The sequence below is a fragment of the Dehalococcoidia bacterium genome, from assembly GCA_028711995.1.
Lineage (GTDB): Bacteria > Chloroflexota > Dehalococcoidia > SZUA-161 > SpSt-899 > JAQTRE01.
Window position 1 is genome coordinate 1 of the sequence record JAQTRE010000009.1, and the last position, 46,237, is coordinate 46,237.

Annotated in this window: 32 protein-coding genes; 14 read left to right on the plus strand and 18 right to left on the minus strand. The window is 51.1% G+C overall.

Features of this window, described 5'->3' with window-relative positions; all coding sequences use genetic code 11:
• Window positions 1–128: 128 nt before the first annotated feature.
• The 7 genes from PHV74_02845 to pyk form a co-directional block, all read right to left on the minus strand.
• Window positions 129–443 (minus strand): CoA-binding protein, encoded by a 315-nt coding sequence (locus PHV74_02845; protein ID MDD5093302.1) that lies wholly within the window; start codon window positions 441–443, stop codon window positions 129–131.
• Between the two features lie 34 nt (window positions 444–477).
• On the minus strand, window positions 478–672 hold the full coding sequence (locus PHV74_02850; protein MDD5093303.1) for a DNA alkylation repair protein: 195 nt from the start codon (window positions 670–672) through the stop codon (window positions 478–480).
• A gap of 147 nt (window positions 673–819) precedes the next feature.
• On the minus strand, window positions 820–1,518 hold the full coding sequence (locus tag PHV74_02855) for a response regulator transcription factor (protein MDD5093304.1): 699 nt from the start codon (window positions 1,516–1,518) through the stop codon (window positions 820–822).
• An 86-nt stretch (window positions 1,519–1,604) separates the two neighbouring features.
• Window positions 1,605–4,205 carry an ATP-binding protein gene (locus PHV74_02860; GenBank protein ID MDD5093305.1) on the minus strand — a complete coding sequence of 867 codons (2,601 nt, stop codon included), beginning with the start codon at window positions 4,203–4,205 and terminating at the stop codon, window positions 1,605–1,607.
• Window positions 4,206–4,494: 289 nt separating this feature from the next.
• Window positions 4,495–5,997 (minus strand): DUF4070 domain-containing protein, encoded by a 1,503-nt coding sequence (locus PHV74_02865; GenBank protein MDD5093306.1) that lies wholly within the window; start codon window positions 5,995–5,997, stop codon window positions 4,495–4,497.
• Between the two features lie 140 nt (window positions 5,998–6,137).
• On the minus strand, window positions 6,138–7,718 hold the full coding sequence (locus tag PHV74_02870; GenBank protein MDD5093307.1) for a GH3 auxin-responsive promoter family protein: 1,581 nt from the start codon (window positions 7,716–7,718) through the stop codon (window positions 6,138–6,140).
• Between the two features lie 404 nt (window positions 7,719–8,122).
• The gene (pyk, locus tag PHV74_02875) at window positions 8,123–9,565 is read right to left on the minus strand and encodes a pyruvate kinase (GenBank protein ID MDD5093308.1); all 1,443 of its coding nucleotides are present in this window, start codon (window positions 9,563–9,565) and stop codon (window positions 8,123–8,125) included.
• Window positions 9,566–9,897: 332 nt separating this feature from the next.
• Between pyk and PHV74_02880 the strand changes: the two genes are divergently transcribed.
• Entirely contained in the window at window positions 9,898–14,040 is a 4,143-nt protein-coding gene (locus PHV74_02880) for an acyl-CoA dehydratase activase (GenBank protein MDD5093309.1), read from the plus strand.
• An 81-nt stretch (window positions 14,041–14,121) separates the two neighbouring features.
• Here PHV74_02880 and PHV74_02885 read toward each other — a convergent pair whose 3' ends face one another.
• The 3 genes from PHV74_02885 to PHV74_02895 form a co-directional block, all read right to left on the minus strand.
• Entirely contained in the window at window positions 14,122–14,841 is a 720-nt protein-coding gene (locus PHV74_02885) for a response regulator transcription factor (GenBank protein ID MDD5093310.1), read from the minus strand.
• 194 nt (window positions 14,842–15,035) lie between these two features.
• A complete protein-coding gene (locus PHV74_02890; protein ID MDD5093311.1) occupies window positions 15,036–16,577 on the minus strand; it encodes an ATP-binding protein in 1,542 nt (513 codons plus the stop codon).
• 210 nt (window positions 16,578–16,787) lie between these two features.
• The gene (locus PHV74_02895) at window positions 16,788–19,076 is read right to left on the minus strand and encodes a glycosyltransferase family 4 protein (GenBank protein MDD5093312.1); all 2,289 of its coding nucleotides are present in this window, start codon (window positions 19,074–19,076) and stop codon (window positions 16,788–16,790) included.
• Window positions 19,077–19,338: 262 nt separating this feature from the next.
• Here PHV74_02895 and PHV74_02900 point away from each other — a divergent pair, with 262 nt between their 5' ends.
• Window positions 19,339–19,839: a hypothetical protein gene (locus PHV74_02900; GenBank protein ID MDD5093313.1), complete on the plus strand. Its 501-nt coding sequence runs from the start codon at window positions 19,339–19,341 to the stop codon at window positions 19,837–19,839.
• Between the two features lie 27 nt (window positions 19,840–19,866).
• Here the strand turns inward: PHV74_02900 and glmS are convergent, their stop codons facing one another.
• The 3 genes from glmS to PHV74_02915 all read right to left on the minus strand — a co-directional run bounded on the left by glmS (window position 19,867) and on the right by PHV74_02915 (window position 24,246).
• Entirely contained in the window at window positions 19,867–21,666 is a 1,800-nt protein-coding gene (gene glmS, locus PHV74_02905) for a glutamine--fructose-6-phosphate transaminase (isomerizing) (protein MDD5093314.1), read from the minus strand.
• A gap of 1 nt (window position 21,667) precedes the next feature.
• Entirely contained in the window at window positions 21,668–22,855 is a 1,188-nt protein-coding gene (locus PHV74_02910) for a sugar phosphate nucleotidyltransferase (GenBank protein MDD5093315.1), read from the minus strand.
• 188 nt (window positions 22,856–23,043) lie between these two features.
• Window positions 23,044–24,246 (minus strand): sugar phosphate nucleotidyltransferase, encoded by a 1,203-nt coding sequence (locus tag PHV74_02915; protein MDD5093316.1) that lies wholly within the window; start codon window positions 24,244–24,246, stop codon window positions 23,044–23,046.
• 356 nt (window positions 24,247–24,602) lie between these two features.
• Here PHV74_02915 and PHV74_02920 point away from each other — a divergent pair, with 356 nt between their 5' ends.
• From PHV74_02920 to PHV74_02955, 8 genes are all read left to right on the plus strand, one after another.
• The gene (locus PHV74_02920) at window positions 24,603–25,460 is read left to right on the plus strand and encodes an exosortase-associated EpsI family protein (GenBank protein ID MDD5093317.1); all 858 of its coding nucleotides are present in this window, start codon (window positions 24,603–24,605) and stop codon (window positions 25,458–25,460) included.
• Complete coding sequence (locus PHV74_02925; GenBank protein MDD5093318.1) at window positions 25,457–26,692, plus strand: exosortase/archaeosortase family protein; 1,236 nt, start codon at window positions 25,457–25,459, stop codon at window positions 26,690–26,692. Before PHV74_02920 ends, PHV74_02925 begins: the two co-directional genes overlap by 4 nt.
• Window positions 26,693–26,948: 256 nt before the next feature.
• Window positions 26,949–27,740 (plus strand): hypothetical protein, encoded by a 792-nt coding sequence (locus tag PHV74_02930; GenBank protein ID MDD5093319.1) that lies wholly within the window; start codon window positions 26,949–26,951, stop codon window positions 27,738–27,740.
• A 97-nt stretch (window positions 27,741–27,837) separates the two neighbouring features.
• On the plus strand, window positions 27,838–28,014 hold the full coding sequence (locus tag PHV74_02935) for a hypothetical protein (GenBank protein ID MDD5093320.1): 177 nt from the start codon (window positions 27,838–27,840) through the stop codon (window positions 28,012–28,014).
• An 81-nt stretch (window positions 28,015–28,095) separates the two neighbouring features.
• Entirely contained in the window at window positions 28,096–28,896 is an 801-nt protein-coding gene (locus PHV74_02940) for a DUF1616 domain-containing protein (GenBank protein MDD5093321.1), read from the plus strand.
• 756 nt (window positions 28,897–29,652) lie between these two features.
• Window positions 29,653–33,762 carry an endo-1,3-alpha-glucanase family glycosylhydrolase gene (locus tag PHV74_02945; protein MDD5093322.1) on the plus strand — a complete coding sequence of 1,370 codons (4,110 nt, stop codon included), beginning with the start codon at window positions 29,653–29,655 and terminating at the stop codon, window positions 33,760–33,762.
• 333 nt (window positions 33,763–34,095) lie between these two features.
• Window positions 34,096–35,022, plus strand: a complete 927-nt coding sequence (locus PHV74_02950; GenBank protein MDD5093323.1) for an SDR family oxidoreductase — start codon at window positions 34,096–34,098, stop codon at window positions 35,020–35,022.
• 263 nt (window positions 35,023–35,285) lie between these two features.
• Window positions 35,286–36,794: an oligosaccharide flippase family protein gene (locus PHV74_02955; protein ID MDD5093324.1), complete on the plus strand. Its 1,509-nt coding sequence runs from the start codon at window positions 35,286–35,288 to the stop codon at window positions 36,792–36,794.
• A 269-nt stretch (window positions 36,795–37,063) separates the two neighbouring features.
• Here the strand turns inward: PHV74_02955 and PHV74_02960 are convergent, their stop codons facing one another.
• The 4 genes from PHV74_02960 to PHV74_02975 all read right to left on the minus strand — a co-directional run bounded on the left by PHV74_02960 (window position 37,064) and on the right by PHV74_02975 (window position 41,357).
• Entirely contained in the window at window positions 37,064–38,122 is a 1,059-nt protein-coding gene (locus tag PHV74_02960) for a GNAT family N-acetyltransferase (protein MDD5093325.1), read from the minus strand.
• Between the two features lie 22 nt (window positions 38,123–38,144).
• The gene (locus PHV74_02965; GenBank protein MDD5093326.1) at window positions 38,145–38,723 is read right to left on the minus strand and encodes a GNAT family N-acetyltransferase; all 579 of its coding nucleotides are present in this window, start codon (window positions 38,721–38,723) and stop codon (window positions 38,145–38,147) included.
• Window positions 38,724–39,122: 399 nt separating this feature from the next.
• Window positions 39,123–40,262: an IS630 family transposase gene (locus tag PHV74_02970; GenBank protein MDD5093327.1), complete on the minus strand. Its 1,140-nt coding sequence runs from the start codon at window positions 40,260–40,262 to the stop codon at window positions 39,123–39,125.
• 78 nt (window positions 40,263–40,340) lie between these two features.
• Window positions 40,341–41,357, minus strand: a complete 1,017-nt coding sequence (locus PHV74_02975; GenBank protein MDD5093328.1) for a polysaccharide deacetylase family protein — start codon at window positions 41,355–41,357, stop codon at window positions 40,341–40,343.
• 230 nt (window positions 41,358–41,587) lie between these two features.
• Here PHV74_02975 and PHV74_02980 point away from each other — a divergent pair, with 230 nt between their 5' ends.
• From PHV74_02980 to PHV74_02990, 3 genes are all read left to right on the plus strand, one after another.
• Window positions 41,588–41,758, plus strand: a complete 171-nt coding sequence (locus PHV74_02980; protein ID MDD5093329.1) for a transposase — start codon at window positions 41,588–41,590, stop codon at window positions 41,756–41,758.
• A 51-nt stretch (window positions 41,759–41,809) separates the two neighbouring features.
• Window positions 41,810–42,841, plus strand: a complete 1,032-nt coding sequence (locus PHV74_02985; protein ID MDD5093330.1) for an IS630 family transposase — start codon at window positions 41,810–41,812, stop codon at window positions 42,839–42,841.
• A 124-nt stretch (window positions 42,842–42,965) separates the two neighbouring features.
• Window positions 42,966–43,271 carry a transposase gene (locus PHV74_02990; GenBank protein ID MDD5093331.1) on the plus strand — a complete coding sequence of 102 codons (306 nt, stop codon included), beginning with the start codon at window positions 42,966–42,968 and terminating at the stop codon, window positions 43,269–43,271.
• Window positions 43,272–43,670: 399 nt separating this feature from the next.
• Here PHV74_02990 and PHV74_02995 read toward each other — a convergent pair whose 3' ends face one another.
• A complete protein-coding gene (locus PHV74_02995; protein ID MDD5093332.1) occupies window positions 43,671–45,743 on the minus strand; it encodes a DUF2206 domain-containing protein in 2,073 nt (690 codons plus the stop codon).
• 289 nt (window positions 45,744–46,032) lie between these two features.
• Between PHV74_02995 and PHV74_03000 the strand changes: the two genes are divergently transcribed.
• Window positions 46,033–46,237: hypothetical protein (locus PHV74_03000; protein MDD5093333.1), on the plus strand; the 205-nt coding region annotated here is incomplete at its 3' end.

Consider the following 46,237-nt stretch of genomic DNA (forward strand, 5'->3'; position numbering starts at 1 on the left):
TTTGCTGATGATTAGGGGGTAGTCTGCCCAAGCAGACAGGATTTCCCCTGAAAAGGGGGTTGTTCAGAGGGCGAAACCACGGAAAAACCACACTTCGACGTTATTTTATTGAGGGAATTCCGCTGAACTTATTCTTTGACCGACTTGATCAGAGGTTCCCATACAGCTCTAGCCCCGATTCGGATAGCCTCCTCCACGATGGGAATCACTTCTTCCGAGCGGCGAAAGATATCCACCACATCGATTGTCTCCGGAACGGACGAAAGGTCAGGATAGCTCTTTTCGCCTATTACCTCGGCGACGGCTGGATTTACCGGAATAACTCTGTATCCGTGTTCCTTCAAATAGGTTCCAACTGCAAAGCTCGGCCGATCTTCCTTTGGAGATATCCCCACAATAGCAATGGTTTTACTTGATTGGAGTATCTTTTGCTCTAAATTCACCTGGGGCCTCCGAAGCAGCTTCTCTCCCTGCTTATCAACCCTGAAGCCTTCCTAAAACCGCCTGGCTGGAAAGCGCATGATCATGCCCCGCTTCTCTGGCAATTTCTCTCAACCTTGGGATTGACACGCCATACGTATTGCGGGGATTGATCCCATACCTCGCCATCCCTTTTGCGGCCTCGAGGTTGGCCAGAGATCTCAATTGTCCGAGGATTTCCTCGCAACTCATCTCTTTTGTTTCAACGGCGCGGAAGCATGAGGTTTTTGGACTGTATTTCTATGGCTTGAAATTCACCTGTGCTCCGAAATGGAGACTTACGAAAGGTTATTTCCAAACCAACGACCCTTGGGGATGTTTAATGAGGAACGCCCAGGTTTACGACTGACCCGGTTTGGTAAGTTTGTATCCTACTCCCCTTTCTGAGACTATTAACCGCGGTTCGTGAGGCTCATCGCTCAGCTTTGCTCGAAGGCGCTGAATATATACCTTGAGGTAGTCGGTAGCATCGCTATAATCTGATCCCCAAACCCTTTCCAGGAGGACCCGATGCGGCATTACCCTTCCCGCATTTCTTGCCAGGAGATAAAGCAGATTGTACTCTGTGGGAGTCAGCTTGACTTCTTCCCCATTCACACGCACTTCGTGGGCGGCGAAGTCTATCCGCAGTTTCCCTATAGTCAGAGGCTCCTCACTCTTTTCAAGGTCCGGCATAGTTGAGCGGCGCAGAACCGCTTTCACCCGCGCCAAAAGCTCTACATGGCTAAACGGCTTGGTGATATAATCATCAGCGCCCAGCTCCAAGCCCTTGACCTTATCAAACTCCTGGTCTTTCACAGTGAGCATCACGATGGGCACATCAGAGAAAAGGCGAATCCGACGGCATACCTCAAATCCATCGATATCCGGCAGGCCGATATCAAGAATGACAATATCAGGAGATTCACTCTCGATCAGATCAACACCGTTCAAACCTTCGTTGGCTGAGGCCACTTCAACATCCGGCCAACGGAGATCAAAACAGAGGGAAACGGCCTCCACTATCTCGGGATCGTCTTCGATAACTACTACTTTCATAGCCTTCCTTGCGCCTATTCTACACTAACCAGCCCGGTTTGGCCAGCCCTTTCTTAAACTCGTCGTTCTTCAACAGCATCGGGTTGCTAGGGCAACGGCAGGGAAATGGTAAAGGTACTTCCTTCTCCGACCTTGCTCTGGACCTGGACTGTCCCCCCATGCAGCTTCACCACCTGTTTAACCGTGGCCAATCCCACACCGATTCCCTTAATCCGCTCCCCGCTGAATTTGCCACGATAGAAAGGCTCGAATATCAAATCCTTCTCTTCGTCTGGAATCCCCTGGCCTGTATCCTGAACTGCAATCTTCACTTTGGTGTCTTCGACCCAGGCCGAGAGTTTTATTTTCCCACCTTCAGGCGTATATTTGTTGGCATTGCCGAGCAGGTTTGTGATCATGTATTCGAACCGTTTCTGGTCAGCCATAACCTGAGGGATATTCTCAGAGACATCAACGGTCAGCTTCTGATACCGCTGCCGGATGGGTGGAGAGCAAAGGTCCACCGCACGCCCGATCGATGCACGAACATCCACAGGCTCAACATGCAATTCCAGCGGCATTGCTCTTGCCTTGGCCATATCCAGCAAATCGTTCAACATCACCTCCAGCCGATCAGTGCTACGCCTTATGTTATCGATCAACCTCTTCAACGGGACCTGTGTTTCACCTGCTAACTCTTCACTGAGCAATTCGCCGGAAGATTTGATGGCGGTAAGAGGTGTCTTCAACTCATGAGAGATGGCCCTGAAAAACTCCTCTCGCTGCTCGTTCAGGAGTTCCAGCCGGGCCCTCTCTCCTCTCTCTCTGGCATACAATCGGGAATTTTGCATACTGAGGGATAACTGACTGGCAGCCTGTTCCAGAAAGGAAACCTCTCTCTCACCGTAGACATCCGGGGTGAAACTACCCACAATAAAGGTGCCCGTCACCTCTCCCTGAGAGATAAGAGGCAGGTTGATCAATGACCTTATCCCGTGTTTAAGGTAGCTCTCCTCGGTCGGAAAACGCTTCTGCTTTGCCAGATCGTTTTTGATGATGGGCATCTTGTTCATGGCAATCCACTCAGTAGCGGTTCCCCGCATCGGAAGTTCAGTCCCCGGTTTCTGCCATGATGCTTCCAGTTCGGTAGATAGAGCGTAAAAGCGCTGCACATCCCCTTCGATCATCACCACACAGGCCAAATCCACCGGGATGACCTTCTTCAGTTCGCTGGCAAAAACTTCATAGGTCGATTGGATATCTAGACTTGAATTGATTGCCTTGTTCACGCAACTGAGTGCGGAAAGCTGCCTTTCTCTCTCCAGGCTGGCCTGATAGAGATGGATGTTTTCGATATTCAGAGCCATCTGCCCCGCGATCCTCTTCATCAGCCGCTCATCTTCCCAGGAGTATGGCTGATGATCGATCCTGGCTCCCATCACCAGCAAGCCGACCTGCCTCCCGCTTGATTTTAGCGAGATATACATCTCTCCATCCAGTCGCTCAACGGCCTCTTTTTCCCGCATGGTCATTGCCTGCAATTTGGCATTGGCCTCCACATCTTCCCGATGAAGGAGCCCCTGCTCGCCTTCCAGGATTTCCACCAGAGGGCACTTCTTGCTCAAACTGATTTGAGCATCCTGGCTATCGAAACCCACAGATGAAGTAAGGTTGAGTTCTCCCCTGGAATGCGAGAGCGTCATCAGGCAGACATGTGAGGACTGCATCGCCTGTCTGATCAAAACCGGATAGGCTGAAGTGATACTGGAGGGATCAATAATGCTCTGAGCTTCTTCCTGCAGGCGCTCCAACGCCTGAAGATGTTCATATCTATCCCGATAGAAGAACCTGTTGGTCCAGTCTTGCACCCTCCCCCACAGGAGAGGAATGCCAACAACTATCGCGGCGACAAAAACCAGGTGCAGCCATACGGGTGCCCGATCATTCTGCCAGAAGTGATAGAGGGCGAAGTATATGCCCAAATACGGGCCAGCCACCAGAGCTCCCATCACTGCATAGGGCGCTACCTTGTGGGTGGCCACCTGGATATCAAAGAGGTGGTATTTCAAGATGGCAAAGGAGGTAAGGAGACAAAAGGCGAGGTTGCCGATGATGGTACCGGGATAGATGTTTAACCCAAGGGCAGGTAATACGTCAACCACTCCTCCGGCGATAGCGGCTGAACCGCCAACGACAAAATAGACGAGCCGGTTTCTGTCCTCATACGATGTTGCTGCTTTGTGAGCGCTACGTAGATGGTATACAGCCAGAAACATCAACAAATATCCGGGAATAATCAAAGGAGCGAACAGTGGCCCCCATACTGGAGCATTGCCATACATATCTATTGTCATGCCCTCCACGATTAGACCAGTTGGAGACAGAGAAATCACTACAGCCAAGTAAAGGTACATGCCAAACAACCAGAGAGAGGAAACTCCAGCATTCGAATAGCGGAGAGCAAAATGGTAGAACAACACAGGGGTAGCAACTATAAAAACCAAAGCTCCTCGCTCCCACCAGATAGCCCGACCGAGATCGGCGCTTACACGCATGCCGAAAATCAGAAAACCCCATAAGGTCAAACTGAAGAGAAAAGCAGCAAACAAACTGTTAGCCGGACTTCTCCGGCTCATCCAAACGACCATGATGGCCAGAATGCCCGAAAGACACCCTTGCAGCAATGGCAAAATCAAGTATAAACTCATCTGACTTACACCCTTACTACCTGTGCACCTTGTATAAATTCCACACAGTACAAATACTCACAGGCGTACCGTACTTTACCCGTCATTGAGCCTTACAAGCTCAATCGCTGATTGTATCTGCAAAAAACTCGGTAACGAAACTACCTCCGCCCCAATCCATAGATCAAGTCCAGACAAACCTTATTCTCTCAACTGAATGGAGCCGAAAACTTGAAGAGACAGGAAAAGCCTAATTCTACTTGTGTGGAGTTCCCTGCAACGGTGCGGACTTTTTCAAGCGATTCATTATTCATCTGCCAGAGATGCCATTACTGGATACGTGCTGTTCACAGACCCTGCGAAAATGATACCCTTGAATCGCAAACGCCACTACTAAGGGAATCATGTTGGGCCGATGAAACAGCGTCCATATCAAAAGCCTCCAAAATTGGAACCGGCCTTTGTCTAAGAAACCAAAGAAAAACAGTGAACGCAAGAAGATATTAACATCTTTCAATCGCTGAGGCTCTTTTACCTTTGGCGTCTTATACTCCTTTAAAAGCGTCCTGACGCGTTGGTAGTAGTTCTTTGACGTGTAAAGATATCTTAAAGTGTTCTTGTATCCCTCGTATAGCGTATCAAAGTCCATTTTGGTAGCAATGTTTGTCGTGCCGCCTACGTTGTCTCCAAATGACGGCCCAAGGAGCCGATTCTCTCGCGCCATGCGTTCATAAAGTTTTGTTCCTGGCATAGCCTGAAGCAAACCAACTGTCGCAGTGGGAATTCCACTTTTCTGAATGAAGTCAGTTTGCCTCTTGAAGATAGAAGGCGTATCACTGTCAAAGCCAATAATGAAACCACCTTGCACTTGCATCCCAGCTCTCTGGATACGCCTTACATCGCCAACAAGGTCACGATTCCTATTTTGCACCTTGTTGCATTCCGTCAGGCCATCCTCATCAGGCGTCTCAATACCTATAAAAATAATGTCAAACCCTGCCTCATACATCATCCGCAGTAATTGTTCATCATCAGCCATATTGATTGAGGCTTCGACGGCGAAAGGAATACCGCACTTGTCTTTTTGCCAATCGATAAGTGCGGGCAACAGTTCTGACTTGAGATAGTTCTTGTTTCCGATAAAGTTGTCATCCGCCAGAAAAATGCCTTCTCTCAAGCCATGGCTATGATAAAGATCGTCTAACTCAGCAATGATTTGTTGGGTTGTTTTCATGCGTGGCCGATGCCCAAACAATACCGTCACATTGCAGAACTCACAATCAAAGGGGCAGCCTCTAGAAAACTGGATGCTTACGTAGAGATATTGCTTTAGATCGACCAATTCCCATAGTGGAATCGGCGTTTTGGTGAGATCTGCAAACTCCGATGTTTCATAGACGCGCTGGGCGCATCCGCGCGCCAGATCTGCCAGAAACGGAGGGAGCGTCAACTCGGCCTCATTCAGCACAAAGTGATCGACCTCCTCAAAATGCTCGTGCTCGCTGGTAAACAAAGGCCCTCCGGCGACGACCTTGACGCCTGCCCTTTTGCATTCGGCAATTGCCCTGCGCGCTGATTCTCTCTGCACAATCATGCCGCTGATAAAGGCATAATCAGCCCATTCCATGTCTTCTGCGGTGACTTTTTTGGTATTCTTATCCACAAGGCGCTTTGACCACTCTGGCGGAAGCATGGCTGCAACCGTTAGCAAGCCCAATGGTGGCGAAACGGCTTTGTGTCCAGTGAATTTGAGGACATGTTTGAAGCTCCAGAATGTATCGGGGAATTCAGGGTAGATCAATAAAATATTCATAGGGTTCGTTTTCTCATGGTTTTACAGCGACAGCTGAACATGTGCAGCTTTTATACCCGGTGTACTCGGACGAAAGTCATTTCTTTTTCAAACATTCAATCGATCCCACACGTCTGCCCGTCTGATCCATGCGCAAATGCCTACATTTCAACACGCAGCAAATCACTGATCACCGCATCGGAAAGATTCATCTGCGGCAATTTCTGCAGCTCCGGGCCATGCCCATTTTTCCCCTTGCCCTTAGAATACCGCTCAAAAGCCCCCCTGGCCAATGGGATTATCCTTACCGGATTGTAGGCCATAATCAGGACGGCTTCTCGATAATGCCCATCCACCTCTTTCAATTTCCGGTGAATGCGCCGCTCCAGGTCTTTCTCCCAAATATCCTCATCCAGTTCGATATAGAAACTCAGAACAATCTTCCCCATCTCAAATTCTTTGCGCGCCGACCAATGTCCCATCGGTATGCCGGTGAGTACCAAAGCTTCCGACACGGTTTTGGTGTTGAGCCTGGATATGCCAAAGAGGTCAATAATATCATCCGCCCGGTCATGAAAGACCATCTGGGGAAGTCCATCTTTCACTCCATCACCGCGGGAGACAATCCTGATCAGATCCCCCTGCCGATACCTCAGCAAAGGCATTCCATAAAAGCTGGTGATGACCGGCTCATAGACCTTTCCGTCCTCGAGATCGTTGATGAGCAGGGTGGACGCTCCCTCTTTCTTATGGACATCTTCCTCCGGAATGAACTCCAGAAAAACGCTATCGTGCAGGAAATTCATTCTGTCCTTCTGCCAGTCCTGCATGGCTATAAGCCCGGACTCACTGGACCCGTAGAACTGAAACAACGGTTTGCCCCACTGCCTCATGGCATGATCCTGAAAGACATTGCTATCGGCCCCCCAGGCCACTATCCCCTTCACGGACCACAGGTCTTTGGGCAATAACCTCTTCTTTCGTCCAAAAAACCTGGAGGGTTTATCCTTGAGCACACGCAAAAGCACCATCGGGTGTATTTTGGGCAACATGGAGAAAAATCCCCGGCTCTCCATCAGGTATTGAAACCTGCGCTCCATAGGTAGAAGAGAACTGGTCATGGTGATAATGTAGTCTATGTCGGCAGATATTGCCATTCTCAATGCGGCATCCATCTTGTCTCTGAACCGCAAGCCATCACTTTCATCAAGGGGGAGTATGGATTTGGCAGAGAATTGCTCCAGGAGACCATGCGCCAGATGTGCGGACACAAAGGGCTTCTCCGGCAAGATGGCCAGGATGCGGCATCCGGGCGCCAACTGAATATCGCCCTTATCCGTAGCCGAAGAAAGAATCAGAGTTGCAATGATGTTCCGAAGTTGCGCCTTTACGAATTGCTCAGTCCATGGCACTCGCTTGAAAGCGCCTTTGGTATATGACGTATGCACCCAATAGTGCGGCTTTCCCGCCAGAAACTCTTCCTGCCCATCGCCAATGTAGGGAGCATAGTCTTTGTAGGTGGTCAGCGGAACGACCCGGCGGAATTCCTCAACGCCAATGGGCCTTTGATTTTTCATCAGAATCCGGCCCAGAGGGCTATCGACAACCAGCCCGATTTGCTCCAGAAGCAATCTCTCCTGAAGCTTCATGAACTCATCTTTGGAGAGATCAAGAAAGCCGCAATACCGGTTCCATATCCGGGTCTTGTCATGACCTTGGAAGAATCGATCTTCAGGGCGCATGATCACCTCTTAGAACAATTGAACCCAGTGCCGCCATATCGCTTTCTGCAGCAAGCCACTGCTTCCGACAGTTAAGTGACTGGCTGAGATCAATGCCACGGACCTCTAAAAGTAAACATTGCGTAAATATATGGTAAACGCGCTTTTAAGTGAATCTACTCTACTATAGATTTTGGCGTTTGTCAAAGATGAGTTTACTTCGTAATCCGTGGGCTCGCTGCAAGCACCGGACGGGCAAACTAAACGCCGCGTAAAAGAGGGTCGCCGATACCAATCACGGTACCCAAGCGCGAAAAAGAAGATGCGCGCCAAAAGTAGCAGCGCATGGAACAAAAAAGCAACAAAGACCATCTATACACAAAGGCCGTGATTTAAAATGGGAGAACAACTGGTCTCCCATAACCCTAATCCACCTTGGCAATCCTGAGCGAGTCGGCGCTTCCGAACTGCCCCAGAGATGATCCCTCCGTCAATACCACCGTGTCACCCTTCTTGGCCAGCCCGGAATACCGAATGAACTCAATCATAGAGTCGTGCCAGCGACCCTGCGCGTCCTCCATCAGGATCGGGTAGACCCCATAGGAGAAGTTGGCAAAGCGGCAGGTGGGCTCGTTGCTGCTGAAGGCCAGAATCCAGCAGTTCGGCTTGAAGCGGGAGATGCGACGCGGGGTGCTGCCCGTGAAGGTCGGCGTCAGCACAAACCGAATGTTCAGCCCATGCAGCGCGTCGATTACATTCAGGGAGACCACATCTTCTATGGTGATGTTCTTGCGGCCATGAGTATTGCGAAAATAGTCTTCCACAGGAGACGAAAAGGTTATAGCGCTCCGCTGCCGCTCGACGGAGATGGCAATCTGGGCCATCATCTTCACCGTTTCTACCGGATATTTGCCCATTGCGGTTTCTTCTGAGAGCATGACAGCATCCGTGCCATCCAGAATGGCATTGGCCACATCGGTTGCCTCAGCCCGGGTGGGACGGACGTTCTCCACCATGGATTCCAGCATCTGCGTAGCCGTGATCACCGGCCTGCCCCGGAGGTTTGCCTTGCGGATGAGCTTCTTCTGGACCATGGGAACGTCCTGAATCGAGATTTGCACTCCCAGGTCTCCCCGCGCCACCATGATGGCATCGGCCACCTCCATAATCCCATCAATATTCTTGACCGCCTCTTCTCGTTCGATCTTGGCAACCACATAAATGTACTTGCCCTTCTCGCGAGCGAAGGATTTGACCTGCACGATATCCTTGGCTCTTTCCACAAAGGACATGCCAAAGATATCCACCCCTTCTTCCAACCCGAAGGTCACAAATTCGAGATCCTTCTCTGTTAGGGGATCGGGAATCACCCTGGCGCGGGGAAGATTCAAGCCCTTATGCGAGAACAACTGCCCGCCAACGAGCACCTTGCAGCTCACGTCCTGACCCGAAATATCCAGAACTTTCAGTTGAAGGAAGCCGTCATTGAGGAAAATGATACCGCCTTTGGAAACGGCGTGAGGAAGCTCCTCAAATTCCACGGGAAGGAGTGCGATGGTGCCGATTACATTCCGAGTAGTGAGCACGACATCGCTGCCTTGAGTAAGGAAAAGGGGTTCGTTTTCAAGCTTGCCGATGCGAATCTTTGGTCCGGGGAGATCGAGCATAATGCTAACCGGGTGGTTCAGCTCAGAAGCGATCGACCGAATGCGCCGGATGTCCTCTCGATGCTGCTCAAGATCACCGTGGGCCAGGTTCAGGCGAGCTATACTCATACCGCTCTTCATCAATCGAGTGAGAACCTCGGCGGACCGCGAAGCCGGACCGATGGTGCAGATGATCTTTGTTTTGTGTCCCGGTAATTTCACAGTGAAAGCCCTCCTCTGAAAAAGCCCTTAAGCCGGATCCACCCAATTCCCCCAACAGTAGTGGGAATTCTCCCTCACCCCCTCGATCCCCCTCTCCCGTGATCGGAAGAGGAAAAAACAATCCATAGGGGACACCCCTAAAACCCCGGCAGAGGGAAAACCCTCTGCACACCCTAACAACTCAAATGATAACCGATAGCTGACTACTGGATTCATGATGCCCCGGATGTCAAGGCAATGGTACCATCCACTCAAAACGAAATCAATATCTTTTTTACGAGAGGTGGATTCAGCGGGGGACAAAACCCTTCTCTTGTGATAAAATTACACCCGTGAATATAAAGTACTTCTTAGGATTAGATGTCGGATCAGTCAACGCCAAACTCGTCTTGGTGGATGAAAGATGTACCCCCATCCATGAGGACACCGAAAGGGTAACGATTGGACCGAAAGCAGCGATTAGCACGCTTTTATCCCGCCTCTCAAAGAGGGTTCCCCTGGAACAAATCGCGGCGGCGGGTGTTTCCGGATCGGGCAAGAGCGTCATCCCTGAGGACTTGAACTGGACTCAATACAGCAGCCCGCTGGCAATCATCTCCGGCATCCTCAATTCTTATCCCGATGCCAAGACGATCATTCAAATCGGCGGGCAAAGCTCTCTGGTGATCGAACTGGAGGACGGCCTCAAAAAACCGTGGAAGGTCAACTCCAATCCCCTGTGCGCTGCTGGCACGGGCCGATTCCTGGAACAGCAGGCATACCGGCTGGGGATCAGTCTGGAAGATTTCTCACGACTGGCACTCAGCGCCGACGATAACGCTCCTCGAATCGCTGCCCGGTGCAGCGTTTTTGCCAAGAGCGACCTCATTCACCTGCAGCAAAAAGGTGTTTCCGTGGAATCCATCCTGCGCGCCCTTTCCGATAGCGTTGCCCGAATGGTGGCCTCATTCAAAAAGGGGCCATTCGCCGATCCGATCTATTTTGTTGGCGGTGTGGCAGAAAATGACGCCGTTCTGAAATCCCTCAACGAGGTGATCTCAGCCAGAAACGGGTCTCCCTCACAAGTGAATGTACCGGAAAGATATCATTTCGTAGAGGCCCTCGGGTCTGCCCTGCTTGCCCTGAACTCAGGCAAAGAATCCAGGGTTATTCCGCTTGAGGAAGGCGACGCCAAACAAGACTATTATGTCATGTCCAAACTGGAGAAGGTCTCTCAGCAAAGCAGCTGGCAGCCCTCGAAAATCGATAAGCCGTTCGTGGGGTATCTGGGAGTGGACGTCGGTTCCACCAGCACCAAAGCCGTTATCATCGACCAGTCCGGCAAAACAGTGCTGGCCAAACACTATCTGATGACGGCAGGCAGGCCTCTGGAAGCCGTTAAAGAGGTTTTTCGCCATCTCTATGATGAGTGGGTAGGAGACAACGCCACCATCGCAGGGGTTGGCGTTACCGGTTCCGGCCGATATCTGGTGGGCAGCTTCATCGGGGCCGACATGATCAAGAACGAGATCACTGCCCAGACCAGGGCCGGTGAGGAACTGGAGCCCGAAGCCGACATCATCGAGATCGGCGGGCAGGATTCCAAGCTGGTCATCAAACGAAATGGGGTGGTGGTCGATTATCAAATGAACAAAGCCTGCGCTGCCGGGACGGGGAGTTTTATCGATGAACTGGCAGAGATGCTCGATGTCTCGGTCAAGGACGGGCAATTCGCCAACCTCGCTTTCGAAGCGCCGCACACCATCGACCTGGGATCGCGCTGCGCCGCCTTCATGGGTCAGGCAGTCTCCACAGCCCAGCAGGAAGGCGTACCCATCGAAATCATCACCGCCAGCCTTTCCAACTCAATTGCGCGGAACTATCTTTCCAAAGTAGTGGAGATGCGCCGGCTGGGAGACAAGGTCATCCTCACTGGTGCAGTGTTCTACAACCAGGCAGTGGTCTCGGCCTTTAAGCAATTGCTCCCGGACAAGCAATTGATCGTCCCCGAACACAATGAGGTCTCCGGCGCTATCGGGGCCGCTCTTTTGGCCAAAGAAGAAATGACGGACGCCGGCTCGAAATTCAAAGGCTTCCGAAAGGTAGCCGATGAGGAATATGCCCTCAAAACGTTCGTCTGCAATCGATGCGACAACAACTGCACCATCAGCCGTCTGCAACTGGAGGGAGAACCTCCCACCTTCTATGGCAGCCGCTGCGATTATTATGATAGCACCGTCAGCCACGAAAAGAAGGAAACGGCCTTCGACGAGCGTGAGAGGTTGCTGTTCAAGGAGTACGATGAAAATCGCGCCGGCGAGTTGACGGTCGGACTCCCCCGTGCGCTGCTGATGTATGACTACGCCCCGATGTTCATCGGCTTTCTGAATGACCTGGGCGTGAAGACGGTCCTATCCCGCAAGACCAACCGACAGACAATCGAGCATGCTGTGGAACTAAGCTACACCGATAGCTGCTTCCCCATCAAGCTGTTGCACGGCCATGCGGCTGGTCTCAAAGACTGCGATTTCATTCTCTTCCCCAGCGCCATCCGCCTGGGCGAAAAAGAGGGGGATGAGAACCAGAAATACGCCTGCCCGCTGGTGCAGGCTTCTCCCTTCCTGGTGCGAGAGGCTCTCCATCTGGAAAAGAGAATGCTCATTCCGTTTATCGATTTCAGCCTCGGCGATGAGGAGGTCATCGAAAGCCTGGCGCAGATCGCCCGGAAGATGGGGTTCAGTAAAAAGAAGGGCAAGGCCGCCGCCGTGAAAGGGCTGGCATCCCAGCGGGCGTTTGAAAAGGCCAGAGAGCTAAGCGGGCAGGCGCTGCTCAAGCAAATTCGCGATAACAACCAGATCGGCGTGGTTCTCCTCTCCCGCGCTTACATGTATCAGGATGCCGGGGCAAATCTCGGCATCGCAGAGCAGTTGGCCCGGCTGGGCGTAGTGCCGATCCCGCTCGATTTCCTGCCGCTTTCTTCCATCGACGTCCATCAATACTCGGATCGGCCTTACTGGATGTACGAGAGCAAGCTGATCGCTGGTGCAGCAATAACAGCATCAGAACCCCATCTCTACGGGCTGATATTGACCAACTTCGGCTGCGGGCCGAACTCATTCATTCTCAACATCGTCGAGGATATCATCGGGGGCAAGCCGCTGGGCCAGCTGGAGATCGATGAACATGCCGCTGAGGCAGGAATCATCACCCGACTGGAAGCGTTCGTCGACACCATCAAGGGATTCGACCGCTCCGGCAAGCGCCGTCCGGCGAGCAAGAATATCTACAGGGCGGCATCCACGCTCAACAACTCCAAAGGACTTCTGCTGTTCCCCCGGATGGCGCCTCATGCAGAGGTTTTGGCCGCTGCCATGCGAGCCTTTGGTGTCGATGCCAGAGCCCTGCCACCCGCCAACGAAAGCAATCTTCTTTACAGCAACAAAGTGACCACCGGTAAAGAATGCCTGCCCTACCGGGTGACCCTGGGCGATTTCATGCGATTCTACTATGAAAACGGCCACGGCAATCTCGATCTGGGCACGGTTGAGGGCTTCATGGCCGGGGCTTTTGGCCCGTGCCGTCTGGGGAAATATGCCCTGGAGCAGGGCCTGATTCTCAACAAACTCGGTTTCGATCTTCCCATACGGACCAGCGTTTCCAACAACGCCTACCGCGATTGGGGACTGGGCATGGCCTTTGAGCGCCTGGCATGGAAGGGCATCGTGGCATACGACCATCTGCAAAAGCTGCTCTGGCATACCCGGCCCTATGAGAAGATCAAAGGGTCTACAGATCAACTTTTCGATGAAATGGCCGCCACGGTTGCCGATCGATTGTCTCACCGGGAGTCCTTCGATAGCATTCTGGCCGAAGCGGTACCGAAGTTCAAAGCACTGATCGATCCCGATCAGCCCCGGCGGCCTCTGGTGGGAATCAACGGAGAGATATTTCTGCGGATGAACACCTTCAGCAACAGCGATCTGGCGCGAACTTGCGAAGATGCCGGCCTTGAGGTGGTCGTTTCTCCCTTCAGCGAATGGATGAACTACCTCGCACACCGGAATATCGAGGACGGCATCAAGGATCGGGATATCCGGAAAACCACCCGCGGATACATCAAGAGTATGGTTCAGCGCTACGATGAGAAAACGGTGGTGAACAAATTCGCACCTTATATCGAGGTGGAAGACCCCAAGATAAAGGACCTCCTCCGTTTCACCAAATCGCACCTCTCCCCCAGATGCGGCAGTGAGGCCGTGCTCAGCATCGGGACCGGGATTGAGTGGCTGGAGAACCCGTCCTTTGCCGGGGTGATCTCGGTGATGCCACATGGCTGCATGCCTGGCGGCATCGTGGCCGCCATGTCCGAGGAACTCAGCTCCAAGTATGGGAAACCGTGGATATCCCTCACCTATGATGGGACGCGGGAGAGCAACAACCTCACCAAGATCAACAACTTCGCTGAAATTCTGCGGTTCTCCGGCGACGGGGGTTGAATGACGGTCACTGGGGAAAGTTCTAGGTTCAACGTTCCAACCGATCTTTCACAACCCAGAACATAGAACGCTGAACATCCCTCATCTCTTTTCAAACTCCGCAAACCGGTAGCCGATTCCCCGTTCGCTCAGGATATACTTCGGATGCTTGGGATCCTTCTCGATCTTCTGCCGCAGGTAGGTGATATAAAGCCACAAGTAATGATCTTCATCGCGATACTCATGTCCCCAGACCATTCGGAGCAGCTGCTCATGGGTGAGAACACGGCCCGCATTGCTCACCAGATGATAAAGCATCCGGTATTCGGTGGGCCGGAGACGAACCTCTTTACCTCTCACCACCACCCTGCGTTTACTGAAGTCGATAGTCAGATCGTCATCCACCTGAATCTCAGTCCTGGGTGCCGCAGTCGGCATCTCGGCCCTTCGAAGCATGGCCTTCACTCTGGAAACCAATTCTTTTGGGCTGAAGGGCTTGGCCATGTAGTCATCGGCGCCCAGCTCAAGGCCCTTGATCTTATCGGCTTCTTCCCCCTTAACCGACAGCATGATCACCGGTATGGTGGAAACCTGGCGAATCTCCTTGAGGGTCTCAAATCCATCCAGTTCCGGCATCATCGCGTCGAGGATGGCGAGGTCGGGGAGTTCCTGGGTAAGCTTTTTCAATGCCTCTCGGCCGTTGGCAGCGCCGACCACTCGAAAGCCTTCCAACTCCAGATTCATGCTGAGGACCTCGATGATTCGGGGTTCATCATCCACAACCAGTATAATATTGCCTGAGTTCTTCTTGCCGGATTCCATTTCCAAAAACCAGTCCTTGCTTAGTGGGAATTCGACCAGGAAAGTTCCGAAATGAGCGTTGATCAACCCCCTGACCCCCACTCTTGGGGGAAACGAAGGAAAATGGGGGACACCCCCAAATCCCCGGCAGAGAGTATCTCTGCACTCTCAACGGGCGCCCCCCTACTGACAACTGATAACCGAACCAGTGTTCCTCAGTCCTCTTCCACGATCGGCAGGCTGAAGATGAAACGGGATCCAATACCGGGCTGGCTTTCCACCCAAATTCGGCCGCCATGCGCTTCGATAAGGGTTTTACAGATATAAAGCCCCAACCCTGTCCCCTGAGACCGGGTGACCGAGCTATCTTTCCCCCGGTAGAACCGCTCGAATACCCTCTCCTGCTCATCGACCGGAATGCCGATTCCCCGGTCAACCACGGCAACCAAAGCGTTCTTCCCGGAAACCTCGCCAGTGATAGTGACGGTTCCCCCTCCAGGTGAAAACTTGATGGCATTCTCCACCAGATTGGTGAGCACCTCATTCACCTTTTCGGGATCGGCAGACACCGGCGGGAAATCGGGAGGAAATCCAACCCTCACGCCGCAGTTCTCTCTGACCCCGGCAAAACGCTTGGCAACCCGGTTGGCCTCGTTCTCCAGATTGAGCAAAAGCTTGTCCAATCCAACGCCTTCTTCCTCCAAGCGAGACGTATAGAGCAGCTTGCTCACCACGCCGCTGAGGCGATCGCTTTCCTCTTCAATGGCCTTCAGCTTTTCCATAATGGTTTCCTGCCCCCATCTGGCATCGGGACGAGTAAGCGTGCTGGCATAGGCCTTGATGATGGAAATTGGGGTTTGGAGTTCATGGGAAACCGTAGCCAGAAGAGCAGACCTTCGATGCTCAAGTTGCCGAAGGTGACGAACATCATGGATATCGATCACAGCAGAAAGAAGATGCCCCTCCGGTGATCGCGCAATGGAATAACTCAGGCTTACATCGATATCCCGTCCAGTCCGAGGAGACAGGACTCCATCCAGAGCAATGAAGCCCCCGCCACCTTCAAGAATAGGACATCCTGTCTGGCAGAAATCGGCCCCCTCACCATTTTTCACCTTCAAGACCTGAAAACAATACCGTCCAACTGCTTCTTCCCTCTTCCAACCTGTAATCCTCTCCATCCCCGCATTGAAATAGGTGATGCGCCGATCAGTATCGATGGCCATAATCCCGTCGGCGCTGTTTTCCAGGATGGATTCGATCCTGAATCTCTCTTCGGCCAGATGAGCTGCCAACCGGGCATTCTGGAGTGCAATGGCTGCAATGTCGACAAAAAAAGAGCGCACGTGAGGTTCGCTATTACTGAAAGACCGGGGCAAATAAGGGCATGACACACAGATCAATCCGATCGTTTTTCCATCGATCACAAGGGGCCGGGTGATAATGAGGTCCTGTGTGCCTTCCCGTGTGATCGTCAGTACACCCGATTCCTGAGCGGCCTGGGTATTCCCATCATCAACCAACCTGCCGGCAGTGAGATTGGGGAGCGTCTCGTTGATAAAAAGACGCAGGGCTGCGCCAGCCTCAGAATCAAGCCCGAGGGTCGCCCCTTCCACAAATCGCATCTCCCTCTCATTCCACAGCGCAGCAATGCCGACATTGCCATTTAAGGCATCCACTTCTTTGCGCAGGATTACTGCGAGTTTGGATGGAAAATCCACATCTGCTCCCGGGTCGGCCAAACACCCTTTGGCCATGTCACGTCATCCCGGACTTGATCCGGGATCTCCCAACCCCAACACCCCGGCTTCCCGATCAGAGTCGGGAATGACATATCGCTGTCTTCTTTCTTCTTGCGTACCGCCGGCAGTATCTCTTTCTCGCAATGACAGCTACGGGTGTCTTTGAGAGGAGCCATCGGCAACGAAGCAAACTCAAGGCACACACCGTACAGTGACCCTCTCCCCTCATTTGCTCTTCTTCTTCTTGACCAGCCCCTTCATGCCAACGCTCTCATACATCCTTAGCAGCGCAATGAGCCAGGAAAGTGTTGATTCTGCGCCCTGGTTCTGATTAACGCCGTAGTGCTCAAGGCCATCACAGCACCCGCCAGTCTCGAAATTGTATATGTTCGTATTGACATCATTTTGCCCCATGAACCAGCCAAAGCAGTGTTCCGCTTCCTCGTGCCATTTCTTATCGCCCGTTATGAGGTAGGCATCCACACAGGCATCAATGAGATTCATCGCCTCGGCGGGTTGCTGACCGAAATTGGCTTTTTCACCGTTGCGCCGATACCATCCGGCATTGCCGATGATGCTCAGGTGGCCATCTTTGTGAGTCTGTATCTGTAGCAGCCACTCAAGAATCCTGAGCCCTGCCTCCAGCATTTTGGGGTCCGGTATCGCCTGTCCGGCAACTATCAGTGCGTGGGGGAGTTTTGCATTGGCGTAAGTGATGATGTCCTCGCACCATAACCATCCGTCATCGCCATTGTTGCTGAAGAGTGCAAACAACTTCTGAGCCAACTGGGCTCTGAGCTTTCTGGCATAGGAATCCCCCCCGTATTTTCTAAGGTAGGATTGCAGGCCGAGGATGGCAAATGCCCATGCCCGTGGCGATCTGAAATTCTCCATCACCTGCAGTCCATCGAGAAAACAAGACATGGCTGCATTTCTCACGCTATCGTTCGGGGCATACTTGATGGCTACACCCAGAGACCACAGCGCCCGGGCATGCGAATCTTCACTCCCGCGCAGATCCAACCACCGCCTGTCATACGACATGAAGTTTCGGAAAAAGTTATTCTCCCGATTGAAGGCATAACACAGAAAAGCCAGATATCTTTCCAACAGGGGCACGATTGTCTTATCTTTCTGAAGCGAGTAGTGGAGACACGCTGCCAGAAGCGCGCGGGCATTATCATCCACACAATAGCCGCTATCCAGATCCGGTATGTTGTATTTGGCATGCTGGATTATCCCTGTGTCGTCCGTCATGGCTCTGAGATGGGAAAGGTTGATTTCCGGGAGTTCATTCAGCAGCTTATAGCTCTGCCGCGCAACTACAAGGTCTTTGGGGATAGGTTTCGAGCGGGCCAGGATATCGGTCATAAGGCTCAAGTACTGCCTGGCCACTTCCTTCCATGTCATTGACCTCCCGTGCTGGTATGCCGTAAACCGCATCATGTTCCGCTCCTGGTCATTCTCCAGAAGTTCGATGATTCCCTCTGCCATCGCCTCCGGGTCGTTGAATGGCACAATCCTCCCGCGGCCTTCAGCAAGAAGCTCCTCTGCATGCCAGAAAGGCGTCGAGACCACCGGTGCACCCACCCCTACCGCATAGGACAACGTGCCGGAAGTGATCTGCTCCTTATTGGGATAAGGGGCCACATAAACTTTTGCCGTCTGAAGATACTGCACCAGGGTATCAAGCGGCACAAAGTAGTTATGAAATAACACGTGCTCCCTCAAGCCTAGCCTGTTCACCAGTTGCTGCAGCCCATAGTGATAGGCATCACCATCGACCTCCCGGACATGCGGATGGGTCTGCCCGAGAATCACATAAACGGCCTCGGGATGTTTGCTGATGATGGCAGGCATGGTCTCGATCATGGTTTCTATTCCCTTACCTGGACCCAGGAGCCCAAAGGTAAGAATGATATCCTTACCTTTCAGCCCGAACAGATCGTTGTATATGCCCGGTTGTTTAAAGGATACATCGGGGATTCCGTGAGGGATCAGAGCGATGCGAGAGGCTGGGATGCCGTAGACCTCAGTCAGGAAATCGATCGCCTTGTGAGTCATCACTACCAGGCGATCGGAATAATCAGCTATCTCCTCAATAATTACCCTTTGCTCAACGCTGGGTTGCTGAAGCACCGTATGGAGGGTAGTGATGATCGGCATGTGGAGGGCCTTAAGTGCATGGAGAATATGAGACCCGGCGGGACCGCCGAATATCCCATATTCATGCTGGAGAACCGTTACCTCATACTGATTGACGTTGATATAGTCGGCCGCCCGGAAGTAATCCGCCTGGACATTTGCCCGAACGCTGAATTTCACCCGCTCCGGATAGTCGTACCCACCCGGTATATCGTTCATGGCAACCGCAACCACGTCCTGGTCATTTTTGAGCTCCATGGCCAGAGCATTGCAGATATCTGTGGTGAACGTGGCGATCCCGCACTGGCGCGGTAAATAGTTGCCGATCACTGCAATCTTGGAGATACTGCTGATTCTCTTGTGATTCATCACGCATCAGACTCCTACACCTGAAATCTATCCCCTCCCTTCGCAGAGCGATCAAATAGTCTCCCTCGCCCCCTCGATCCCCCTCTCCCGTCAACGGAAAAGGGGGAAGAGAAAGACATTTGGGGGACACCCCCAAACCCCCGGAAGGAAAGTATCCCTTCACCCTCTTTCACGGAGGGCGATCACAGAGGATCGCCCCTACGGATAACTGATCACTGAATTCAGATCTCTGCCGTCACCAAACTCGCGACAGGCCTTTGAGATGCGCCGGAATTACAAAACAAGGCCCATTTATAAACAGAGTTTACAACTGCAAGGTGTGAATGGTCAAGCTGATGAAACCCAACCTCCCAACCACACAATATCTGGGCGCTTTCCCCACAGGCCCTCCGAGCCCACAGGTGAAACGCTGAAAGGCACTGTGCAATTTCTCAAAGAGAAGGGCGCTGATCTTGCCGTATGCTTTGACGGGGATGCGGATCGCGTTGTCTTCTGCGATCGGGACGGATTCCTGGGATTCAATGAAATGGTTTCCTTTATCTCATGGCTCATGGCCAGAGAGGCGGCAAAAAGACTGTGGCCGCGACCATTGAAGTGGGAAGCATTCTCGATCTCGCGCTCGCAGAACTGGGCGCAAAGGTGGTGCGGGAAAAAGTTGGGGATGTGCGTCATAACCGAGTCCACTCAGGAATCGATGTCAAAAGCGCTTCTGGATAAGGGTGTACAACTTGTGGAAGAGATGGTAAATGGGATGACGCTATAGATCTCCGAATTCGGACGTATTGCTCCCCTACGGCACCGTCACGCTCTTGGCCAGATTGGCAGGCAGGTCAATGGGGCAGCCTCTCTCTTTGGCGGCATAATAGGCCAGAAGCTGCAGCGCCACCGAGTTCACAAACGGCGAAAACAGGGGATCGACCTTGGGGACTCGGATAACGGCATCCACAAACGGGTCGATATCTCTATCCCCCTCCTCGGCCAGGGCAATGACCTGCGGTCCTCTGGCTTTGATCTCCCTGATGCTGGTCAGCATAGGCTGATAGGTGTCATCCCTGGCGGTAATGGCAACCACCGGCGTATTGGCACGAAGGAGCGCAAAGGGCCCATGTTTGAGTTCCCCGGCAGCATAGGCTTCGGCATGGATATAGGAAATCTCTTTCAATTTCAGCGCCCCTTCCATGGCTACCGGATAATTGATCCCCCGGCCAACATAGAAGGCGTTATCATACCGGGATAGCTCTTTGCCATACCGGGCAATCACTTCCTCGTTGTCCAGCACTCGCTGTACTTTGGAAGGCAAGAACTTCAGTTCCTCGATCAGCCTTCTATAATCCTTGATATCCAGAACACTGGTCGGGGCAAAGGATAGGGCTAATAAGTACAGTGTAGTCAATTGAGTCAAGAAGGTTTTGGTGGCAGCCACTCCGATCTCCGGCCCCGAGTAAGTGTAGAATACCTGATCGGCAATACGAGTAACGCTGCTTCCCTGAACGTTGGTGATTCCCGTAGTTAAACATCCAAGCCCCTTTGCTTTTTGAAGGGCTCGCAGCGTATCGGTGGTTTCTCCCGATTGGGTGATCCCCAATACCCACGTCTTGTTCAGCGCCATCTCACAATGATTGAATTCGGAAGCGATCTTCGCCCTCACAGGAATCTTACAGAGTTTCTCGAAAATGTATTCTCCAATCAATCCGGCATGGTAAGAGGTTCCGCAAGCCACTATGAGGGCGTCTTTCAGACTTCCTTTTTGCCTCTTGGCCATTTCCAGTTTCACCACAGGCTCGATGAATGAGATGTGGCCCTTGAGAGTACTTTCAATGGCCTTGGGCTGTTCGTGGATCTCTTTGAGCATGAAATGCTCATACCCGGACTTCTGCGCTTCCTCCACACTCCAGGGAACCGTCTGTTCATCCCGCCGCACCTTTTTGCCGTTATTGGTAATGATAATATTCCTGTCTGATATAACGCCGAGATCGCCATCTTCCAGATAGATCACCTTGTTGGTATAATCCAGCAAGGCCGCCACATCGGAAGCCACAAAATTCTCCTTGTCTCCCACCCCAATGACCAATGGGCTCTCTCTCTTGGCTAACACAAGCTCCTTGTGCCCTTCTGCCAGCACTACAATGGCATAGGTGCCCGTTACGCACATCAAAGCCATGGATACTGCTTCTTCCAGATTACCCTGGTAATACTTCTCTATCAGGTGAGCAATGACCTCAGTATCGGTATCCGAACTAAACTTGTGCCCTTCCCCGATCAACTCTTCTCTGAGTTTCTGAAAATTCTCGATAACCCCATTGTGAACCACAGCAATCTTGCCGCTGCAATCGACGTGAGGATGAGCATTGGCAACAGTTACTCCCCCATGAGTGGCCCACCGAGTATGACCGATTCCTATATTTCCCTGGCCGATGGAGATATTCTTCTCGAAATCCACCACCCGTCCCACATCCTTTTGCAGAATGAGTCTATTGCCCAGAGTAGCGATACCGCAGGAATCATAGCCTCGATACTCCAGTCTCTTGAGGGATTCCAGCAGGACCGGCTGGGCTTCCCTGTAGCCGGCGTATCCAACAATACCACACATGCTATATCACCAAACTTCCATCAGGAATATTCTGACGGATTACCTTCATTGACTTGATCCGGCAGTGATTGCCGACGACGACTCCGGGTTCGACAACAACGTTATCCCCCAGATCGGAGTAGCCCCCGATGATGGCTCCCATTTTGACTCGCTGATGTTCATCCTCAACGAGCACGCTGGTTTCTCTACTGCAGGCTGAGAAATGGTTCCTGATGATGACTCCGGGGGCAATTACCGTATCCTGCAATGATGAGTTTGCCCCTATGGTCACATTGTCCCCAATAGCGCTATTCCCCACGATGCTGAAGGGCGAAATGAAGACATTCTTTCCGATGCTGGTAGAGGGGAAAATGCACACTCCGGGTCCAATCTCACACCCCTCACCAATCACCACCGGCCCCACGATGTAACTGTTCGATCTGATAACCGTTCGATCTCCAACAGAGACCAGTCCCTTTACCGTTACGCCATCCTCTATAACGCCACCCAGGCTGGGAGAAATCCCGCCCAGAATCAGATTGTTCAACTCCAATATATCCCAGGGATAGACTGCATCCAGCCACGTCCCTCGTGTTTCCTGGGCCATGATATCGCACCCCTGGTTTATCATTTTCTGAAGAACGGCGGGTAAGTTTACCTCATCCCCGATAAAACTGAAAACCTCCTTGTTAAGGGCATATGTCCCGGTGTTTACCAGGCTGCTGACCTTTTTAGAAGGCTCTTCGATAATCTCTTTCACCCTGCCGTCACGCACCATTACCACCCCATATTTCGATATATCATCCTGGGCCCTTATAAGCACCGTGTTCGACTGAGCATTGACCAGCGGTGCAATGGAGTCCGGACTGATGATATTATCGCCGGCAACGACAAGGAATCGATCATCGGCTACACCCCTGGCTTGCTCCAAGGCATGCGCCGTGCCTAACTGATGAGGCTGAATGACATACTCGATGTCCACGCCGAATTCTTTTCCGGAGGCAAAATAGTCCTGTACATGTTCCTTGCGATACCCCACAACCATCACAACACGGCGAACACCGTTCTGGGCAAGAGCCTCGACAACATATTGGAGGATGGGTTTTCCGGCTATAGGCAACATCACCTTGGGCATCAGTTTAGTGAATGGCTTCAACCTCTGCCCTTCACCGGCGGCAAGAATGATGGCCTGAGTTATCCTTTTTTCCATGTATCACATCTCCGTTAGACGAATTGGTGAGCCATCGAGGTTCCTTGGCAGGGCATGTAAAAGTCTGACTCAACCCCCGATCCAGGTAGAAGGAAGGCCCACTGCGCGCACTCGTTGGGGAAACTTTTGCGAAGGGACACCCCCAGGCACCCGGAAGGAGGATTATTTCTCCTTTTTTCAACAGCCTGCTAGAAAATCCTTGCCCTGGGACGAATCATCCCTCTAGCTACCATTCCCGGACCGACAATGGTATCATTTCCGATGCTGCATCCGACATTCAAAGAGCAATTGATGCCGGTCTGCACCCCATCTCCAAGGATGGCTCCCAGTTTGCGCCGGCCGGTATCGATGCCGCCCACTTGTACGTTGCGCTTATTCAATTTCAAGTTGGCTACTTTGGTGCCGGCGCCAAGATTGCAATTCTCCCCGATGATACTGTCCCCGACGTAGCTCAGATGGGGGATCTTGGTATTGTTCATGATGATGGAGTTTTTCACTTCAACCGCCGCACCGATATGACACCGATCTCCGATTGCCGTGCTGGGGCGAATGTAGCAATTCGGTCCGATATCGCAGCCTTCACCGATGATTACCGGTCCCACAATATATGACCCTGATCTGATCACTGAGCCTTTGCCAACAGATACAAATCCTTTGAGGACGACGTTCTCTTCCACATCTCCCTCACTTCGCGATTCCAGTTCAGCCAGCAGCTCTTCATTAGCCTGGAGCAAGTCCCACGGGTAGCTGATATTGATCCATGAGCCGATCATCTGATAGGCAACCGGCACGCCTCTGTCAATCAATAACTGGAGGGAATCGGTCAGTTCGTATTCGCCTCTTGTCGATTTTGGCGTTTCGGAAATGGCTTCAAAAATTTCCGGGGTGAACCGGTAGAGGCCCGCGTTCACCAAATTCGAGGGGGGATTCTGAACCTTTTCGTGAATTCGCCGCACTCTTTGTTCATCCACTTCCACCACACCCATATCGGCGGTATCTTTCAATTCGATGAGGCTCATCTTGTTCGCATCTCCGGCGATGGCCTCGCGGATGAATTCACTCTTGATGACGGCATCGCCGTTGGCCAGCAGAAAATGGGGGCCCACCAGGTTCTTGATGGTGGCCACTGCATCGGCAGTCCCCGTTTGCTTTCGCTGTGTGGCATATTCGATCTTCAGACCCCACCGCTCGCCGTCTCCAAAATAGTCTCGTATAGCCTGATCGAAGTAGCCCACCACAAACACGATTTCTGTTATACCGGACTGCTTGATCTCCAAAATCACGTGTTCCAGTATCGGCTTGCCTGCGATAGGCACCATGACCTTGGGCCTGGTATAAGTGAGGGGATGCATCCGTTTCCCTTCACCAGCGGCCAGGATGACTGCTTTCATTGCTGCTTTGCCCCGGATACTTTCAATCGGATTCTCCTTTGGCGTGAATTCATGCTGTTTGAGCTATTATAGCAGGGAATGGGCATTTCGACTACTGAACCAACGATCAGGCCAAAAGGACTATCCGGTCACTTGACAAACAGGAGCATTAGGATATCATTGTAGCTAGGGAATCTCTCAATAAGTGTTATCAACCCCCCTTCCCCCATTCTTGGAGGAAGGGAAGAGAATCTGGGGGACATCCTTCGACAAGCTCAGGACAGGCTCCCCAGCCCCCCGATCGCAGTCGAGGGTAGGCCCCCGGCAGGAGGCGTCCTGCGCCACAAGTGACGATTCGGCTAGAGTAAATTGATCTTATGGATTTTCTGAGACGCTATTCCCTGATTCTGGGGCTCAGTACACTGATTGCCGTCATTGTGCTGTTGTTCTCCTCCTCCGATCTCTTCTTCTCCTCCGGGGCCACCTTCATCAGCACCGAGTTGAATAAGTCTTCCGGGAATGAGACTTTTGTAAAAACCCGGCTGGATATCGGCGACCCGGAGCACACCGCCCAATTTCCGCTGCAGATGGGAGATTGGAGAGGCTACGATTACGATACCTCCCAATGGGAGGACTTACTGGGAACGAAAGTGATGCTGATGCGCGGATATACTCGCCCCGGCGTATACCAGCCCATCTTTTTCCTCATCTCACAATCGGCAACATCCACCAGCTTCCATCCGCCACGGGTATGCTATACGGCTCAGGGGTACAACGTGCGAGAGCAGACCAAAGACCAGGTGATCGTCCCCGGGACGGATCTACTCGGCAAATCCGATGACATGATCATACCGGTTGAGAGGATGATCGTCACCAAAGACGATAAGGATGGGAACATCACCGAGCGACGGGTGGTCCTGCATTTCTTTGTGAAAGGCAACCAGTTCAAGACCAACACCATCACCTGGATCCGCATGGAGGCGCTGTCGCCGCGAGAGGGATCTTACGAAGGCCAGCTCACCCTGGAAAAAGAGTTCCTCAGCCAGGCGATCCCGCTGATGTTTGCCTCTGCTCAGAAGGAGGATTGGAACCCGGTAATCGCCGATCTGGCCGATTGGGGAGTTGGCGGATACATCATCATCGTTCTTTTGCTTTCCATACCGCTTGCCCTTATCATCTTCCCCAAAACCCCCTGGGGAAAACGCCCGGCCATCAAGCCCGAGCCTGAGCTATGAAGATAAACCGCAAAACTGTGGCCGGGATGGCGATCACGCTGGGTATACTGACGCTCTTCTTCTGGCCCACGTTCCGCTGGCTGTATGATTCGTGGGTCGCCGGGGGTTTTCTCAATCGCGATAATCCCTACAGTCACGGATTCCTGATCCCCTTGATCTCCGCATTCATCGTCTGGGCCAGGCGGGATCAGATGGAAGAGACGAAACCTGCAATTCTGGGGATTTTTGTCCTGGCGCTCGGAGCAGCGCTCTACCTGGTAAGCTTCAACCAGGATATGAGAAGCCTCGGGGCGCTTTCACTACTGATCGTTCTCACCGGGCTGGTCATTGCTTTTCTGGGCATCCGCACCACCAGAGCCATGGCATTCCCGCTCTTTTTCCTGCTGTTCATGATCCCTCCTCCATTCATTCAAGATCTCACTTATGACCTGCAAACGATCTCCAGCGATTCCTCCGTCTGGATTGCGCAAAAAGTAGGGGTTGATGTGACCACCCAGGGGAACCTGATCTTCCTGGGCGATGCTGCCGACCCTTCCGCCACGCTTGATGTTGGCCCCGCTTGCAGCGGCATCAACACGCTGGTAGCCATGGTAGCTCTGGCGGCGCTTTGCGCCTTTGTTCTCCGCGGCGCCATGTATAAACGAGTGTTCCTGTTTGCCCTGGCCTTTCCCCTGGCCATCGCTGCCAATACGTTGAGGCTGGCCGCCATCGTGGTCAGAGCCGATAGCCGCGGACTGGATTCGGCCATCACGTTGCACGATTGGTCCGATCCCCTGTTCTTCGGCATTGCCGGGCTGCTGTTAGTCCTTTTTGCCCTGATGTTTAGCTTGACTCTCGCCTACCAGAAACCTCCGCCAATTAACGCTAAGGTTATCCTGATGAGAGTGTGGGTGCTGATAATGATTCTGGCTAATGTGGCTGCTGCCATGTTCAGCCTGGCGGGCAGCACCATCGATGGGGGAATGCTGGAGCACACCGCGGTATGGATACTGGGATTGCTGTTTGCACTGGCTGTTTTCAACATTGCCTGTGGAATTGCCCTGCTCGAATGGAAACGGTGGGGGCTTTACGGATTGGCTGCCGCAAGCGTTGTGGTTTTGATTATCAGCCTTGCTATCGGCGAAGGCATTATTGGGTCACTTGTCAGCCTGTTAGGCGTTGCCGTCCTGTATGGATTGCTTCACATCAGTAGTCAAGAGTCAGTTCAAGGTTCGAAGTTCAACGTTCAATAGAGAGGTTTGTAGCGACGATCCTTTGTGATCGCCCAAGACCGGAAGTCCGAATGAACCCCCTCACCCCTTTTTCACAAAGGGGGAGTTTTGCATGATTTTTGGAAAGGAAGGTTAGGAAGGATTCCCAGCCGGGATTGATCAGAGCTTTCCCCAATGATATTAATGATATTAATGATATTGTTGAGTCTATCGGACATTTCATGAAAAAAAAAAAAGAGGCCGAACACTCTGATATTAAGAGGATGAAGTAAAGCACGTGGAACGTACCGACGCTACATCGCTAATACGCCCGGTCTGGTGGAAAACCAATCCCTTCCCGTTATGCTACGGGTATTTCACGGCCATCGTCACCATAGAAGTTGAAACTGTTGTGCGGGGTCCTGAATGGGGGGTGGGCCTCTATTTTGCCCTGCTCTTCGGACTGGCCCTTGGCGCCACAGCGCTTGATCCCCATCCCTTTCATCGGATATACACAGCGCTGGAGCTGATTCCCTTGATGAGAATCGCAGCCCTTGCCCTCCCACTTCCGGAGTTCACGGAGGCCTCTCGATACGCCATCGTAGCAGTCCCGGTGTTCGCAGGCATCATCGGTGTCTCTCGAATATTGCGCCTGCGTGCCGATGAGATCGGGCTTACTGCGCGTGCGATGCCCGAGCAGATATTGGTAGCACTTACGGGGGTAGCATTCGGAGCAGTAGCCTATCTCATCCTGAAGCCAGAATCACAGATCGCCCAGTTGACCGTTGCTCAAGCGATGTTTCCGTCCCTGGTGTTCGTGGCATTTCTTGGCTTTGGACAAGAGCTGGCCTATCGCGGCGTGATGCAGCATGTGGCTCGGTCTTTTGGCTCCTGGGGATGGGTCTATATTGCTGGTATTTTTGCAGCAGTCCAGATACAGTATGAATCAGCCCTTTACTGCCTTTTGATGCTTCCGATGGCCCTTTGGTTCGGATGGATAGTGAAGCGGACAGAATCAATCATGGGGGTGAGCATCGGCAGCGGTTTGTTCTATATCAGCTTGTATCTATTGTTCCCGAACATATGGTGAAAACAGGATCCGACAAGACACAGCGGCAAACAGGGAAGGCTGATCTGAGGATTGAGACAATCATATCCGTACCAGACACCCTATTGAGTGCAGAGCAATGCTTGAAGAAATAGCAGTCATCGGACTGATTGTATTCTTGATCACCAAAGAGCTGGCTGATGCCAGCGATTCCCCCTTTCTCCGCCGCTTGGGACGAACCTTGAATGTATCGATCACACCACTGGCCATCGTTTTTGCCATTATTGTTGTTATGAGAGTGAATAGTCTCCTCTAGAGATGGAGAAATGGACCGAGTGTTGCAGCAGCTGGCTAATGAGATGATTGAACTGACAGGACAACCTGAACCCATGATGATATATTCGCCCGCCCAAAGAAGAACACTATCGAGGACGCAGGTATCATGAAGAACTGGGGAGGCAGTGGTCTGGACAGGGTTTTTACGGCTATCCTTGCGGTTGCCATTCTCGCGGGCATTGGCGCCATCTCATACACAATCGCCAACCCGGGAACGCAAGAGGTTTTCACCGAATTCTACCTCCTCGGGCCGGACGGAAAGGCTTACGGCTATCCCAGTGAGCTGAAGGTGGGTGAGGAAGGCAGTTCAATCCTGGGGATTGTGAACCAGGAACACCGCTCCATGAGCTACCAGGTGGAACTGATTTCGGGCGGAGACCTCTATGAAGAAATGTCCCCGATCACGCTGACACACGGAGAGACATGGCAGCAAGAAGTCAGGTTCGCCCTCCAGAAACCGGGAAAAGCTCAGATGATTCAGTTTCTCTTGTATAAAATACGCACTCTGGGAAATGAACAAAACAAGCATACTTCGCTTTCTCTCTGGCTGGGGCGAGAGAATTTAAAAGCTGTTACTATTAACACCGGAAGCGCTGAAGCAGCTTACGAAATCAGAGTAAGAATTGATGCCCGGCTGACTGAAAACGACAAGTCTCTGACCGAACTCAGGTCGCTCGGTTCCGCCGTTGTGGCTCCCGGAGAAGAGTGGAAGCTTGCACCCGAATACGTCTACCCGGAGGCGGTCTGGCAAAACGCCGAGTTCCTGCTTTACCGCGATGGAAAGCTCATCTATCGAGAGAAATCACTTGGCGGATATCCGGAACTTCACCTGCTGATCAACGTGACCGGCTCAACAGGATAGTCAGCCTTGCTCCAAGGAAGCCGGGCCACTCTGATCAAACGCCTTCTCCCATTCATCTCGCCGGAAAGGTTCTGCCCCAAACACTGGCATCCGCTCATCCCTGCTGTTACAATAACACGGTTGGGAAAACCGGTCAGATTCCGGCAATAGTCCTCTTTAGTGAAGATCATCGTGCCGCAATCCAGATCACAGAGAGCCCGACCACCGGGAGACTCGCTATCTCAGGCCTGATTTTTGCTATCATGACAGACTACTGCCTCACACCCGGTACCATGCTGTTCGGGATTCTCTCTGATCTCTCTGCCTGCCGGGGAATGGTGATCAGTGTAGCGGGAACTGAGTCAACTACCCTATACTCCCTGGTCCATCGCAACCCTCCTGCTGGGCCTTGGGATGGCAACCTCCTTTTCCTTGCTCAGCAAAGGTGCTCGTCATCACAAGGCATTGGCAAGGCAGACCAAAAAACGCTCTACTTGTCGCCGGCCTCAATGATCCCCGCTATCCTCCTCAGACTCCTCGGCGGTGTAAGAATCAACGCCCCTCCTTCTCGCCTATCCTGGCACTCCGGACTGCCCACCGAAACAATGCACCTATTATCATTCCTAGTGTCACAGGCCTAATAGGTACTAATGGGCTATTTACCGTGGCTCTCTCGGTGGGTAACATGTAGTCACTCCCAGTATTTACCAGATATTTACCTTGCATTTACTTTTGTTAACCTTATTACTACCAACATGGGATTGAGGGGGCAGGCAGATGAAGCGATCAAAATACCGCAAGACGTCATTTGGCGGAGAAGTGGTAACCGGCAAAAAGACCAAACTTTTCCTGCAATTGCTGATGGTAATGCTGGTGATGGCAAGCACCGCGGGTGTGGTCTTCTACAAAAACGCTGATTCGGCATCTCACCCTCTCCTCGATAAAGCGACCTCAGCGGCAATCGCTCATGCCGATCTCCCGGGGAATAGCCCGTCCGGGCTGGAACCACTCACAGCTGCTATTTCCATACCCGCAAGCACGCTGGAAACAGCCTCCCATATGGGTGCTCCCGCTAATCAGGTTTCAGGTGGCGAGGTGCCCAATATAAGTACAGCAAGTGCCAACGTCACTCTGACGATGGCCAGGGAGGGAAGCGGCATCATCTATCCGACCACAGGCAATCATGACTATGCCCAGGGAACAGTGGTCATAGTCATGGCCACACCGGAAAGCGGATGGCGATTTGACGGCTGGACGGGTGACGTGGTCAATCCGAATTCCGCCACTACCCCGGTCAAGATGGACTCGAACAAAACTGTCACTGCAAACTTCTCCAGGATTTCAGGAAGTGGCGGTGCCGACAGCTCCTATACACTTACCATGGCAATAAGCGGAACCGGCACCACAAATCCGGCCGCTGGGACCTCTACTTATTCCGGCGGGACAGTCGTCAATATCTCAGCCACTGCAGCAACAGGCTGGCGATTCACCGGATGGACGGGTGATGTGGGCAATAGTAATTCTCCCTCCACCACCATCACCATGAGCGCCAACAAGAGCGTGACCGCCACATTCGCCAGGGTTCAAGTTCAATATGCTCTATCTACCAGTGTGAGTCCCTCTCAGAGCGGCACGATCAGCCCGGCGAGCGGAAGCTATGCAGCAGGGAGTTGGGTGATACTTACCGCCACCCCCGCCACGGGTTACAATTTCCTTGCCTGGAGCGGAGATGTCACTGGGAGCCAGAATCCAGCAACGGTTACCATGGATGCTGCTAAGAATGTAACCGCCATGTTCACCAAAAACCTGAATATTTTATCAACGAGCATCAGCCCAACCGGTAGCGGCGCCATCAGCCCAAACAGCGGAATTTATGCTGCCGGGAGCCAGATCACCCTCACCGCCACACCTGCCTCCGGCTATTTCTTCAGCGGTTGGGGAGGAGCCGTCAGCGGAAGCCAGAATCCCCTTACTCTGACGATGGGCTCCGATATGAACATCACAGCCACTTTCACCAAAGTGCAGAATACCTTATCTACGAGCATCAGCCCGGCCGGTAGCGGCAGAGTCAGCCCAAGCAGCGGGAGCTATGCCGCCGGGAGCCAGATCACCCTTACCGCCACACCTGCCTCCGGCTATTTCTTCAGCGGTTGGGGAGGAGCCGCCAGCGGAAGCCAGAATCCCTTTACCCTGACAATGGACTCTTCCAAGGCCGTCACTGCCACTTTCACCAAGAGTCAATACACCTTATCCACAAGCATCAGTCCTTCAGGGAGTGGCAGCATCAGCCCGGGCAGCGGCAGCTACGGTGCCGGAAACCAGGTAACTCTTACCGCCATACCCGCCTCTGGATACACCTTTAGCGGATGGAGTGGGGCAACCACCGGCACGCAAAACCCGGCCACCGTTACTATGGATGCCAACAAGAGCGTCACCGCAACCTTCACCAAAGTCCAATACACCCTTTCCAGCAGCATCAGTCCCGCCGGTGGCGGCGTCATCAGCCCGAGCAGCGGCACATACGGCGCCAGAAGCCAGGCGACTCTCACCGCCACACCCGCTTCCGGCTACACCTTCACCGCCTGGGGAGGATCGGCCAGCGGGAATCAGAATCCTTTGACCATCACCATGGACGGGAACAAGAGCATCACCGCGACTTTTACGAGGATTCAATACGCCCTCTCCACCACTGTCAGTCCTGCCGCCAGCGGTACGGTGAGCCCGGCCAGCGGCAGCTATGAATCCGGGAGTTCAGTGACATTAACCGCCACTCCCTCGGCGGGATACAGCTTTAGCGCCTGGAGCGGAGCCATCACCGGCAGCCAGAACCCGGTAACCATTACCATGAATGCTGCCAGGAACGTCACCGCGACTTTCACCAAAGACGTCACCTATACTCTCACTGCCAGCCTCAGCCCTGCCGGAAGCGGAACCATCAGCCCGAACAGCGGAACCTATGCCGCCGGGAGCAGGGTAATTCTTACCGCAACAGCCGCATCCGGTTATACCTTCACTGGATGGAGTGGGGCAATTGCCAGCACCCAGAACCCGGTTACCATTACTATGAATGCTGCCAAGAGCGTGACCGCCACCTTCACCAAGCTTCAATATGCCCTGTCCACCAGTGTCAGTCCCACGGCCAGCGGTACGATCAGCCCAGCGAGTGGAAGCTATGCAGCCGGCAGTTCAGTAGTCTTGACCGCCACACCTGCCGCGGGATACAGCTTCAGCGCCTGGAGCGGAGCTGTCACCGGCAGCCAGAACCCGGTAACCGTTACCATGGATGCCGCCAAGAGTGTAGTTGCCACGTTCACCAATGTTCAGTATACTTTATCCACGAGCCTTAGTCCTTCGGGCAGCGGCAGTATCAGCCCGAGCAGCGGGAGCTATGCGGCTGGAAGCCAGGTAACCCTCACCGCCACACCTGTTTCCGGATACAGCTTCAGCAGTTGGGGCGGTGATGCCTTCGGCAGTCAAAATCCCCTGACCATCACAATGGATTCCAATAAGAGTATCTCTGCTACCTTCTCCACCACCAACAGTGCTCCCTTCTCTTCGGGATTCTATCGCCTGAGGTTTGAGTTATCAACTACTTCGGATTGGGTAAGCCTCCAATTTGTGAATCCGGAATTCGTTCTGGCATCAAGGTTTGTTGCCAAGTCTGGAGTTTCTGTCAACGCCGACATATCGAAGATGGACACCGGTCATATGATCTTAACCCAACCTCTTGCGAATGCCACGGCAAAACAGAACGTCAGTATGACAGTAGACTATGCGCTGCCTGCGAGTATCCTGAACAGCCCTCCCAACTTCGTCCTTAAGAAAGGCAATCTCAATCAGGTCACTTTGCGCGTCTATAGTGTTTCAGAGAATCAACTCACTCTCATCCATGAAGTCCAAGTTGGCCAAACCACCCTTCAATTTGCACTTCAATTTCCACTAAATGTAACCGAGCTGATGAGCATAACACCTGATCCGCTGCCAAACAGTTCAACACAAAAACTCCTGTTGGCATTCTATTACCCCTGGTATGACACTAGTTCATGGAATAGTCCCAACTTGAGTGATCATCCCCTGCTTCGGTTGCCTTCCAGCTCACCTGCACTAATGGAGGCCCATATCACACAAGCCAAGAATGCTGGCATTGATGGATTCATATCCTCTTGGCCAGCACCTGGCTACTATGAAGATTTGAACTTCAAGAAACTACTTGATATTGCACAGAATCACGAATTTCAGATCACAGCTTATTTCGAAGCGTTGGCAATGAACGGAACTCTTACCAGGGATGAAATTGCTGGCCGACTTGCATATCTGATATCCACTTACGGCAATCATCCGGCATTTGTCAAACATTGTGGAAAACCAGTGATCATCATCTACGCTTCCAGTCATCTTTCCACTAACGTATGGGGAGGAATTTTTGATGAACTTCGCGCCAAAGGGCTTGACGCTGTCTTTATTGGTGCGGGTTACACGGAAGAAAATCTCACAGTTTTTAATGGCATCCATCAATATAATACTGTCATTGATCCGAACTTCGGAAAGGCAGCGGAAAACGGGTCTCGATTGGTACGTTCTTACGAGATGCTAAATGATCCTCATGCCCAGCGCATATGGGCGGCAACAGTTCAGCCGGGTTGCGATGATCGATTACTCGGGAAGACCCCTAGCCATTATGTTGATCGCAGAAATGGCGATACCTATCGGCAGACTTTTGAGGCAGCACTGCAAAGCAATCCTAACTGGATATTCATCACCTCGTGGAACGAGTGGCCAGAGAATTCACATATTGAGCCAGGCGAGAAATATGGTGACCAGTATTTGCAGATCACTAAAGAGTATGCCGACAAATGGAAGAATGGCTCTAAAGCCAATGAAACATGATAGCCTTATGACATATGGATGATTCATTGGCTTTAGAGTTAGTTAGGCGGCTTCACAGAAGAATCCAAGCCCATGGATACCACGGGAAAACGCGTGGTGTCCAGTTCACTTCAATTGAATGCCTTGATAAACTTCCCACGACCTTACGGTCGGGGTATTACTTCAGGTCAAACTTCGTTTGCCCTGCTTTCGCAGGGAGAACTTCCTCCCTCGACCACAATGGTCGGGGAATCAAGTTTCGTAAGTTGAATCTGGGTGCGAGCCTGAAGTCTTTTCTAATCCAAAACATGAGCCTAATTGTTTATCGCGGGCTTATTGCTTATAATAGGGGTCATGAAGAAAAGAGTGGTTGTCACAGGAGGAGCCGGTTTTATCGGATCCCACCTCGCTGTCGAATTGGCACGCCGGGGCTGCTATATCACTATCATCGATGATCTCTCCACCGGGAAGAAAGAAAACATCGAGGGACTGCTGTCAAAGGGTAATGTCCAATTTGTGCATGATAGCATCACTAATCTCCCCCTGCTTCAGCAGCTTTCTAGGAACGCTGACTGGATATTTCATCAAGCAGCCATCGCCAGTGTGCCCAGCAGTATTGATAATCCCTTGGCATCCCACGAGGTCAATGTAACGGGGACCCTGAATGTGCTCCTAGCGGCTAGGGACAATGGCGTCAGAAAAGTCGTTGTTGCATCTTCCTGTGCGATTTATGGCGATCCTGTTGTACTGCCGGTGTGCGAGCACATGCCCTCCGATCTCCAATCACCCTATGCTGCAACCAAATTGGCTATGGAGCACTACTGCGATGTTTTTCAGCGCGTCTATAACCTCCCAAGTATTTGCTTGAGATATTTCAACGTCTATGGCCCCGGCCAGAGCCCTGATTCGCAGTATGCAGCAGTTGTCCCCAAGTTCATTCAACACGTGCGAGAAGGAAATTCTCCTGCTGTCTTTGGAGATGGGGAACAGACTAGGGATTTTGTCTTTGTACGTGATGTGGTGGAGGCGAACATTCTTGCGGCTGAAAGTGATGTCACCGGCATTTTCAACATCGGAAGCGGAGAACACATCTCTCTGAATACGTTGGCAGAAAAGATTATCCGACTCATGAACAAGGATGTCAGAACAATTCACAAGGAGCCCAGACTGGGCGATATTCGCCATAGCCTGGCTGACATTTCCAAAGCTCAAATATTTGGCTACAGGCCAAAATATGATTTGGAATCCGGGCTGAGAGAAATCTTGGGGAGACTGAATTGAATTCCCGGGACTGACCTATGATGACTTTACCCCCTTCATTCTGGGCCTATAGGGCCTATTTAACGCTGATGGATTCTGTATTGTGGTTCCTCTGGACTGGTTGTGGAATTTGCCGTTCTCATCTGAGCCTTCAGTTTATCCGCGCTGATGAAGGGCGCGAATGACACTAACAATTATAACATCCAACCGCTCTGAAACCACACACCCTACACTATTTGAGATGTTATGCCCCACAGCAAAAACACTTGTTTTCATGCTCCACAATGACGGACGGTAAACACAACGAAGAGGCCTCTTCTCAATCTGTTGGCGAGCCGCAGAGATTTGCTCTCGATATCATCTGGGTGGCCATAGCACAGGTATTCACCTCAGCAATAGCCATCTTTACCTTACCCGCTCTGACTAAGTCTTATTCCTCAGAAACTTTCGGTATATGGGTCCAGGTCAGTATGACAGTCAGCTTACTGACCCCGCTTTTCGTTCTACAACTAGGGACTGCACTGGTCAGATTTCTGACTGCCAGCGCAGCCAAGGAGAAAAAACGTCAGATCTTCGGCGCAATGCTCATCCCCATCCTCGTTTTCTCAGGCCTTGTCGCGGTGGCTGCAATGCTGCTGGCGCAACACCTCTCCTCGGTTATTTTCGCTAGCCCTGCTCATGCCACTTTTGTTCGTTTGGCTGTCCTCTGGACCATTGTTGAGGCGCTCTTCTTTTTTGGTATTTCCTACCTGCGCGCTGATGGTAAGATCAAGACGTTGTCAACTGTTTCGGCAGGTGTCGCTGTGGCTAAGATGGTGCTGATAGTAACACTGGCCAAATCGGGGTTTGGATTGCAATGGGTGATTATCAGCGTGATAGTGGCAGAGCTAGGGTTTACATTAGTGGTTTTCGGTCTCATTATTAGGGAGATCGGATTTCCCAAGCCAAATACCATGGGTCTAGGGGAATTCCTTGCTTTCAGTATCCCTCAACTGCCCAGTAGCCTTTTATTGTGGATAGTCAGTTCCAGCGACCGGTATTTCATTACTCATCTGATCAGTATATCACAAGCCGGGGTCTACTCATCATCCAATACCTTAGCCAGTTTGATGGCTCTGTTTTATGCCCCAATCGGCTTTGTCCTTTACCCTACCCTGTCAAAAGCCTGGGAGCAAAATCGGCTGGTAGAAGTAAGAAACTATCTTGAGTACTCAACCAAGCTTTTTCTGACTCTGGCTATCCCCGCTACTGCCGGGCTAGCCATCTTGTCGCAGGCCCTCTTGAATCTCCTGACTACCCCGGAATTTTTGGTCGGAGGGAGATTGGTGCTACTGGTTGCAATTGGGGCCGTATTTCTAGGAATATACCAGATGAATCTCTATATTGTCCTTCTGGTACGGAAGACCAAATGGTTGCCTTTGTTCGTAGGGGCCGCGGCAGCAATCAGTGTTGGCACTAACGTTGCTTTGATCCCCCGAATCGGGATCATGGGAGCTGCGGTTTCTAACATTGCTTCGTATTTTCTCTTGGCCTCAATTGTGTCTTTGTGGGCAAGAGAGACCGTTCACTATAGCATCGATCTGCTGTATCTAGGCAAAGTCATTGTAGCGACTTTGGTTATGGGCTTGTGTCTATGGGTGATGGACCTTAATGGTCCTTTCGGGATTATTCTGGGAGCATTTTCGGGAATGGTCATATTTGGCATCGGACTTCTCTTGATGAGAGCCTTTTCAGAGCAAGATAAACAGCTTGTCAGGGAGACCGTTAGGGCTCTGATGCCATCAAAGCGTTAGCGTGGGAAGTTAATCCCATAGTAAGCGATGCGGCTTTTGCACCAAATGAGGTACATAATTGCAGTGGTGTAATGAAAACATGCACCTGGAAAAGAGTAGTAGATACCCACGCCTTTACAGGCGTGGCACTTGCGGGTTCAAGCGGAGCTTGTCCTGCTCGGCTCTCACGCCCCGTCTTCACAGGCGGGGAACTCCCGCTTGATTAGAAAGGTGTTCTAGTGCAATTCCCTCTGTCTATCTTGCATGACTTCGATGTCCGTTTTTCCATCCTATTTCAATGCGGATTCAATGATGCTCTGTCTTATCCGTTCAGGCAGCTTTGGCACGACAAACCTCCCCATCCTGAACGCGTATTCGCGCAAAAGGAAGGCTCTTCTATTCAATGGCAGCATAACCGAGTAATCTTGGCCAAAAGTCAGCCCAAACTTAGCTTTCTGCTTATGGTGAACTTCTTGCGGGTCGGAACTATTGGATCCCATATTCAGACGGCGATAGCCGTGGCCCTGGGTCCATTTAAGAAGTTCCCAGATCAGACTGTAGTTTATAGTGTCATAACGGGCTGTCCTGTCAAGCCCCATGTATGGCACATGAACGGTCTTGCTGGGCTCATGAACAAAGAAGCCCATTCCACCGATGGCCCTATCCTGATTTGTGAGCAAGATTATGTGAAAATTCGTCGGGTGAAGTGATTGGAAAAGCTCCTGGAAAAAGGATTCAACATATGGGATAGCGCCGATATGCAGAATGTTTTGGCGATATAATTCATAGAATATTCCCATATCCTCAGCAGTGGTTACTTCCGTACTCAGATAGCCACCTTTGCGAATTCGATTGATTCGTTTTCGCTCCTCCGCCCTGAGAATATCATTCCAGATAATCTCCGGCGGCTTATCCTCAAGATCGATCTTCATCACCCCGTGACTGGTGTCCAGGCGTGATCCTGGAATGGCCGCTGCCTTACTCATCTCTTCGTCTGAAAAGTGTACAATAGCATACGTAATTCCCATTCTTTTGGCTGAACTCTGCAAATGTTGAACCAGTGCTTGCACCACTGGCTTGGCCAAGCCTTCTGCGCACAATGGGCCTCCATAATCGGAATAACTTAACGAATCCAAAACCCTGATGAGCGCAAGTTCTTTCCGTATCACAAAAGGGCAGAGCCCGATCATTTCACGATTTGAGTCCCGAACCACTAGGTAGTGAGGCTTAACATTGAAACACTTCTCTAGGATGTTCCTCCATGCCAGTGTGTGGTAGAAGGTTCCCTGTGGGGATTTGGCCACAAAATCCTCCCACTCTTTCTCGTCGCTCAGAGGTTCAACAATCATTTGTGATTTCCCCCCTTAATGATTAATCCCGCGTGCTGATGGGTTTCTCAAATACCTTTCGCAATGAGAATAACCTCATGCAGCTGACGGATTTCGTTTTGCGAAAACCCAACGCTTCAATCGATTTCACCGAAGGAACATTATCGATTTCAACATACGCGAGCATCTTCTTAAATCCCATTGATTGAGCTAATCGCAACCTTTCCTCATTGATCTTTTCCCCTAAGCCCATCCGGCGGAATTCCGGAAATACCAACCGGTCATACATCAATGACTCCGAATCGGCGAGACGAATCTCTGCCTCGAAGAGTTCTTCATACTTCACTTTCTGCGTGTAAATCCAGCCAAATCCAGCGGGCTTGTTATTCACGCTCACCACAAGACAGATATCTCCCTCACTGATTTTTCGCAGAGCTTCTTGGTGAGAATAACCATCATCATCTGAGGTAAGAATAACTCCCTGGAACAATTCGCTGCTAATGTCTTCTTTGGAAAGGACTTTAATTTCAGCAGGAACTTTGGTGATCACCGTTGGTATTTCTGAATCGAGCGAGCGTTCGTAGACAATCATTGTGACGTATTTGAATCCAAGACGGTTCACTATCAGTCTCCTGAATGCTAAAGCATAGCGCGACCGGCCCCATAGTTTTAATCTCTGTTTAAGCATAATAAAAACCTATTCTCCTCCCAACCGAATCAATAATCAGTTCAACTGGATGATCGAATTTGAGAATGCCACATCTTGTGCGTGGTCCTCAAGAACATACGAGGCAATCATCCCATGTGACCAAACGTTCGCTTTAGGGTCCTCACATGGCACAAAAGGGTCGCCACGTAATAAGCACTGCTCAGAACGCGTAGACATTCGCACTTCCGGTGTAAATGCCCATCGATGTGACCAATTGCATCGTTGCCAGAGTAAATTGATTTAGCTTCCTTCTGCGAGTGTTTTCCCAGTGGGATATCCATGCTAGTATATCGTTTCATTAAAGTATATCCATTAAAAAGCAGGGGCAAAATCAAATTTCTTCCATCGATGTACCCCGGGAGAATCGTTGATTTCCTTGACCCCTAACAGGATTCTTTCCTTGAGTTCCTGTTTGGAATTGACGCGAATGTGCTTCAGAAATGTTCTGGCCATTTTCCCGAAAAGCGTTTCGACCAGATTTAGCCAGGAGCCGTGTGTAGGCGTATGAATATAAACGAATCGTCCCGGTCTTCCGGCAAGGTATTTCATCGTCTCCTTGGAGATGTGGGCCGAATGGTTATCCAGGATGATACGGATGGTAGATTCCGCCGGGTAGTAAGCATCCAGATCCTTAAGCAGCGATATGAACTCCCGGCTGCGATGCCTGTCATGAACCTGGGCAGTCACATGACCGTTATGCAAATCCAGGGCCGCCAAGATCGACAATGTCCCGAGGCGCTTGTACTCATAGTCCCGCATCACTCGGGATTGCTGTCCTGGTTCAGGCATGATATCGGGGGCGACATTCTTGATGGCCTGAAGCCCCGGTTTTTCATCTACAGATACGGTGATGACCGGCGGTGCGCCACTCATTTCCTCCGCTTCGTTTTGAAGATTGACCTCCTTGTACACGCACAAAACATTCGCCATTTTCTGCTCAAACTCAGGATCGCGTTTCTCCAGGTAATAGGCCATCTTATGAGGGCGTATCGGATGTCCTTCAAGTATCCTCTGTATCGTAGCCTTGGCCGCTTTCTGCAAACAATCGTGTCCCGCTTCCGGTCCATATCTCCTGGCATGAGCCGCCAGAGCGCTCCGCGTCCATATCTCAGCGGCATAGCCATACTCGGTCGGTTTCTTGCAGGCCAGATTAATGACCCAAGCCTTCGCTGCTTCGGTAATCACCGGTTCCTTGGGACGATGATACTTGTCTTTCAGCCCTTCTTCGATACCCACGGCCAGCGCCTTGTCTACCCACTTGTAAATGGTCGGCCTGCTGACGTGAGTCACTCTTTCAATCTCGGTGATTGGCATGCCTTCTGAGTATCGTAACAAGATGTTAGCCCGCTGCGCTTCTCTGACCGGCGCCTTTCGTGAACCGGCCAGTTGCTGTAGCTGTTCTTTCTTGTCCTGCCCGAGGACCAGTGTTGGCCTGCGAGTCTTGCGTGGCATATGGATTCCCTCCTATCCTTTCTGCAACCAATATACCACGAATTGCTTTATATGTAAATATTATGATGAAACATTATACTAGTCCTCCCATCTCCTCTGCATTGCAGAATGCAGATCTCCCCATAACCCACAAAACATAACCTTGAATTTACTGCTATCTTCAAGTATTGGGATTCTACCCAGACGGAAAATATCATCCTTTGAGCTAATCAGTTTGTTGGGTAATACAGAAACAGCACAGTTGAATCCACATCCCTTGACAAAGTCAGCCAATTGGGGGCTAAGATTCCCATTGGGATAGGAAAAGGTAGCAGTCTCCTTGCCAAGCTTCTCCTCAAGATCTTTCTTGGATTGAAGAATCTCATATTTGGCCTGCTCTAATGGCAAATTGGTCAGAATAGGGTGATTGACTGTGTGAGCACCAAACACGACGCCGTGGTTGCTCATTTCTCCGATCTCATCCCAAGACAAAATAAGCTCTTTACCTAAGTCCATAGGGATATCTACGCCAGAAATAGTGAGCAGTTTTTCTATCAAAACAAGCTTTCTCTCTTCAGATAACGTCTTTAATCTCTCAACAATTAAAGACCCAGCATGAGCTTTAGCGAGAGCAGCATGAGTGGAATAAATTCCAAGTTCGTCCAAATTAAGTTGATTGGCAATGCTGTGATGAATAACATAGTTTACCTTATCCCACCAGAATAAGTTGCCAGTGCCGATATGCCCAGTAGCAGGGAAAATAGTGGCCGGGATGTGGTATTTTCTGAGAATTGGATAGGCGTAGATATAATTATCTTTGTAGCCATCATCAAATGTGATTACCACCGCTTTTTGTGGAAGGCCATTTCCTTGCTCGATATCTTCTGCCAGCCTCGCAAGTGGAAGAATCTCATAATTTCGACATAAATATTCGATTTGCTTTTCGAAACGCTCAGGACTCTCTGGTTCAAGAGACCAGCTATCCCTTTTGGGGCAGACCCGATGATACATTAGCACAGCCACCTGAGATTTGGTGAGCTTTCTTCGAAGAAAGGCGTAAGCACCTAATACCCCAAGATTATCAGCTGTTGTCGTTACTAATGCCTTCATCTCCATTTTATAACCCTTTATTGATAGAGCAACCTGCCATTGCTATTTTTATATCTGGCCTCTCTGTTGAGTGCTCTTTATTTTTCTCTGCTTCCAGTAGATACCCACGGACATAGCCCGCGGAACTCTGCAGTTCGGTTTCTTTACCCCTTTTTGTGTCCCATTTTAACTGACGGTCTACACGCTATCAAGCTCCATCTCCTCCTGGACATGATGGTTATCTGCCGGATTTCGCGGTGATCACCGATGGCAAGGCGGCCGATGTTACCACCGCTCGTCATTTCACCCTTCCCACCGGCAGCATCGTCGCCGTGGATCGCGGCTACTATGATTTCGATCTTTTCGCTCAATGGAATAGCTCCAGTGTTTTCTTCGTTACCCGGCTCAAAAGCAACGCCGCTTACTAATAAGTTCATAAGTAACTAGACTTTTCCCTGGGTTTCTGGTACGATATAGTTGTGCGAGATAATGATGCCAGAAAGCTTGACCATCAGACCCTTGAGCAGATACGAATGCGCGCGGTACAACAGATCGAGCAAGGCGAGCATCCGGATGATCTGGCTCGTACGTTGGGCCTGGCGCGCTCCACAGTATTTGGTTGGATGGCCCGATATAGGGAAGGTGGCTTGGATGCGCTCAAAGCGCAGCCCGTGCCGGGTCGGCCACCGAAGCTGGTGGGAAGTCAGTTGAATCGGCTGTATGACTTGGTTGTCGGTAAAGACCCACGTCAGTTGCGCTTCGAATTCGCATTGTGGACCCGGGAGATGGTGCGAGAGTTGATTCACCGAGAGTTCAACATCAGGCTGTCCGCGGTAAGTGTAGGACGGTTGTTGCATAAGATGGGGCTTTCGCCACAGCGTCCTCTCTGGAGGGCATATCAGCAGAATCCGGCGGCCGTGGAGCGGTGGAAGAACGAAACATATCCGGCCATCCGTGCACAGGCAGCGGCCGAAGGAGCGACCATCTACTTTGGGGATGAGGCTGGAGTTCGAAGCGATTACCATGCTGGCACCACCTGGGCTCCGGTCGGGCAGACCCCGATGGTGCGTACGACCGGAACACGCACATCGTTGAACCTTATCTCCGCTATCACCACGAAGGGCGCATTGCACTTTTCCACCTTTGAAGGTAATCTGGACTCCCCCAAGTTTATCGACTTCTGCAGCCGACTGATGCAGGACACCATGGGACCGGTATTTCTCATAGTAGACGGCCATCCGGTGCATCGCTCCAAGGCGGTAAAAGAGTTTGTGGATTCCACCCAGGGTCGGTTGCGTCTTTTTCGTTTTCCGTCGTACTCTCCTGAACTCAATCCTGACGAATGGGTTTGGAAGAACGTCAAGGCAGACCGTGTCGGCCGAGCTGGCATAACCACCATCAAAGGAGACCTTGCCACCAAGGTGATTGCCGCATTGGACCGTCTCAAAGAACTTCCCCATCTGATCCGCGGATTCTTCGCAGACCATAACCTGCGCTATGTCACTGCCTGATCTGTCCATATATTTATGCACGTATTAGTATATCCGTAGAGAACCGTCCTTTGCCCCAGCGATCCAATATCCTTGCCGACCAGATGATTCGCTTCACGGGCCCAATTGCCCGTCTGCAGTACCCTTGGCCGTTGCGCCGGGTAGTGTGGTATGGGATGCCCAAAACCAGAAGGAGATCGAGCTTCTCACCAATCACCTTCGCTTTGGATCCACCACTATCGGGAATATCTACCGGGACCGCTGGGAGATCGAACTGTTCTTCAAGGTACTCAAGCAGCATCTGAAGATCAAGACCTTCGTCGGCACCAGCCCCAACGCTCTCAAAACCCAGATTTGGACAGCATTGATTGCGCTGCTGATTCTCAAGTATCTCCAGTTCCGCTCTCAATGTAACTTGCCCTCTGGCACTTGGTGGCTCTCCTTCAGCTGAACCTGTTCTCCTATCGCGATCTCTGGAGTTGGCTCGATGATTCCTTCGAAACTCCACCCCAACTGCCGGACCCCCAGCTCAGGCTGGTATTTTAGACAACATCTCTAGTCTTGGTCCATCTACACTTCGAAAATGGGGAGGGAATTCATTACGCAGACCTACTCTTCAGACGCGAAAAACTCATCCAATACGTGATCAGAAAAGTATTTTGGACAGCAGTGTTGTTAGATAGTTAACTACAGTGTTTTCCCTACTTCTAAGCCCCATCGCTGTAGATCAAATCAGCGCCATCAAATTGCTGCCGTACGCAGTGAAATCGTGCAACTGTTTACCGTTCTTCCATCTTACTCCAATGTCTTGACATCTAATCATCGCGGGTTGGCCTCTTCTCTTTATCTCTTATCTCCAAACCTCGGACCCGCCGTTGTCATAAATGAGAATTCTTTTAGCAAATGATGATTGGTAGTTTGTTAGATTCTGCTCTTTGACATTGTGGTCTAACAAGACGCCAGTTGTGACGTCAAAATAACGGAGATAAATATAACCATAATTAACTTCCCTGTGCAGATCAATCATTATAGTATAATAAACTGGGGAGGGGATTTCACCCTGGCTTATCAATCTCGTTCCCCCGAGATAGTCTGTGAATATCAAGTCAGTCGGGCTACTTTCGGCCTTTAACCAGTGAGCAGCAGAGGATTCTTGTTCATGAATATATTTAATGTTGTAGTCTTGCCCAGCTGAGTTAAGAATCATTGATCTGGGAAAATTAAATATCTGGTATATCATACCAGTCGTGCTCATGAAGTAAGGAATAAGAGCTATTAATACCACTATATATCTCCATTTGATGCGGAGGAACCCGGCGGTTCGCATGGCTCCAATGACAAAGAATGATGCTAGGACAGTCAACACTTGGCAGTAGGTTCTGTCCTCGGCATAGTTTTGAAAAACGTAAGGAAAAACTACACCGGTTGCAAGAACTGCAGAGCAGGCTAGAATGAGAGTAAGAAATTGAACATCCAGTTTCTTCGATGAGGTTCCGGAAGAACTGGGATTGGGTGAAGCGCTGAAACCGTTTGCCTTGCGGTAGTTAATACAGCTGATCAAGACCCCAATGACAAGCAAAGCAATGGTCAACCATGAGAAGACAAACTCGAGAATCTGCGGCGCGTCCTTGGACCCTATACCTATCCCAAGGGCTGCTGCTGTTCCATAGCCTCTGGATTGCGCATCTGCGAACTCGACCACGCTTTTCTGCGTATTGTGAATCTGGTCTATGCCGACTTTAAACACTACTTCGTTGATTTGTGCATACCAAAAGAAAAGAAGGGCTAAAACTACCAGCAATGTAGATAACGTTACTTTTTTTAAAACATAAGTTGGCAGAAGGCTCTGACGGGTAATAGTCTCGAGGGCATCAGTATCGTCCTTAAGAGAGTCCAAATTATGATCCAAGTTCAAATCCGGTTGTATTGAACCAGAGGTTTTTGTTCTGAATAGGATGATTCTTGAGACGACGCTTATTCCAAGCCACGTAAGTAACAGAACGGCGAGGAGGATATAAGAGGTTGAATAGTGAGACACAAGACAAGAGGCAACAAAGATAATAAAAAGAAGCTTTTTGGCGAAATCGGACAAACCCTCATGAAACAAAACCATGACGGAAAGAGCGAAGAAAAGAATGGCTATGGTGGTGCGTGAGCTGGCGGACGTCATTAGAAAGACGTTTTGAGCCATGAAGAAAAGGGACGCCAGGGAGGCGTAAAAACTGCTGAGATATTTTTTGGCGATGAGGTAAACCACCAGAGGAGAAAAGGAAAAGATAAGAGGATAAAATATCTTAAAGAGGTATTCAGAGTCCATATGCATGAATGCCTGGTAGACTGTCGGAAGTATTGAAATACTCAAACAAGAATCAAAAGGATGGTCCATTATAGATTGCCAGTGGCCATTGTGGAAGGTCTGCTGAAAAAAGTAATATTCAGTGTTGGTATCGATGCCGATGATATGGGTTGACCTTAATGCCAACAGTAAGGTAAGGCAAACGGCGGTTGACAGGATCATTGGAGGATAAACGCTTTCAGAAACCTGTTTGTGCTTGATGCTGATGAATGTGAAGTAGGCAGGAATCACAACAAATAATGCCATCAGTACTATGTTGTTATCGGTGGCGTTCATCAGGCGCATGCCCATGATACCCAGAAATGGAAACGAAAAGGGGATAATCAAGAAGGATTTCTCCCTTAGATCGAGTTTGAAATCGGAAGATTGAATGAATGGATAGGGTTGATTTCTTAGGTAAGCAATGGCCGTCAATAACAGGGTGAGAATGCTTATGGAGACTAACAATGAGTTGGTGGCCAGTGGCGTATCATAACCGAATAGGGGGTATAGCCAATTGATGAAGAGCCCAAAGAACATCACAACTGAAACGCTCAGCCCAACCGATAGCACCAGTTTTTCGGTCAATACTAGTCTACTTAGATGCAAACAGTGAAGAATAAGGATACCAGGAACAAGTGTCAAAAAGGCGAATCCTAGCACTTGTCTAAGAAGAGGTATGTTCGCGAGAGTTGAGAAATCTGTTGCTACCAAGAAGATCATAATGAATAGCAGGAATGGGCTCGCGCTGGGGGATCGAAGGGATTTATGCATCATGGCACTTCTGAAAATAGCTACTTATTCTAGTATCATGTAACATTTAAATAAATTGATAAATTAGGTATAATCATGGTAAATCTTGAAGGAGGGATTTGCCATGAAGCCACGATACCGGGTGACATTGACAATGGAAGAACGCCAGGAACTTGAAGCCATGACTAGAACGGTCAAAACTAATGCAAGGCGATTTGTGCGTGCCCGGGCATTGCTTCTGTGTGATGCAGGAGAACATGGGCTGGCCTGGAGCGTGGCCGATACAGCCGAGGCGTTGGGAGTAAAGCGCAGCATGATAGAACACCTGA

Bases quoted from the DNA above. Each gene is read 5' to 3' on its own strand.
- PHV74_02850 (MDD5093303.1), bottom strand. From the start codon at position 672: ATGAGTTGCGAGGAAATCCTCGGACAATTGAGATCTCTGGCCAACCTC.
- PHV74_02855 (MDD5093304.1), bottom strand. From the start codon at position 1,518: ATGAAAGTAGTAGTTATCGAAGACGATCCCGAGATAGTGGAGGCCGTT.
- PHV74_02860 (MDD5093305.1), bottom strand. From the start codon at position 4,205: ATGAGTTTATACTTGATTTTGCCATTGCTGCAAGGGTGTCTTTCGGGC.
- PHV74_02865 (MDD5093306.1), bottom strand. From the start codon at position 5,997: ATGAATATTTTATTGATCTACCCTGAATTCCCCGATACATTCTGGAGC.
- PHV74_02870 (MDD5093307.1), bottom strand. From the start codon at position 7,718: ATGCGCCCTGAAGATCGATTCTTCCAAGGTCATGACAAGACCCGGATA.
- PHV74_02885 (MDD5093310.1), bottom strand. From the start codon at position 14,841: ATGGAATCCGGCAAGAAGAACTCAGGCAATATTATACTGGTTGTGGAT.
- PHV74_02890 (MDD5093311.1), bottom strand. From the start codon at position 16,577: ATGGCCAAAGGGTGTTTGGCCGACCCGGGAGCAGATGTGGATTTTCCA.
- PHV74_02895 (MDD5093312.1), bottom strand. From the start codon at position 19,076: ATGAATCACAAGAGAATCAGCAGTATCTCCAAGATTGCAGTGATCGGC.
- PHV74_02900 (MDD5093313.1), top strand. From the start codon at position 19,339: ATGCGCCGGAATTACAAAACAAGGCCCATTTATAAACAGAGTTTACAA.
- glmS (MDD5093314.1), bottom strand. From the start codon at position 21,666: ATGTGTGGTATTGTTGGATACGCCGGCTACAGGGAAGCCCAGCCGGTC.
- PHV74_02910 (MDD5093315.1), bottom strand. From the start codon at position 22,855: ATGGAAAAAAGGATAACTCAGGCCATCATTCTTGCCGCCGGTGAAGGG.
- PHV74_02915 (MDD5093316.1), bottom strand. From the start codon at position 24,246: ATGAAAGCAGTCATCCTGGCCGCTGGTGAAGGGAAACGGATGCATCCC.
- PHV74_02920 (MDD5093317.1), top strand. From the start codon at position 24,603: ATGGATTTTCTGAGACGCTATTCCCTGATTCTGGGGCTCAGTACACTG.
- PHV74_02925 (MDD5093318.1), top strand. From the start codon at position 25,457: ATGAAGATAAACCGCAAAACTGTGGCCGGGATGGCGATCACGCTGGGT.
- PHV74_02935 (MDD5093320.1), top strand. From the start codon at position 27,838: ATGCTTGAAGAAATAGCAGTCATCGGACTGATTGTATTCTTGATCACC.
- PHV74_02945 (MDD5093322.1), top strand. From the start codon at position 29,653: ATGAAGCGATCAAAATACCGCAAGACGTCATTTGGCGGAGAAGTGGTA.
- PHV74_02950 (MDD5093323.1), top strand. From the start codon at position 34,096: ATGAAGAAAAGAGTGGTTGTCACAGGAGGAGCCGGTTTTATCGGATCC.
- PHV74_02955 (MDD5093324.1), top strand. From the start codon at position 35,286: ATGACGGACGGTAAACACAACGAAGAGGCCTCTTCTCAATCTGTTGGC.
- PHV74_02960 (MDD5093325.1), bottom strand. From the start codon at position 38,122: ATGATTGTTGAACCTCTGAGCGACGAGAAAGAGTGGGAGGATTTTGTG.
- PHV74_02970 (MDD5093327.1), bottom strand. From the start codon at position 40,262: ATGCCACGCAAGACTCGCAGGCCAACACTGGTCCTCGGGCAGGACAAG.
- PHV74_02975 (MDD5093328.1), bottom strand. From the start codon at position 41,357: ATGGAGATGAAGGCATTAGTAACGACAACAGCTGATAATCTTGGGGTA.